The sequence below is a fragment of the Mucilaginibacter arboris genome (assembly GCF_009754915.1).
Classification (GTDB): domain Bacteria; phylum Bacteroidota; class Bacteroidia; order Sphingobacteriales; family Sphingobacteriaceae; genus Mucilaginibacter_A; species Mucilaginibacter_A arboris.
In genome coordinates this window covers 115344-172815 of sequence record NZ_WPIK01000009.1, presented here as the reverse complement: position 1 = coordinate 172815, position 57472 = coordinate 115344, and the positions used below count along the sequence as shown (strand labels likewise).

Below are 57472 nucleotides of genomic sequence, written 5' to 3'. Positions count from 1 at the left end.
CAGCAATCTTGTTTCTTTTTAAAAATAAATCTACACCTTTACTTATTTCTAAAGATAATCTATCTAAAGTAAAACCCACTACAGTTGTTGTACCTCTGGAATGAAGCAGGTTCATGCCTGATTTACCAAGATAAGGAGCTGTAGTTACTTTGTCCAGCGAAGGACAAACAATAGTAATGCTGTTATCATAAGCGCTTACACGCGTTGATTGCTTGTTAGCTACTTCAATAACCAATGCGTTTCCGTTACGCGAAATCCTGAACCGGTCTTTCCAGACGCTTTTTACCCATACCCCTGGCTCATTGCCCTTCTCAACCTGGATTGAAATAAGGTTAGCAGCGCGGTTATCAATTGTGTTGAAACCATTAAAAGCTATTGTTTTTTCAAACCCATACAGCCTGCTTTTATAAGTGCCTTTTTTGTATTCGGCGCGCAGGGCAAAGTCATAAGTAATCATCGAAATGATGATAATTGATATTGCTGTTATAAATAACTTACTGCTTGTTTTCATGATGCTGTTTTTATGCCTGATAATTTTGTGTTTTAAATGCGTCGTAACGTTTTTCAATTTCTTCCAGACTTATATCCAACAGAAAGATGTTCTTAAAAAACTCCGGTAACTCCTGCTGCAGAAAACGCTCTTTACGGTAACTTTTTACTTTGTCTTTAGCATCAGCGCTTACAAAATAACCGATCCCGCGTTTGTTAAAAATCACTTCCTGGTTTTGCAGGAAATCATAAGTACGCGCAACCGTATTTGGGTTTACCTGTAACTCTACTGCCAGATCTCTCACTGATTGAATTTTCTGCTCGGCCTGCCATTTATCCAAGGTTATATTTTCGCTTACATAAGCTGCAATTTGCATGTATATAGGCTCGTTATCTCTAAAATCCATTGTTAAACCTCCTTTTCCTTAAGCCTGAAGTAGGCGCTAACCCATAATATCACTACAATTATTCCTAATACGATGCCTATTGTTTGCTTTTGGATTTCCGGTGGAAAGATTGTCCAGTAATTTTTTCCATCTGTAATATCAAGCGGACTAAAAATCGTAGTGCCTCTAATCGTTTCATCAATCATAGAAGAGATGATTGGCCTGTTTAATAAGCCGAGTAAGAAAATACCTGTAAAAAAAGCAAAGCCGGTTTTGATGAAATGCAGCTTCTCGAAATAAATAGCGCCGAATAAAATAACAGAATGGATGAATGGATAAAGAACAAAAGCCATATAAGCCATCCGGTCTTTATCAAATAAGTCTAACAGCACATTTTCGCGGCCTGGCACATCATGGCCAAAACTAATGATTAGTGCCGCGATCAAATAAAACAGGGCAACATACAGCAATTGGAAGATGAGGAAGGAATACAGCCAGCTCACCAAATACTTTTCAAAGTGCGAGGCAGGTAAGGTTAATGCCGGTATGGCTTTCTTTTTATCGCCCAGATCAGCAAAAACCAAACTGGTAAAAATACAGCCGGCCAACAGCAAAAAAATAACAAAAAAAGCTTCCTGAAAGCCTAATAATAAATATCCATCATTCGCGTAAGAAGCAATGCCCATAAACAAAACCAACAAGCCGGCTAAAACTCCGACCGACATTAAATACGTTTTATAGTTTTCGAGGGTATGCTTTTTAAAAAGCATGGAAAACCTGTTGATATTAAAAGTCTGGTTCATGGCTTATCTGTTTAAAATTTCGGTAATGGTGTTTTTATCATTGATGATGGCGTTAAAAAGCAGCTCCAAATCCACCTTGCTGTAGCTGCCATTGGTGTTTTGGGTGATGGTATTCATTCCGCGAACGCTTTCTTCTGCATATAAAACATCGCTGCCGACAGTTGCTACGGTACTGAATTTCAGTTCTTCAGAAATTTCGTCGAGGCTTTTGTTCAATATAATTTTTTGTTGATGCACTACCAGTACCGTATCGATCAGGTTATCCAGATCCCGGACCTGATGCGTGGAAATAATAATGCAACGGTTTTCTGTTAAAGCAGAAGCAATGATTTTGCGAAACTGGCTTTTAGAAGGAATATCCAAACCGTTGGTCGGCTCGTCCATAATTAAAAGCGAGGTATTTGTGGAGAGGCCAAAAGCAATGATCACCTTTTTTTGCTGGCCGAAGGATAATTTGTTTAGCAAAGTGTCCGCTGGCACGTCAAACTCATCCAGCATTTGGTTAAACTGCTTTTCATCAAAAGCAGGATAAAAATGACCTGTACTTTTAATAAACTGTGCAGCGGTTAACGCCGGCATGTAAACTTCTTCCGGAATAAAAAAAAGGTCTTGTAAAAATGCAGGCAAACGTTTGGAAGAATCGAAACCGTTTACCTCACAAACGCCTTGTTGCGGAAAAACCAAACCGGCAATATTTTTTAGTAAAGTAGATTTACCTGCACCATTTTTACCCAGCAAACCATAAATATGCCCTTCCTGCATTTGCAGGTTTAAGTCCTGAAACAGAATTTTTTTCCTGCTGTATCCAAAAGTTAAATTAGAAATCTTTATCATAATTAGTGTATTAGATAAATAGTACACTACAAATGTAGATAACAATAATGGAGATGCAAATATTTTTTAAAATATTTTTTGAGAAAATAAAAACACTAAATCGGCACTATTCTCACCTTAGGGCCTGTTAAAATTTGTTCAGTTTATTTTATATGCTTCTTTTATCAGGTAAAAATTACCAAATCTTTATCCTTTTCTGGTTCTTTCCTCTTCAAAAACAAAATTGATGGCATAAAAGAAGCATTATCATTTTTTTGATAGAAATTTAACAGGCTTTTAGATTCGCCTTTAATTAATTTGGCTCTTAAACTAAATTTTATAAATTGCTCATAGGAATTTTTGTTCTAAAGCCCAACTATTATGCATACCGACATTGAAATTTATCGACAGGCCATCATGCAGCTTAACCCAAGAGTTACGCAGGAGGAATGGGATTATTTTCAAAGTGGGTTTACCCTTCAAACCCTGAAGCCGCGTGAGTATTTTGTTGAAGCCGGCAAAAAGAACCATCAGTTAGGATTTGTAACCAGTGGGCTGATAAGAAGCTATTACATTAATAACCTGGGTGAAGAAATTACGATTGCGTTTGTGAAAGAAAGGGAATACGCCACAGATTACACTTCTTTGATTATGCATAAACCCAGTAGGTACAATTTTCAGTGCCTGGAACCAACTACCCTTATCACCGTTCCATACGCTCATATTCAAAAAGGATACGACAAGTATGTTGGTTTTGAACGAAACGGCCGATTGATAGCCGAAGAAGTGCTCAAGATGCAGCAAAAGCGGATCGAGAGTTTCCAGTTTGACGATGCCGAACAACGCTACCTGGACTTTATAAAACAAAACGCAAATCTTTTTAACCGCATCTCCCTTACCCATCTTTCTTCTTACCTGGGCATTGAACGGCCATCACTTAGCCGGATCAGAAAAAAAATTGTTGGCCTTTAACTTTGTAACAAATGTGTCAGGTACAGGCCAGGCAGGCATACTAATTTTGTTTAAATCAAAACACAAAAATTATGTACCACTACATCGTAAAAAAACTTGTTAAAAAATCATTTAAATTAGTAAATGAACGCCGCTTTGATGAACTGATTAAAGATATGGCGCCGAATGTAAAACACACCTTTGCAGGAGACCATGCTATGGGCGGCGTTCGTCATGACAGGATTGCTGTAAAAGCTTGGCTGGAAAGGTTAGCCCGCTTAACACCTAACCTGTACATTACCGTTAAGCATATCAACGTAATTGGTTGGCCGCACAACACACTTGCCATTGTGCGTTGGACAGCTACCGCAACGTTGAATAATGGGGATTCCTACCTTAACAAAGGTGTTCATTTCATTACGCTTAAATGGGGCAAGGTAGTGGAATTGGATGTACACGAAGACACACTTGTTGTATTTAACGGTTTAGAAAAACAATATCAGGCCGGCATTAAAGAGGCTAAAGCCCCCCAGATTATCAGTTAAGTATTACCTAAATAATTATTTCAGTTATAACTCCTTCAAACAATTCATTTTATAATGACCTCGATTTCAAAACTTATGTGCGGTATCACTATCCTTACTGTACCTACCATTGCTTATGGCGGTTATTACCTGCTCACCATCCTTTCTGGTTATGACAAAACTCCGCTTACAGATTTTCAAAAAGCGATGTTCCGGGCAGGCCATGCGCATGCCGGTGTGCTGGTATTGCTTAGCCTGATTGCACAGTTACTGATAGATAATACGCAGATGAACTCTGGTTTGCAATTGGCCTTGCGGATTGCTTTTCCGCTGGCGGCAATTTTAGTTAGTGCGGGCTTTTTCGCTTCTGCAACTGGCCATGGCCTTACACAGCCTAATCATTTAATCATTATATTATATAGTGGGGCATTACTTTTAGTAACCAGTTTAATTTTTTTAGGAATTGCACTGATAAAGAGCCGGTAAATAAATAAAAAATAGCACCTACTTGTGATGCTTTAAAAGCAAATTACTATCCCGATATAGTAAAATGCAAGAATAAAATCAGGAAAAGATGATTGAAGGAAGATTAGCTTTTACAAAAAATACAGGGGTAAAAGAAGCATGTTGTTTATACAATACATGCTTCTTTTACCCCTGTAAATTTTACTATCCTACTTCTTTTTAGGAAGCCGGGCATTCAAATCATCAATAGTTATATTCATCATCCGTCCGATCGGTTCTTTGCCCCGGTACGTAATTACTTTAAGCTGCGCTGCTTCTTTCGGAACAGTAAGCGGCTGCGTGTACTTTGGATAAAACCTGTCGGGAAAGGAATTATCAAAACTGTAGTAAATATCCAGCCCTTTAATTTCTGTTGATAAGGCAACGTTAATGGCGCTGTCTGTACGGGAAACATTGATAATCGGATCGTACATACTTGGCGCATAATTAATTTCAGCAGTTTCTAACCGCGGGAACTGCGCTTCTGCCCTTGCAGCAAAATCATCCCAGTTTTTTGTTGCTTTTGGCGACCATAGCGTTTCTGCAATGGCAAAACCACGCGGCCAGACCATGTATTCTGCTTTGCGCATATTGTAAACCTGTTCCGTCCATAAGTTCGCCTGCCCGCCTTTAATCAGTTTAGCATCTACATCATCAGGCACCGGCTCAAACTCATAAGCTTTTTGCAAACGTAACGTAGCGTAAACTTTAGCCTCGATCGATTGGTCGCCCTGCATGTAATCCAGGTAAGCAAAAGTTGTTGGGCTCATCACTACTTCATGCCCCATTTTGGCAGCCTCTGTACCGCCTTTCATCCCGCGCCAGCTCATCACCACTGCATTTGGCGCCAACCCGCCTTCCAGGATCTCGTCCCAGCCCATAAACCTTTTACCTTTGGATTCTACAATTTTTTCTACCCGTTTTTCGAAATAGCTTTGTACCTCCGGCATGTTTTTAAGTCCTTCCTTTTGCATCAATGCTTTAATGGCACTGCTTTTTTCCCAAAAGTTTTTCGGGCATTCATCTCCGCCTAAATGAATGTATTCGAAAGGAAAAAGCCTGGCAATTTGTGTGATCACCGTATCCAGAAAAGTGTAAACCTTTTCATTTGCTGGGCATAAAGTATTATCAACCAAAGCGATTGGCGGCGCACCGTGCGACCAGTCCATAATCTCTTCGCCCGAGCGGACCTTGTAATTCTCTGCACCAGGCGTGCAAGACAGTTCGGGATAAGAAGCAATGGCAGCCAGACTATGGCCGGGAACATCAATTTCGGGCAAGATATTTACAAAGCGGTCCTGTGCATATTTTACCAGTTCTTTAATATCTTCCTGCGTATAAAAACCGCCGTAGGTTCGTGGTTCATCGGGTGCGGGAGGCGCAAAAGTACCAAAGTAGCCCACCCGTTTTGCACTCCAGGCACCCACTTCTGTTAACTTAGGCAAGCCTTTGATCTCAATGCGCCAGCCTTCATCATCCGTTAAATGCAGGTGCAGCAGGTTGTATTTGTACCGCACCATCGCATCTATATATTGCTTTACTTCCTGTTTTGTAAAAAAATGGCGGGCCACATCAAACATCAAACCCCGCCAGCCAAACCTTGGATAATCTGTAATTTTTACAAAAGGAACCGTCCATTTTACATTTTCAACTACTGTTTTACTTTCAATTTCTTTTGGAAGTAACTGCATCAGCGTTTGCACGCCGTAAAATAAACCGGCTGGCTGATTTGCTTTGATTATAATACCAGATGTGGTAATGTTTAGCTGATAACCTTCTTTACCAATTACCGGGTCTTCCGTTTTGTTAAGCACTAATTTTATGGCATTAAAAGAAGCATTGCTTTTTACCAACACCGTTTTACCGGTAGAAGCAGCAATTTTATTTTTAAGATAAGTAGTAACCGGAAGCATTTCGGAAGAAGTAACTGCACCGATAATTACGGAAGTTGGCAAAGTAAACTGGCCTGCGCTTTTTGTAAGGCTTACAGGTTGCGGAATGATTGAAATTGGTTTACTGCTCTGGGAAAATGCAGTAAATGCTAAGAGGCAGCAAAATAGTAATCCGGAATGTTTTAGCAAAGCTTTAGGTTTTCTAATTTTCATGTATTTAACTTAAAAAAAATATGAAATATGGCAATCAGTTTTCAACCCCTATGAGCAGCAGCAAATATTTGCTATTGAACCCGCCATAATTATTGGTTAAGGAGAAAAATGTAAAAATAAATTAAACCTTAAAAGAAACAATAAGCTAAAGCATTTATTTAAGTTTGGTTGCCTTTGCATCGGTAATTTGTGTTACCTGTTCTGCAAAAAACCTGAAATGCTGCAAAATAGATTTCGACCAGTAACTGCCGGTATGCGCACCTGGCTGTGCAGTATAAGTTGCCTTAATTTTTAACTCGTCGCACTTTTCCCTAAAAGCTTTAGCGGTTACGTACAGGTAATCTTCCGTTCCGCAGTCAAAAATAATTGCTTTACTTGCTCCGGCAATGTTTTTAAGGAGGTTTATGGGCGAGTATTCATCAAAAAGTGTATTATCATCACTATAATCACCTAATAAATAAGCAACCGTAGTTTTTTTTAAGGAAGAATAACGAAGGTTTAAAACGCCTGAAGTGCTGCCGGCACTTAAAAATACATCTGGATGCTTTAAAAACAGCCACATGGCACCGTACCCGCCCATGCTGTTGCCGGTTATAAAAACTTTAGAAGGATCTTCAGCATATTTTTTGGAGATAGCAGGCAGCAATTCTTTCATAAAAAAGTCCTCGTATTGCGTACTGTCCTGATGCGGAGAATTAATATACCAGCTCTTTTTTAAACCATCCGGACAAACAATCAAAAACTGGTACTCGTCGGCAAGCTTTTGCAAATCTGTTAATTTACTCCACGAAGTATAATCGCCGCCATGGCCATGCAACAAATAAACAAGCGGATATTTCTGTTTATTGGTGTAGGCTTCCGGTTTATAAACCCAAATAGTATCAGAAGTTTTTAAGTTTTCTGATTGAATGACCAGCATTTCCTGTGCAAAAAGAAAACTATTTAAAAACAAGGAAGCAAGTACAAAGCATACTCTTTTTATCAGCATAAAAATTGGTTGTTGATTTTTAATTGATTGTACAAAGGTAAGGGGTACAAGCAGTTACCAGAAAGGCTTGGCATAATATTTTCAATGCTTCTTTTATCGGCATAAAACTATATTATCTATAATTAGATAGATTGAATAGGCACACCAATTTTTTTAGTGATAAAAGAAGCATACAAAATCTACTGCTGTTAACTAAAAACAAAAGCGCCGTAATGCTTTAATTACGACGCTTTTTAGATAAATATTCTGAAGGATTATAACCTTTTTATTACTTCATCTTACAGAATTATGCTTTGCTTAATCGTTAACTGTAACTGGTTTAAGCCTTGACTTTTTATTGGTAAAGATAGCATGGTTTCGTGGGCCAAAATTAGTGTGTTGCTGGGTTGACGCCTCATCAACCTTGTGTGGCCCTTCGCCATTACCAGTGGTTTGATATGATTCTGTTTTCTTATGCACAGAATTGAAACTTGCAGAACCGAAATGATAAGTCAGGCTTAGCGCACCAAATAAATTTCCGTTAAACGTGTTTTTAAACGTTTCACTGCTGATTAACCGGCCGCCATCAATTGGCACGGTATATAAATTATACAGGCCACCGGTAGCTTTTAACTGAACACTCCCTTTTTGTAAACCAACGTTTAACGCTGCATAACTGCTGGCTGCATAAGTGGCTTTTACATCGCCGTTAATAATCATAGTATTGGCTATTGCATAATTAAACACACCATTTGGATGTGCCCGGTTGTAATCACGTTGCCATTCTGCATTACCTGTTTGCACGGGGCCTCCTGCAGAAATGGTTTTGTTCTTTGTACCCGAATTATTTGTTTCGCCAGTATATTCTGCATCAATGGTTAGGTGGGTCCCTTTTCCTTGTTCAATATGGCCCAAACCAAAATTAATTACATGCGCCAGTAAGGTATAGCGATAGTAAGTCATCCCTTGAGAAAGGTCAAAGAAAGTTCTGTACGGATCTGGATTAGATTGTGTAGTTATATAGGTAGCATCAGCTGCTAATAAAATCGGGCCGCCATTTAACCCAATATGCCCTCCCCACGTAAAATAAGTATTTTTAAATTGAGGAACAGCACCAAACGGCCCGGGAGTTGTGCTGTTATCATAACCTACACTGCGGTTACCAATGCCGGCAATAACCCCAAACTCAGGAAAAATCCCTGGCTTTACACCTGTTTCTATAATCTTTTGCGGATTTGAAAAATACAGATCAGATTCTACCCTGAGTTCTGCACCGTTTTGAACAACACGTGAACCTTTTTGATTAACAGTTTGTCCGTTTAAAAATTCGGGAACAAAATCAACAGCATCAAAGGCTGCACGGTACTCGGTATGGCGGCTTCCTAAACTGATCCGGGGATTAAACAAAACAAAAGTTCTGGTTTCGTTTGTTTCTGTTGATGAATAATTACTAATAATCGTATTACCTACCTGCTGTAAAGTTAAAAAGGAACTTGGCCGAATAGTTTCTGGCGCATCAGGTGCGGCTACCGCTACAAGAACTAAATCAGAATTAGTCATGTTTTTAGTTTTAGACGGACCAAAACCCACAGACTTTAACAGTTCAGTACCATGATTGGTTAACTCATTTAAACGAGTTGGTGTAAACTCATTGGTTTGTTTGGCAGGAATAGCGCCTTTACCATCAACCAGGCTTTTCAATAACTTTACAGCATCGCGTTCGCCATAATGTAATGCAGTAAGCGTAGTAAGTTCCAATGCTTTATCACGAGGGTTACTTTGCACCTGGGCACCACTCAACACAGAACTTTCGGTTAACAATACCGGCCCTAGGTTTCCTGGTACGTTCGGATCAAAAAAATTATTGTTCTTTAAAGCGTTGACCACATTACTTCTATCGCCTTTTTTAAGATCTGCTGTTAGTTCATCAACAAATTTTCTGGTTGCAGGATGCCTGTTAATATCTCCTGCCTGCAAATCGATTAACTGGAAAAGGGCACGTTTGTAATTTTCGTTAGCATTTTGCTGAGAAATCTTATTTCCCGGAAATGTATGTGCACGAAACTCTGCTACCGCTTCTTTTTCAGCTAATAATTTACTTTTGTTTTTTGCCTGCTTGCTGGATAAAATTTGTGCAAGGGTTATACTTTTTTTAACGGTACTATCTCCTCCGTCATAATCAAGGATTGTAAGCGCAGGCGTTTCACGTATTTCGCGCGTGGCAGAGGTAATCGTAATTGTGTTATTTAGTTTTGTAGCATAATCACGCGCCATATAAGCCCGGTATACATTTTCTTTCCATTGGTCTTTATTATCAAGGAGAGAAGCCGGATTGGCCGATACCGTTGCCCGAAGGTTTTTAAGTTCTAACGGATTGTCATCTTCGGTTACATCAGCTTTTTGTTCTGTTCTAAAAGCAATACTTTCTCCTTTTGGCAAATGCTTATTAACCAGGTCAAATAAAACCACAACACCGTTAGCACCTTGATTAACTATATATTTCAAGTCTTCAGGACTAAACAACTGTTCGATAGGAAGGCCCATCTTCGTGTTGTACTTGGTTGTATCTGATAAAATTTCGGCAGCCTTAACAGCAGCACCAACAATACGGGAGTTGGGGGTATAGTTTTGTGTGGAATGCTTTTGAACTGAGATTGATTGATTTGGGTCGCGCCTGGTTTTTACAGTATCCTGAGGAGGTACATAGCGCTGTGATACTTGTGCATTTACATCTACGGATAAAACAATAGCACTGCATGAAACAGCAATACTGAGGATAAGCTTGCGATTAATATAACATTTAGTAAGGATAGGTTTTTTCATAAAATGAAATTATAAATGGTGGCGTAATAATACTGTAATTTTATTTATTTTGGGTTAATGTAATTAAGTAATCAATTTTTATACCAAATGATTAAAGCCTTAAACCTTAACATTTGTTTAGGTAAATATAAATAATTGAGGAATTTTTAACACAATTTGAGCAAAGTTAACATCTACACACTTACGTAATACCTATAATTAAGTTGTGTTAATAAAACCAAAACAGTTTAAAGAACACTTTCTCTTCTATAAGAACCCACTTTAGTTTTATTTAGTTTGCTTTTATGCTTCTTTTATCGCCTCAAAAACAACACTATTTCTACACTTTTTTACTGATATTAAAAGCAAAAAATACATGCATAAAAGAAGTATTAACAATTATGCTGATATTGAGGGTTGTTTAACCTTTTTGGTACCAATTTAAATTTGGTCCTTCGGCATGCCCAGCTTTGGTGCCCATGCTTCTTTTACCGGGTAAAATTGGTGTTTACATTTGGTCCATTACCTGACCTATAAGGTTTTGAAAACCTTATAGGTCAGGTAGTGATTTAGGCGATAAAAGAAGCACCGGCCTAAAAAATCAAAATTTAATGACCAGCATTTTAGTTGATAAAAGAAGCATCGGCCCCTAAAAACAAAACCTGACGACCAGCATTTTTAGTTGATAAAAGAAGCATCGGCCCTAAAAAAAGAAGGATAGAAAAAAAGTTTAAACAACATTATTAATTTAAACAAGCATTCATAAAGAAAAGGTGGTATTTAAACATATAATCTGAATTTAATAACTTTAGCAACACTTAATAAGAGGTAAAAATGCTTTTCAGCCTAAAAAGTATAGCTTAATCAATTACTTTTTGTGTAATACTTTTTGCAGAAATTAGGGATTCTGATTCTGTAACACGAACAGCAGCCACCACTTTCATCAGCTTTATGCTCTAAATGCACAGGCTCATTTAGTGCTTTTATCTGGTTTATCTTCCCTTGCAGCATTAACTTCTTTATTAATTACTTCCAGTAATGATTTTTGCGCCGGTTGCATCCTGCAATAATTGCCAGATCATAATACCTCGGCTTGTTCAAGTGCCAGCTTAGTTTTCTTTTGTATTCTTGGTATGCCATTATAATATATAATGCTAATACCCCAATCCGATTACCTGTAAATAGAGTTTTAGAACGCTTAATGTAACGTTGGTATCAGAAATAAATTTGCTAACAGACTTGCATTGGAAAGATTTTATTTGCGAAGCAACGTTATCGACTTTAAAAAAAATTAGCATGTACTTGTTTACAAACTGTTACGGGCTCGTAATAGTTTTTGTACACTTTTAAGTTAACATAAATTCAATGAAGGATAAAGTATATTGATATTTTCTACTATCTCCTTTATTCGAACTCCATATTGATCCCACCAATAGCCTCACACTTAAATAAAAACCCTTAAATAACTCTTTTCAAGCATTTAAGGGTCTAAAGCGCGGAGAGTTAGGGATTCGAACCCCAGGACCTGTTACAGTCAACAGTTTTCAAGACTGCCGCAATCGACCACTCTGCCAACTCTCCGGGGACAAAAGTACAAATCCGACCGGAATCGGCAAATCTGATTTCAAGTTTTTTATTCTTTAGTTTTACTTTTCCTTTAACAAGCAGTATTTTAATCACTTACATCAGAAATAAATTTCAAAATGCTTCTTTTACCGCATAAAAAAAGCATGTAAACAAGATGCTTACATGCTTTAAAAGGGAATTAGTCAGCTTATTTCACCGATAAATTAACGCTTCTTTGAATAAAATTAGTTAAATCTGCGCCTGTTAACATTCCCTGGGAAAGTAAAGCCAGGTCATAAGCTTGTTTTGCCAGGTCTTTTTTCACGGTTTCGTCCGGTGCGTTTAATATTTTTTGAATTAAAGGGTGATTGGAATTAACGGCAACACTTAGCATTTCGGGCATATTTCCCATAAATGACATTCCGCCACCACCACCCATGGCCTGCATATCTTTCATACGGCGCATAAATTCTGGCTGGGTAATATTTACCGGTAATTCTTCCGGCGACATTGGTTCCAGTGTTACCTTACGGTCTTTATTGTTGATTGCGCTTTCAAAAATTTCCTGAACTTCTTTTTCTTTTTCTGCGCTTAGTAAACTTTCTGTCTTGGTGTCTTTGTCAATCAATTTATCAGCCGTGTCAGCATCTACCCTTTTCAGTGTAAATTTCTCCACTTTACTTTCCAGCATCTGGATGAAATGGCTGTCGATAGGATGTGAGAATTCCAATACATCATAACCTTTTCTCTTGGCCGACTGGATGTAAGTATCCTGCTGCCTTACATCAGTAGCATACAAAGCAACCAGGTTTTCTGATTTGTCCTGCTGGTTTACCTGGATGTGCTCTTTGTATTTATCCAAAGTAAAATACTGTCCGTCGGTGTTTTTGTACAAACAGAAATCTTTTGCTTTTTCATAGAACTTATCATTGCTGATCATGCCGTATTTTACAAACAAACCAATGTCGTTCCATTTTTTGGCAAAACCTTCTTCGTCTTGTTTGTGCAATTCTGCCAGCTTGTCGGCAACTTTTTTAGTAATGTAAGAATCGATTTTCTTAACATTAGCATCGGCCTGCAAGAAACTGCGGGAAACGTTTAACGGAATATCCGGAGAATCAATGATACCGTTCAGCAGCATTAAAAATTCGGGAACTACATCCTTTACTTCATCTGTAATAAACACCTGGCGGGAATATAACTGGATTTTGTTCCGCTGGAACTCGAAATCGTTTTTAAGTTTGGGGAAGTATAAAATTCCGGTCAGGTTAAACGGATAATCTACATTGAGGTGGATCCAAAATAAAGGTTCTTCGGAGAAAGGATATAAATCCTGATAGAATTTAATGTAATCTTCGTCCTTTAGTTCGTTTGGAGATTTCGTCCATAACGGTGTAGTATTGTTAATTACTTCTCCGTCAAACTCAATTTCTACCGGTAAAAATTTGCAGTATTTGCTCAGGATGCCTTTTATCCTTGCTTTTTCTAAAAACTCTGTCGAGTCATCAGCAATATGCAAAATCACATCAGAACCGCGTTCTGTTTTTTCTGTTGGCCTGATCTCAAATTCTGTACTGCCATCGCATTCCCAAAGCGCTGCTTCGCTGCCTTCTTTATAAGAAAGCGTTTTGATTTCTACCATAGAAGAAACCATAAAAGCAGAGTAAAAACCTAACCCAAAATGGCCGATAATCTGCTTGTCGTCGCCTTTGTCTTTGTATTTTTCAACAAATTCTGTTGCGCCCGAAAAAGCGATCTGGTTGATGTACTTTTTAATTTCTTCGCCAGTCATACCAATTCCGCGGTCAGAAATGGTAATGGTTTTGTCTGCTTCGTTTACTGATACTTTTATTTTGGTATCACCTACTTCGCCTGCAAATTCGCCCAGGCTTGACAGCCTTTTCAGTTTTTGTGTTGCATCAACTGCGTTGGATACCAATTCCCTTAAAAAAATCTCATGGTCTGAGTAAAGGAATTTTTTAATGATCGGGAAGATATTTTCGGTGTGAATGGAGATAGAACCCTTTTCCTGCATAACTTTAAATGATTAATTTTAGTTGGAAAAGGGAAAACAACAATAGTTCCAAACGCTTTTTGAAGACGTAAAAATGACAGGTTGACAGGATGCAAACGCAATGCTTCTTTTATCGGTTAAAAATTGATGTTAATCCTGATTTTCCAGCAGCTTCTCCTTCATTGTTGCTTCCGTTTTTTCTACTTTAATATCCGTACGAAGCAAACCGTATAAACTCATGTAAATATTAGCAATCCAAACCAGGCTAAAACCGGCAATAAAATAGCCGCGCCAATCAGCATAAATTAATTTGTAACCGGTAATAATCAGCATAAAAATAGTAACGTAATGGCTGAAACAGTATTCGCAGGTAAACAGGTAGAAAAATTTTCTGCCTGCCAAAGTTTTCTGTTCATGGCTGTTTTTAACGCAAAATTCCCTAATTTCTTTAAAAACTTCTTCGTGCGTAACCGTCCATGCAATACATGCAACCGGGATAGCCAGAATAAATAACGTTACGAAAGGGTTGTACATTTTGCCGCTGATTTTTATGAAGGATTTTTTGAGATTAATTGTTCACCATTTTCATGGATTCTTCATAATAGCGTTCTCCAACATGCGGATAAGTTTTCAGTATCTCTTCAATTTCCTGTAAATCATCTGCTGATAAACCTACATTTGCCGCACCTGCATTTTCTTCCAGGTATTTTCGTTTTTTAGTCCCCGGAATTGGAATAACCTCCTCGCCTTGCGCCAAAACCCAGGCCAAGGCCAATTGTGCAGGCGTAATTTCTTTTGATGCCGCAAACTGTTTTAAAGCAGCAGCCAATTGCTGGTTATTTTTAAGGTATTTTTCTTCTTTGAAACGAGGGAGTGATTTCCGGAAATCATTGTCTTTTAGTTGCCCTGCAGAAACAGAAGTTTCAGTAAACAAACCGCGGGAAAGCGGACTAAAAGGCACAAATGAAATAGACAATTCCCGGCATAAAGGAAGTATTTCTTTTTCAGGGTCACGTGTGATGAAAGAATATTCAGACTGGATAGCAGAAACCGGATGTTCTGCATGAGCTTTACGGATCGAAGTGGCCGATGCTTCTGATAAACCTAAAAAACGCACTTTGCCTTCTTTAACCAGTTCGCCCATAGCGCCTACAGTTTCTTCCACCGGAATATTCGGATCTACACGGTGTGCATAATATAGGTCAATTACATCAACACCTAAACGTTTTAAACTACCTTCACAGGCTTTTTTTAAATACGCCGGAGAACCATCAAACATACTTAGTTTCCCTTTTTCGCCCGGCTTAAAACCAAATTTAGTAGCAATAAAAACCTTATTCCGGTTTGGCACTAAAACTTTTGCAATCAGTTCTTCATTTGTATGCGGGCCGTAAACATCGGCCGTATCCCAAAAGTTAATGCCAAGATCTAAAGCTAAATTTAGTGTTGCAATGGATTCTTCATCATTCGTTGTTCCATAAGCATGGCTCATGCCCATACAACCTAAACCAATTATCGATAATTTTTCATCGGTGCTGCCCAGTTTTCTGTATTTCATCACAATGCTTCTTTTATACCAGCAAAACGCAAGATGCACTTACGTGTTTCAATTAATAATTTTTATTTGCTAAAAGAAGCATAAAAAAAGCGTTCCGATTGTTGACCGAAACGCTGATACATAAAAAAGGAAAAATAAATTTTTAATCGTTGCCTTCAACTTTTACTAATTTGTTATAAAGGCCCAACAATAAAAATGGCGCTGCCCATTGTCCTACAAAAAGTGCATTATGCCTGCTTCCTTTAACTTTAAGTATTAAAGAAACTCCGATAGAGCCTAAAGCTGCCCATAAAAAAATATCTGAAGGTAATTTTGCAGTTTGGTTCTCAATTGCGGTTGCAACTGGCCCTTCGGTGTGTTCCGGGTGTTGATTTGACATACTGTTTTAGTTTAAATGTTTATTATTTTAGTTGATTTTGTTACGGTCCCAATTATCCTGCCAATTCCGGCAGCATAAATACAAGCTTCTGCTTAATTTAAGTTACAACACCGGTATGGATAATATTGTGTTTCTTTTTAAACAAAAAAAGTTGCCGATTGCTTCTATAAAAATTAAACTTTAAAACCATGATACAAAACGAAGCAACAATTGAAGTTTTAAATGACCTGATTGAAATTAATAATGACCGTATTGCTGGTTACGATAAGGCAATTAAAGAATCGACAGGAGAAAATGCCGATTTGAAAGAATTATTTGAACACATGGTCCACGAAAGCCATGAATGTAAAATGGCTCTGGCCACAGAAGTTTTAGTACTTAAAGGAGAAGCGGCAGAAGGGACTACCAACAGTGGTAAAATTTACCGTGCCTGGATGGATGTAAAAGCTACTTTTACCGGCCACGACCGGCATTCTATACTTGCCAACTGCGAAAAAGGGGAAGATGCTGCACAATCAGCCTATAAATCTGCTTTGGCCGAGGAGGATTTGCCAAAATATTTACACGACATGATTGCAGAACAACAAGCCAAACTAAAATTTTCCCACGATAAAATTAAAATGCTGAGAGATATGCAAAGCTAATCTTCCAATAAAAACTTCTAAAAGCCTTCCGGATTTGTTTCGGCGGGCTTTTTGTTTTTATACCGATAAAAACAGCATTTGGTACTGGCATTTTAATATCATAATTTAAAACGCTGCATTGGCCTTTAACAGCAATTGGTTTAAAGCAATTATATTTGTATAGCTGTCTTCATGAAAATTTCTCTGGGCACAAATAATTATGGGTACAAAAGTGATCATGAATGACGATGCTTTTCTAAAAAAGGGTTTCCTGATTTCTACAGATAAAACTTTGCTGGATATTAATGTAATCCATTATTTCCTGGATAAACAATCCTACTGGGGCAAAGGTATTAGTAGGCAAACAGTAGAAACTTCTATACAAAACTCGCTTTGTTTTGGCGTTTATCAACAACAAAAACAGGTTGGTTTTGCCCGTTTAATTACCGATTTCGCAACATTTGCCTACTTGTGCGATGTTTTTATTTTACCGGATTACCGGAAATCGGGTTTATCTAAATGGTTGATGCAAACGATCCGCAATCAGCCAGATTTACAAAACTTGCGCCGCTGGGCTTTAGCTACCGCTGATGCCCATGGTTTATATGAACAGTTTGGTTTTAAAAAGCTGAAAAGCCACGACCGCTGGATGGAAATTTTTAATCCGGGCCTACAGCAATTGGAGGGTACTGCATGAACATCAAAAGAATGATTATGGAAGGCGAAGGTGTTACGCAGGACTTTAAAAAAACAATTACCAGTTGCGAAAAAATTGCCAAAACATTGGTTGCTTTTGCCAATAATAAAGGCGGCCGTTTGTTGATTGGTGTTTTGGATGACGGTACGATAAAAGGCGTAAAATCTGAAGACGAAGAAAAATACATGATTACCCGTGCTGCCAACTTTTTCTGCCGGCCAGCTTTAGAACCAAATTTTGAAGAGGTTTATGTAGATAACAAGCTGGTATTAGTTGCAGAAATAGGGCCAAGTAATTTAAAACCGCATTATTCTTTAGGCGAAGACGGTAAGTGGTGGGTTTATATCCGCACTAATGATAAAAGTATGCTGGCCAGCAAAATTGTGGTCGATGTTTTAAAAAGGTCTAATAATGATGATGGCGTACTGATCGAGTATTCTTCCAAAGAAAAAGCTTTGTTAGAATATTTACATCAGCAGGAAAGGATCACCGTAAAAGAATACTGCGATTTACTGAACCTGAGCCGAAGGCGGGCACAACGCATTTTGGTAAACTTAGTGCTTTCTGGCGTTATCCGTGTCCATACTACAGAAAAAGAAGAATACTATACCGCTGCTTCCTGATCAGCGCAACACTTCTTTTATCAACCTAAAACCTGTTGCTTCTTTTACCCATGAAAAAACACTACGCCATTTACCAGCCTTATTATCGTGCTAATTTAAGGCTTGCAACTCCCGTCGTGATCTCGCAATTGGGACAAGTATTGGTTCAAACCGCTGATAGTATTATTGCAGGCCGCTTTGTTGGCACTACTGCGCTGGCTGCTGTTTCGCTGGTCAACAGTGTTTTTATGATGGTTTTGGTAATAGGGATTGGCATTGCTTACGGCTTAACCCCGTTGATTGCCCAGGAGAACGGACGCAAAAATTACGGTTTCTGCGCGCAACTTTTATCTGCCAGTTTTCAAATCAATATGCTGATCGGCCTGCTCCTTTTCCTGCTGGTTTTTTTTGGCTCGGTAACCGTACTTAATCATTTAGATCAGCCTGCTGAAGTTATCCATCAGGCTAAACCATTTCTAATTTTAATGGGCGCTTCCATTATTCCGCTAATGGTTTTTAACACCTTTAAGCAATTTGCAGAAGGTTTAGGTTTTACCAAACAAGCCATGCTGATCTCCATTTGGGGAAATATACTGAACGTTTGCCTCGGCATTATTTTCGTAAAAGGTTTGTTCGGAATGGAACCAATGGGCATTAGAGGAATTGGTTTTAGTACATTAATTGACCGTTCTGTAATGGCGGTCATCATGTCGTTCTATGTTTTCAAATCAAAACATTTTGAAAAATATTTGTCCGGATTTAGTTTTTTCAGCTTGGACCCTACTGTTGGCTGGCGCATTTTAAAAATTGGTACGCCTGTTGCCATGCAATCTACTTTTGAGATCAGTGCTTTTAGCGGTGCAGCAATCCTGATCGGTACATTAGGAACCATACAATTAGCAGCGCATCAGGTTGCCATTAACCTCGCTGCCATTACTTATATGATGGCCAGCGGAATTGGCGCTGCTGCTGCTATTAAATCCGGACATTCTTTTGGCGCCGAAAGTTACGGCGATTTAAGAAAATCGGCCTTGGCCAGCTATCATATCGTATTGTTGCTGATGGGTTGCATGGCATTGGTTTTTATGTTTGGCAATCATCTTATTCCATGGGTTTATACAGATGATAAAAACGTGGTTGCCCTTACTGCCCAATTGCTTCTGATAGCCGCGTTGTTCCAGTTATTTGACGGTACACAGGTTGTAGGTTTAGGGATTTTGCGTGGCATTGGTGATGTTAAAATCCCGGCTTTTATCACTTTTCTGGCTTACTGGGTTTTGGGTTTACCCTTTGGCTATTTGCTTGGTATCAAACTTGGCTTTGGTGCTTCTGGCATTTGGTTTGGTTTAACTTTAGGGTTGATGGTGGCCGCCCTCCTGCTCTACTTCCGCTTTAATTATCTAAGTAAAAAACTGGAACAAAGCAAGCTTTCTACTTTGGACATTACCCTTGCAAAAGCTTAAAAATAAAGTTCTATCGCAGCTTTATAAGTATTGCAATGCGCTTCAACAATATCTTTAATATGTGTAGAATAACCGCCACCCATACTTACCTGCACCGGAATGCTGTTTTTATGGCATAAATTTAATACAAATTCATCACGTTGTTTGCAGCCTTCTTTGGTTAAAGCGAGCTTTCCTAATTTGTCGGTTGAAAGTACATCTACACCAGCCAAATAAAAAATAAAATCAGGTTTTACCTGATCGATTAACCCGGGCAATGCTTCTTTTAGCAGGGTAAAATAAGCATCATCTCCCATTTGATCAAGCAACGGAATATCCAGGTCAGAACGTTCTTTTCGGTACGGAAAATTATTAGCGCCATGCATTGAAAAAGTAAAAACCTGTGGCTGGTGTTCAAAAATCTCTGCCGTTCCGTTTCCCTGGTGCACATCCAGATCAACAATTAAAATAGATTTTGCCAATGCTTCTTTTAGCAGGTAATTTGCAGCAATCGCCTGATCGTTCAGCATACAAAAACCTTCGCCCCAATTGCTGCCCGCATGGTGCGTACCGCCGGCAACATTAAAAGCAATACCGTTTTCAAAAGCGAAATGACAGCCATCAATTGTTCCCTGTGCAATCCTGATTTCCCGTTCTACCAATTGCGCGGTTAACGGAAAACCAATGCGCCGCTGTTCTTTTGGCGGTAAAGTTAAATCGCGTAATTGCTGCCAGTAATTTTCGTCATGCGTCCATAAAATCACTTCTTCTTTTACTGGTTTTGGAGAGAAGATATTTTCCGAAGAAATCACGCCTTCATGCAGTAATTGCGCCGGAATCAGTTCGTATTTTAACATTGGAAAACGATGGCTTTCCGGCAAAGGATGCGCGTAAATTGGATCGAAAGCTATCTTTAACATGAAAAAAATTACAACTAAAGTATGGTATAAATCTGTTTTTAGGCACTGAAAACAAATAAAAACACTTATTAGATTTTTAATCGTAAAACTACTTGCAAATAATTTTGTAGTTTTGATTTGTCAAGTAATTAAACAAGTATGCAAAGCACAGGAACAATTATCTCAGCTATCATAGTTGGCTTATCAGCTATTGTTGCTATTTGGACTATAATTGCGCTTTATTTAAAGGTTAGAAATTCGAAAAACATTACTTTTACCAAAAAAGATAATGGTGAAAAGATCACTATCTCTCAAAATTACAATAAAGAAGATAGTAGAAGGTTAATGGAATTTATGAAATGAGCGACACCTTTCGGGTGATATAGTTTCTAAAAATCCTAAAACCACCTTACTAACTACTTTTACTGCAATATTAGAAACAGCAATTCAACATATTAAAAATGATGATTACAGACAAATTGCTGTGCCTGTTGCTCCTTTTGCCGCACTTGTTGTCATCATCATTCTAAAAACACTTTACAAAAACTATAAAAGCAAACGCACCATTAAAATGCACAATGGCTGGATTGCAAGTTTAGAAGCAGAAATAAAGAATGCAAATACAACAACCAGCAGAAAAAAGGAAATTTTAAAAGAAATAGCTGGTTATCAAGCAGAAATAAAGAAAATAGAAAAGGATTCTATTGGAATAGATTTTAGTTGATGCTTCTTTTACGATATAAAAAAGGTGAACAAATTGCCCACCTTTTCAGTTTCATTAAATTAATCTAATTACAATTGAATCTTTCCATGATCGCCCTGATCATAACGTTTTCCCGTAATAGCAGCTTTCAACATTTGGAAACCAACTACCATTTTGCTGGAATTGCTGTCCCAATATTCAGCTTCTTCGGTATCAACTTTTAATAGTGTCAACTTCGGATCATCGATTCCATCCGGAAAAAAAGCTTTGATGATCGGGTTCCAAAGCTTTTTCATCTTTTCCTTATTGTCCACTAAAGAAGCGGTGCCTTTAATACTCAAATAAGTATTGTTGTTTGGATTTGAATACGTTACCACCACTTTATTTTCATGCGAAATCTCTTCTGCTTTAGAAGAATATTCATTGGTAAAAAACCAGATATTTCCTTCTTCATCCACATCAGCCGTTCCCATCGGGCGGCTATGGATTTCGTGGTTTGCATTTACGGTTACCAGCATGGCAATCCGCACATCTTCCACTTTATCTTTTAAAAATTTTATCTGATCTGTTTTTGCTTCTGTGCCCATATCATTTTAAATTAGATAAAAGCTTAACCTTAAAACAGCGATTTTGATTTAGTTATTATCGATTTGGTTTGCTTATGTACGGATTTCCCTTCATATAAAAACGATAAGGCAGCAGCGCATCTTCCTTTGCATAAGCTACGCCAACACGCGGAACTGCAGCAATTTGATCATCATTAAATATTAGTCCACGATCCTCGATCCAAATCTCCCCGCTCAAAAAACTCAAGCCATTCATTTTCCTGGAAATACCCAGCGCTTTGGCAACAGAACCCGGACCAGCCGTTAAATTATTTTTGATACGAGTCATTTTCCTTCTTTCCAACATCAACTCAATTCCTTCCGTTGGATTTACAGCTCTGATCAAAACCGCATGAGGTTCGCCTTCTACAGAAGTTACCACGTTTAACATTTCGTGGATGCCGTAGCACAAGTAAACATAAGCAATGCCGCCAGCTTCATACATCGTTTTGGTCCGGTTGGTTAAACGGTTGTCAAAAGCGTGCGAAGCTTTGTCAGTAATGCCTTGATATGCTTCGGTTTCTACAATAAAACCGCCACTAATTTCACCGTTAATATTTGTGAAAAGATATTTTCCCAACAAATTACGGGCAATAGATACTACTTCTTTTGACAGATAAAAATCTTTAGCTAACTTCAAAACTTTAACAGCTTAACCAATTGTTCCAGATATTTTGCATCCGTTTCATCAAACTCATTCAGTTCCGAACTATCAACATCAAGCACGCCAACTACATTTTTACCTTGTAAAAGAGGCACTACAATTTCTGATTTCGATAAAGAACTGCAAGCAATATGTCCGGGAAAAGCTTCCACATCAGGCACAATTAACGTTTCTGCTTTTTCCCAGGATGTGCCGCAAACGCCTTTTCCTTTTCTGATCCTGGTACAAGCAACTGGCCCTTGAAACGGGCCAAGTACTAATTCTGCTTCTTTTACCAGGTAAAATCCAACCCAAAACCAGTTGAACTGCTCTTTTAAAGCCGCCGCCATGTTGGCTAAATTGGCCACCAGATCGGTTTCGCCTTCCATTAACGCTTTAATTTGCGGAACCAGGGCTTCATATTGTTCTGTTTTGGTTCCGCTTCGCGTGATCGTTAAATCTTCTGCCATGGCGCAAAGTTAAAGAACCGGCTGTCATGCGGATGTCCGAATTCAAAACATTTGCGCCTTACAACTTATTTTAATCGTTATTTTACTTTAATGATCGTTAGTTTAACCATCGTACGCTACCGGAAAGCTTTTATTCCTTTTGCCTTAATTGCAATGGCAGTGCTTCGTTTACCGATGTTTTTTCAGCAAAAGTGTACTTTTTATAAACTGATGGGCAGCGGTAAAAATGGAACTTTCGATTTTCATCCCGACTGGCAGCAATGGGCTTTATTAGCAGTTTGGGAAGATGAAGAAAGCTTTGATTACTTCAACCAAAATTCCTTTATTTCCAAATGGTGGAAACATTTAACAGCAGAAAAATGGACAGTTTTGCTTAAACCGTTGCAAAGTCATGGTCTGTGGGACAAAAAAGAACCTTTTGGGAAACCAAATAAAACTGATTATGAAGGACCGGTTGCTGTATTAACCCGAGCAACAATCAACCTAAACCGATTAAAACATTTCTGGCAAAATGCTGCAAAAGTTGCCGGAATTATGAGTGCTGCGAAAGGTTATATTACTTCTTTTGGAATTGGTGAAGACCCTTTCCGGCATCAGGCTACGGTTTCTTTCTGGAAGGATTTGGAGGACGTAAAAAACTTTGCGTACCGTTTGCCGGAACATGTAGCTGTCATCAAAAAAACCAGGAGCGAAAACTGGTACAGCGAAGAACTTTTTGCACGCTTTATTCCCTTAAAAGCTTGGGGAACAATTCGAGGTAAAAATCCGCTGAAAAACTTTATTCCGGATACAACTTTGGCAACACATGCTTCTTTTACCGACTAAAAATCTACTTACTTTCCAGACTCAAACCTCATTCTAAAAATAAAACATGCGCGTTATTGCAGAATTACCTCACCCCGATTTCAAGGTTTCCATTTTTTACATGAATGGCAAATTCATTACCAAGTTTGAAAAAGGTTCTTTTGAACAAAGCTACAAAGTGGCCGAAATGGATATTACCGATGGTGTAAACAGCATTTTTGAACTGCTGGATGAAGAATTTATGAAAACCGTTTCCAAACGTTTTGAAGAAATGATGAACGATTTTAGAGCGACTTATAAACGGTATAATTATTAGTTTTGAATTATCATTCCGTACTTGCTGTCTTTTCGACGATAGGAGAAATCTTAATCAAAGCAACAAATCCATTTAGTTGAAAGAAGATCCCTCCCTACGGTCGGAAATGACAAGCGCCAAGTTAAAAAGTAGCCGTTCTTAAAGTGCAGCCAAACCTTCCTCCAAAATTGCAATCTTGGCTTCTGCATCTGCTTTTTTCTGCTGCTCGTTGGCTACAATTTCGGCTTTTGCATTTTGTACAAAACGTTCGTTGGACAGTTTGGCATTTACAGATTTTAGGAAACCTTGTAAGTAACTTAACTCTTTTTGAATGCGTTCCCGTTCTGCTTCTGCATCAACGTTGTTTGCAAGCTCCATAAAAAATTCATCTGTTCCGGCGATAAAATTTACTGCACCTGCAATTTTTTCAGTTGTAAAACTTACTTCGCTTAAATTTCCAAGTTTGGATAAAATGGGTTGATAAGTTTGATAATTAATTTCTGAATTGGATTTGACAGCAAGTGGCAAAGCTTCTTTTGGCGAAATTTGTTTCATATTTCGAGTGTTCCTGATTTCTGCAATTACTTCTTTTATCGTACTAATTTCATTAAGTAGTTTTAAGTTGATTTCGCCAATTACTGGTTGTTGTGCAACAATACAGCAATCCAATTCTTCACGTTCGCCAAACAAATTGTCATGCCATAATTCTTCAGTTAAAAAAGGCATAAAAGGATGAACGATCTTTAAAATATTTTTAAAAAATTGAATGGTTGCTTTATGTGTTGCCGCATCAATTGGCTGTTGGTAAACTGGTTTTACCATTTCCAAGTACCAGGCGCAGAAATCATCCCAAACCAACTTATAAGTTGCCATTAAAGCTTCAGATAAACGATATTGCTTAAAGTTTTCTTCAATTTCTGTTAAAGCCTGATTAAAACGTGTTTCGAACCACGCAATTGCGTTTTCATTTGGATTGGATAAATGCTGATCAACTTCCCAACCTTTTACCAAACGAAACGCGTTCCAGATTTTGTTGGCAAAGTTTCTTCCCTGCTCGCAATGGCTTTCATCAAACATCAAATCGTTTCCTGCCGGAGAAGAAAACAACATACCAACACGAACGCCATCTGCGCCATATTTCTCAATTAAATCCAACGGATCAGGAGAATTTCCAAGTGATTTAGACATTTTTCGGCCTAATTTATCGCGCACAATTCCCGTTAGGTAAACGTTTTTAAATGGTGCTTCGCCTTTAAACTCGTGTCCCGCCATAATCATCCGCGCAACCCAGAAAAACAAAATTTCAGGAGCGGTAACCAAATCATTGGTTGGATAATAATATTGCAGATCTGCATTGCCGATGCTGTTTTTACCACTAAAAAATGAAGGATCAAAAACAGAAATCGGCCAAAGCCAGCTTGAAAACCAGGTATCAACAACGTCCTCCTCCTGATGCAAATCTTCTATCTTTAAATCCGGCAATTGCGGACTTAATAATTTTGCTTCTTCAAAAGCTTCTTCTCTGGTTTTGGCAACTACAAATTGTCCGTTTGGTAAATACCAGGCCGGAATTTGTTGTCCCCACCAAAGCTGCCGACTTATACACCAATCTTTTACGTTTTCCATCCAATACTTATAAGTATTGATGAATTTATCCGGGATCAGTTTTACTTCTCCGTTTAAAACATAATCTAAAGCTGGTCCGGCCATTTCTTCCATCTTGCAAAACCATTGCATGGAAAGTTTAGGTTCGATTACGGCGTCGGTCCGTTCCGAAAAACCAACTTGCGATTTATATTCTTCAATTTTTTCTAAATTTCCGGCTTCTTCCAGCAGCTTGGCAATTTCTTTTCGTGCCGCAAAACGGTCTTTGCCCACTAAAATTTCCGCTTTTTCGTTTAGCGTTCCGTCATCATTTAAAATATCAATCACCGGCAAATGGTGTTTTATACCGAGGTTATAATCGTTTAAATCATGCGCTGGCGTAACTTTTAAACAACCAGTTCCAAAATCCATCTCCACATAATCATCCAAAATAATCGGGATTTCTCTGTTGATTAGAGGAATCAACACTTTTTTGCCGATAAAAGAAGCATAGCGTTCATCATTTGGGTTGATACAGATAGCCGCATCAGCCATAATGGTTTCGGGGCGCGTGGTAGCGATGGTGAGGTATGAGGTGCGAGGGGTGAGGTGCAGGAACTCATCGCTTGCAGAAAGTTGATTGCTGATCACTGACTGCTGATCGCCTTGCTCTCCGCTCCTCGCTCCTACCTCCTCGCTCAAACCTACAACCTCATACCTAATATAATACAACTTCTGGTTCACTTCTTTGCGGATCACTTCCTCATCAGAAACAACCGTTTTTCCTTGCGGGTCCCAGTTTACCATACGTACGCCACGATAAATCCAGCCTTTTTTATAGAGATGAATAAAGGTATCAATCACGCCTTCGCTCATATCGGCATCCATTGTAAAACGGGTTCTGTCCCAATCACAACTTGCACCTAATTTTTTTAATTGCTCCAGGATAATGCCGCCATATTTCTCTTTCCACTCCCAGGCGTAGTTTAAAAATTCTTCGCGTGAAAGGTCTTTTTTTGCTATGCCGCGTTCTTTCAGCATGGCTACAACTTTTGCTTCGGTTGCGATAGAAGCATGATCTGTTCCCGGAGCCCAGCAAGCGTTTTTGCCTTGCATCCGCGCCCTCCGCACCAAAACATCCTGAATGGTATTGTTGAGCATATGCCCCATGTGCAAAACGCCAGTTACATTTGGCGGCGGAATAACGATGGTATAAGGCTCACGATCGTCCGGAACGGATTTAAAAAAGCCGTGTTCCATCCAATATTGGTACCATTTATTTTCGGTTTCTTTTGGGTTATATGTTTTTGGGATTTCCACGTGTATCAGAATCAGAAGTAATAGATGCCGCAAAAGTAGGCTTTAGCATGGATTTTTGAAGAAATGCAATTGATAAAAATACCTGCTAAAAGAAGCATTTTATTAAAAATGCAAACAAGCAGAAGCATCTGAAGTAGAAGTTTTACAATAACAACATTTTTACAATTAAAAAGCAAAAGGACATTTTTGTAGCATTTAAGGCGAATTGCAATATGCGTTTTTGATTAAATTACTCAAACAAGTAATTTAAGTTCCTCTTTTCTCCTATTATTTATGAAGTAAACGCAATTAAGCAAGCAATACTTCTTTTATAATCAATTTTTATTGTGTAAATTTAACATTTCATTAAAACAAAAATTAATTTTTAAAGATGAAGTTGAAGTATTCAGGATTGGTGATTGCAGGCGCTGTTTTAATTTCGGCAGGTGCAATGGCCGGAACCGGTGAGCCAATAAAAGGCGGAAAACCAGTTCCACCAAAAAAGTTTATCGACCGTGCAAACATGGATCTTTCTGTAAAACCGGGAGATGATTTTTTTGAGTATGCTAACGGAACATGGTTAAAAAATAACACCATACCAGCAAAAGAAACCAGTTGGGGAAGTTTTATGCAACTGCGCGATTTTAACATTAACGCAGTACAATCGCTGTTAAAAAAAGCAGAAGCTGATAAAAATGCAGCTCCGGGATCTGTTGAAAAACGCGTTGGAGATTTGTATGCTTCCGGCATGGATAGTGTTACCATAGAAAAATTAGGTTACACGCCAATTAAACCGGATCTGGAAAAAATAAACCAGATTAAAGATTTAAAAGGTGTTTTAGACGAGGTTGTTTACATGCGTACGATGGGCATGGGTTCGCCGATGTTTGGTTTTGGTGTTGGACAAGACAGCAAGAACCCGAACAAAATGGTAGTTAACTTTCGTCAGGGCGGAACTTCTTTGCCAGACCGCGATTATTATTTAAAAAGCGATGCGCGCGTTCAAAGGATCCAGAATGCTTATAAAAACTATATCACTACGCTGTTTACTTTAACAGGAACGGATGAGGCAACAGCAAAAAAGAATGCAGAAACGGTTTTTAACATCGAAAAGAACTTCGCTACATCGCAAATGAGCCGCGTTGAAATGCGCGATCCGCAGAAAACTTATAACAAGTTTGCCGTAGCTGATTTTGGTAAAACCATTCCTGAACTGCATGTTCCGCAAATGCTGGTTGAATTGAAAGCAAAAGGCCAGGATTCTGTTCTGGTTGGCCAGCCAAAATTCTTTACAGATCTAAACAGCATGTTAACTGCTACGCCAGTTTCCGACTGGAAAATTTACCTGCAATGGAATTTGTTAAGAAATTCTGCTTCTTTTTTAAGTTCACCTTTTGTTAAAGCAAGTTTTGCTTACAGTCAAGTTTTGAGCGGACAAAAAGTGCAAACACCACGTTGGCAACGCATGTCATCTTTAACAGATGGCACCATCGGCGAATTGCTTGGACAACTGTACGTAAAAGAATATTTTACGCCGGAAGCAAAAGCACGTATGGAAGAGCTGGTAAGCAACTTGCGTAAAGCTTTTGAAATCCGCATCAGCAAATTGGATTGGATGAGTGACGCGACCAAGAAAAAAGCGATTGATAAATTACATGCTTTTACGCCTAAAATTGGTTATCCTAACCATTGGGAAACTTATGCTGGTTTAGAAATTAACCGCGGTAGTTTCTTTCAAAACATGCGCAATGCCAGCAAATGGGACTATAACCGGATGATTAGCAGATTAGGAAAACCTGTTGACCGTACTTTATGGGGAATGACTCCTCCAACTGTAAATGCTTATTACAGCCCGGTTATGAACGAGATTGTTTTCCCGGCAGGAATTTTACAATTTCCATTCTTCGATCCAAAAGCGGACGATGCGGTGAATTATGGCGGAATTGGTGCGGTTATCGGCCACGAAATGTCACACGGGTTTGACGATCAGGGAAGCCAGTACGATAAAGACGGAACTTTACGCAACTGGTGGACCAAAGAAGACCGCAAGAAATTTGAAGAAAAAACTGCTGCTTTAGGCAAACAGTACGATGCTTACACCATTTTAGATACCATCCACGTAAATGGTAAATTAACTATGGGCGAAAACATTGGTGATTTAGGCGGACTGAACGTTGCTTACACCGCTTTTAAATTAACTAAACAAGGACAAAGCAACGAAAAGATTGATGGTTTTACGCCAGATCAGCGTTTCTTCTTGTCTTTCGCACAAATCTGGAGAGGTAAAAAATTAGCGGAATCTGCTGCACAACAAGTAGTAACCGATCCACATTCGCCAGAGCAATATCGTGCCATCGGTGCTCCTGTAAATATGGACGCGTGGTACGCTGCTTTTGATGTAAAACCTGGTGATAAATTGTATAAGAAACCGGAAGACCGGATTCGGATGTGGTAATTGATTCGGAATTTATAGTGATAAAAGAAGCTCGTGATCGTAAGGTTACGAGCTTTTTTTATGCTTTTGAAGTTTTTACTAAGTAGGAAAATAACTAACTAAACATATTTGCAAATGACAAATCGAGATTTAGAAGATATTATAGAAAAGTTAAACGGTTGTAACGTTGAGGAAGATATTTTTCTACGACCTCTATCTGTTAATGTAGAATTAGGAATGGTTTGGTGCAGTACAAATCTTCCCAAAAAAACTGCATCAACTTGGATATCTCACGCACCTTTTACTTCATTAAAAATACGGAGGGGAACTATATTGGAATCGTTTATAATATGAATGGTGATCTTCATTGGCTGATATTACCGAATTACAGGGGCAAGGGTTTACTTACAAACGCTCTTAGCAAAACAATTCTGCCTCACATTTTTCAAGACAATAGAAAAGAGCAAAGAATAACGATTGACCGAGAAAGAATTGGAGACTTATATTACCTTGCATCGTTAAAAGTAGCTTTAGCTGTTGGGTTTACAATAAAAGAAAATAATGCTCGAAGAACAGAGTTAACTATTGAAAGATCAAAATTTGAGAAAGTTCCTTTTATCGATGGAATAAATACGTCTTTATCAGACAATAGAAAAAATAAAATCGTAGATAAAGCGAGAGAAATCACTTTTGAACTTTTCAAAATTACTTCCGAACTTGAAATGAAAAAAGGTTTTACATATGAAGTAGAAGAAGTAAAAACAATTGCCGAATCAGTCAAAAAAGCAACAGATATTATTTATGATATTTGTTGGTATATTAAAAAATCAAATCAAGATATTGCTTAATTTAATTTATTAATCATGGAAACAACAATCAGAATAAATACAGACCAGCTAACTACTGATGTATTAGAAAGCATCAAAAAAATGTTTCCGCATAAAGTAGTAGATATAACCATTCAACCTGCGGATGAAACAGAATATATTTTAAGCAATCCTGCTTATGCCCATGAGTTAGAGGAAAGAGTTGCTGAATATGAAAAAAGGAAAGAAACCATACGCTTAAAAGCAGATGAATTATTATGAGGAACATTGAATTTGTTCCAAAAGCTTTTAAAGAATATTTAAATTGGATTGAAACTGATAGAAGAACTGCTTTAAAAATTGGTGATTTAATTAGAGATATTTTACGTATTCCATTTGAAGGTTTAGGAAAACCGGAAGCATTAAAACATCAATATAAAGAATTATGGAGCAGAAGAATTGATCATGAACATCGTTTGGTTTATAGAGTTACAGAGCAATCTATTGTTATATTTTCGTGTTACCTGCATTATCAATAATCTCCTTTCCCAAATTCAATAAACATATTTTTTATCGCTAAAAGAAGCATCAGCAGATTTTGTAACTTTAGGTGAATAAAACCAGTAAAGCAATGAATTACGGTCCAATCAACGTCGACCCTGAAACCATGGGCGGAACACCAGTTTTTACAGGAACAAGAATTCCTGTTCAAACCCTTTTTGATTATATTGAAGGTGGTGATGATTTAAACGAATTTTTAGACGATTATCCTACTATTACAAAAGAAGCTGCTGTGGAAGTTCTCAACATGGCAAAAAAAACGCTAACAACCGAAAAAACGTTGAATGAAAATTTTGCTTGATGAAAATCTGCCAAAGAAATTAAAGGCTGATTTTGGAACAGAACATGAAGTAAAAACAGTGCGAGATATGGGCTGGTTAGGAAAAAAGAACGGTGAAATTTTAGGGTTAATTGTTTTTAATGGCTTTGATTATTTTGTTACAATTGATAAAAATCTACGCTTTCAACAAAATCTGGATCGTATAGAATTAAAAATATTTTTGCTTTTAGCTAAGAATAATCGAAGAGAAACTTTACAAGTTTTGGTAGAAAAAATAAAAGAAAGGATTCAAGAAGGTAATTTACAAAAACTGAACGAAATTTCCTAACGCACTGCTGACAAGAAATATTAAAATAAAGCTCCTCTCCTTTCAATCTCCTGCTCGTCATTTATTTAAAACCAAACCAAGCAACTACTAAACAACTTAATAATTCTTGCAAAAAAAACAATCAACCCCAAAAATGCTTCTTTTATAAACCCATCCATGAAAAAAGCATTAATTTTTGATCTTGACGATACCATCTACCCTACCAAATCTGTTGCTGATAAAATGTTTGCCGAGCTTTATGCTTTGATTGAGAAACATGTAAGCGAATATGTTTTCAAAGAAATTAAGGAAGATATTTTAACTTCACCTTTTCAAAAAGTTGCCCACCGCTATGAATTCAGTAAGGAATTGCAGCAGGAAGGAATGAAGTTGTCTGAAGAAATGGAGTACAACGAACCGATTAAACCTTTTGATGATTATTCCTTCATTAAAGAGCTGAAAGTTGATAAATTCTTAGTCACCGCAGGTTATACCAAATTGCAAAAAAGTAAAATAAAACAGCTCGGCATTGAAAAAGATTTCAAGGAGATTTTTATTTCTGATCCGGCTAAAACCGGCGGAAGTAAAACAGAAGTATTTGAGTTGATTTTAAACAAATATCATTACCAGCCAAGTGATGTTTTAGTGATTGGCGATAACCCGGAAGCAGAAATTACAGCAGCCAAAGAATTAAATTTAGACACGTATTTGTATGATGCGGAAGGAAAATATTCTCCCGCGCTTGCCGATTATTACGGTAATAATTACAATAACCTGAAAGAGGTTTTGGAAAAAGAAGAAGCACCGGAAAAGCTTTAACTTTGGTTCATGCTTCAAATTATCCAAACTGCTGACGGTTCCAACACTATTTTTAACCCTGAAATCGGCGAAAATTATCATTCCAAGCATGGCGCTGTACAGGAAAGTCAGCACGTTTTCTTAAAATCAGGGTTACAATATTTTTTATCGGTAAAAGAAGCATCGGCAGAAATCCGAAAAGATGTTACTGTGCTGGAAGTTGGTTTAGGGACCGGTTTAAACTTTTTGCTTTCGGCAGATTTTTGTACAAACAATCAAATTAAACTGGATTACGTTGGCATTGAAGCTTTTCCGCTAAATACAGATTTGATTAAGCAAACCGGTTACGAGCAATATATCAGTAAAGATTTGTGGGAAAGTTTCCAGGGCATGTATCCTTCTACCATCAACCACAAAGTAAAAATAAATGCGTTTTGTGAACTGGAATTAGTACACCGGGAATTACTCAACTTTGAATCACCACAGTTATTTGATGTGGTTTATTTTGATGCTTTTGCTGCTATTCATCAACCTGAAATGTGGGGCGAAGAAGCAATTGCACATACGGTTTCTTTTTTAAAAACAGGCGGCGTTTTTGTCACTTATGCCATAACCGGTAATTTGAAACGGCAGTTAAAAGCGTTAAACTTTGCAGTTGAAAAAGTGCCCGGCGCACCGGGCAAACGCGAAATGTTGCGGGCAACCAAGTTGTAATGCTTCTTTTATCAGGCAAAAGTCAATCTCTCTTAATATCTATCTAAATTATGTGTTATAACATTTATTGGCGTTATGTTTGTAGCTGTTAATCTATAACGATTAAAAAGTTAAAACATAAAATTATTATGAGCTTAATTGAAGATTTGAACTGGCGCTATGCCACCAAAAGAATGAACGGACAAAAAGTGCCGCAAGAAAAAATTGATCAGATTTTAGAAGCTATCCGCCTTGCGCCTACTTCTTTTGGTTTACAGCCGTTTAGCGTTTTAGTGATTGAAAATGAAGATTTGCGTAAAAAAATCCAACCGGTTGCCTACAATCAACCACAAATATTTGAAGCTTCGCATCTGTTGGTTTTTGCGGCATGGACAGATGTAACCGAACAACAAATTGATGCTTATATGGCTGGTGTTGCCAAAGAAAGAGGAATTGACGTTGCAAACTTGGCTGGTTTTAAAGGTGCTATTGCAGGTGCAGTAGAACGCTTAACACCAGAACAAAGATCAAACTGGGCTGCAAAACAAGCCTATATTGCTTTTGGTATCGGATTGGCTGCCGCAGCAGAATTGAAAGTTGACGCTACACCAATGGAAGGTTTTGATGCTGTTGGTTTGGACGACGTTTTAGGTTTAAAAACAAAAGGTTTACACGCCGTAACCATTATGCCATTAGGTTATCGTGATGAAGCAAATGACCAATTGGCCCAAGCCAAAAAAGTGCGCCGTCCTACAGAAGAATTATTTATAGAGATGGCTTAATCAAGTTTCTTATCGCATTTCAAAAGTCCTGATGCATAAAACGTCAGGATTTTTTATTTTCAAACTATTTGTCATGCTGTTTTTATCAGCAAAAAATCAGCGTTAGTAAATAAACTTTATTTTTGCCCTCAAATTAAAATCATGGCTTTACCCATTCCTCCTGCTGCCCAAACACCCGCTTCGGCTTTTGAACGTTTGCTAACTATTTTAAATAATCTTCGCGAGAATTGTCCCTGGGATAAAAAGCAAACGATGGAAACGCTCCGGCATTTAACTATTGAGGAAACGTATGAACTGGCCGATGCCATTTTGGAAAACGATCAGCAGGAAATCAAAAAAGAATTGGGCGACATCATGATGCACCTGGTTTTTTATGCCAGGATTGCTTCTGAAAAAGGAGATTTTGATATTGCCGATGTTTTAAATAGCGTTTGTGAAAAACTCATCCACCGTCATCCTCATATTTATGGTGATGTAAATGTGAACGATGAGCAGGACGTAAAACGCAACTGGGAACAACTGAAGCTAAAAGAAGGCAATAAATCAGTTTTAGGTGGTGTTCCGAGTTCGCTCCCTGCTTTGGTTAAAGCTTCGCGGATACAAGAAAAAGCACGCGGCGTTGGTTTCGATTGGGAAGATAAAAGCCAGGTTTGGGAAAAAGTGGAAGAAGAACTGCAGGAGTTTAAAGATGAATTTCAGGTGCTAAACGAAGCATCCATCGATGCGGAAAAAGCAGAATGTGAGTTTGGCGATTTGCTTTTTTCCTTAATTAATTATGCGCGCTTCATCAACATTAATCCTGAAAATGCTTTGGAAAAAACGAACAAAAAGTTTATCAAGCGTTTTCAATATCTCGAACAAAAAGCAAAAGAAAACGGCAAGCAGTTACAGGATATGACTTTGGCGGAAATGGATGTTTACTGGAACGAAGCGAAAAGGGTTTGATGGAAGGAATGCTGTTTTTATACCATAAGATTTTACTTTAACTAAATAACTTTGTTATATTTAAATAAACATTGTACGAATGGAAACATTACTAATTCAATTGACCAATCAAAAAGCTATAGGTCTATTGCACGAAATGGAAGCCTTAAATTTGATTAAGTTATTAGATGAACCGATATCTGAGAACCAAAGTTTTTCAGAAAAATATGCTGGAAAATTACCTTCGGCTGTAGCAGATGATTTACAAAATTATGTAACTGCCAGCCGTAAAGAATGGAGCGATTAAAATATCTAATTGACAGCAATTCGGTTATAGATTATTTAGGCAATAAAATACCAACTTATGGAATGGCTTTCATGAATGAAGTATTTAATAAAATGAATCCTTCTATTTCAATTATCACTAAAATAGAGGTTTTAGGGTTCAATGCACCAGAAGAGCACACTCAATTATTACGCGATGCTATAAAGAATATTGACGTTATCGACTTAAATTCAGCTATAGCTGACCGCACTATACTAATTCGAAAATTACATAAAATGAAACTTCCGGATGCAATTATTTCAGCAACAGCATTAGAATACGGATTGATATTAATTACCAGAAATATATCTGATTTTAGAAATTTAGCTGGCTTAACAATTATTGATCCACATCAATTTTCGGTTTAACCTAATGTCTATGCTTAAAAAATTACTCCTCCTTACTGCTTTTATCACCATAAATCTTACTGCTTCCGCTCAATATAAAAACAAAAAACACACAAAAGATTATTTTCCACCGTACGGAACCTGGACGCATCAAACTCCTCAGCAATTAGGACTGAACGCTGATAGCATTAAATCAGCTATTAATTTCGCCATACAAAACGAAGCGAAAGAACCACGAAACATGGAAATTTCACAAGCGCTTTCTTTCGGTAGAGAACCTTTTGGCGAAGGAATTGGCCCGTTTGCAGAACGCGGCGACCCAACCGGAATTATTATTTACAAAGGACACATCGTAGCAGAATGGGGCGATCCTTATCGTGTGGATATGACACATAGTGTTACCAAAAGCTTTCTTTCTACTGTTGTGGGTTTGGCGGTTGAAAAAGGCTTGATTAAAAGTGTGCAGGATTCGGTTTGTAAATATGTGCCGCCGATAGAAGTTTACAATCCAACTCAAATTAATCGTCCGGCAGAAGAGTTAGGGAAGCCGCAAATGCTGTATCCTTTTGCTTCTCCTCACAATAAAAAATTAACCTGGGATGTAATGCTGAGGCAAACCAGCGATTGGGAAGGAACACTTTGGGGCAAACCGGATTGGGCCGACCGGCCGCAAGGCAATGCAAGCGAATGGATTAACCGTACCAGAAACGAGCCAGGCACGGTTTGGAAATACAATGATACAAGAGTAAATGCTTTGGCATTGGCTGCAACAAACGTTTGGCGCCAACCGTTACCAAAAGTTTTAAAGGAATATATTATGGATCCAATCGGCGCTTCGAACACCTGGCGCTGGTACGGTTACCGCAATTCGTGGATTGTGTTAGACGGACAGGCTGTACAATCTGTAAGCGGTGGCGGACATTTTGGCGGTGGCATGTTCATCAATGCTTATGATATGGCACGTTTTGGTTTGCTTACTTTAAACCGCGGCAATTGGAACGGCAAACAGTTAATTGCAGAAAGCTGGGTAAAACAAGCTTTAACGCCAACAACCGCCAATACAGGTTACGGTTACATGAACTGGTTTTTAAATACCGATAAAAAAATGTTGCCTCATGCGCCTGCTTCGGCTTTCGTTCATTTAGGAAATGGCAATAACATGATTTATGTTGATCCGGAACATGATCTGGTAATAGTTGTCCGCTGGATCCAAACCAAAGGAATGGACGGTACAGTTGCAAAAGTGCTTGCTTCTTTTAAGGCAGTAAAATAAGCACCAAACAGAAATGCTTTCCGATAAGTGATGAAATGCTTCTTTTACCTGCAAAAAAATTGGGAAACCTTGCTGGCTGCCATTCTCGGTTTTTTTGCCATCATCATTTCCACACGTTACAGCGGCATTGGCGTTTCACCAGATTCTGTTGTTTATGCCAGCGTTGCCCGTAACTTTCATGCAGGAAAAGGTTTTGTTGAACTATCTGGAATACCTATAGTACAATTTCCGTTATTTTTTCCGGTATTTCTGGCGGCTGTTTTTCTGCTTACGGGCATTGATCCGATTATTACAGCGCCTTATCTTAACGGAATATTATTTTCTATAGTTATTTTTTGTTGTGGAAAGTTGGCAGATCAGCTAAATGTTAAAAGCCCTTGGTACAAAAGATTTTTGCTGATCCTGGTTGTATTAAGCCCTTCGCTCCTCGAGATTTATAAAATGATCTGGTCCGAAACCTTGTTCATTTTATTAAGCCTCCTTTTCCTGTTCCAATGGCAAAATTACGTCCGCTTTCATCAGCCAAAACATCTACTAACTTTAGCTTTGATCGCAGCCCTTGCACTCGTAACGCGTTATGCCGGAATTACCCTTGTTTTTACCGGATGTTTGCTGCTGCTGATAGATCCTGCTTTAGCCTTCAAACAAAAAATAAAACACTTTTTTCTTTTCGGATTTACAGCCATTTCTTTGCTGATCCTGAACCTCTTACGCAATGCACTAATTTTAGGAACGGTAACAGGTAACCGACAAAAGGGCACAACCACATTAACAGAAAACCTTCAATTTTACGGTACTACCATTTCCGGCTGGTTAACCATCCCCGAAACTTACGTTACAATTGCTTTTTTTATCGGCATAATTTCTTTAACGCTTTTTTTGATTTTATTCTGGATGAAATGCCGAAACAAAGCGGCAATTGTATCAACAGAAAACGTACTCGTTTGCTTTTTCCTGACCTATGCGGGGTTTATCATTATTACTTCAACCATTTCCCGCTACGAAACCATTAACAACCGCTTGCTGGCACCTGCATTTATTCCCTTTTTGTTTGGCGGAAGCAGTTGGCTGGTACGGATACTAAAAAAGTACCGACAAAAACAGTATAAGCTTTTGTCTTATTTCCTTTTTTTGTTAACTATTCTTTTTATTTCAAGAAGTTTTTATGTTGATTATCAGCAATATCAGGAAGATACAACTTCCGGGATTCCTGGTTACTCCGATGATTCATGGAACAAATCTGAAATGGTTGCTTTCCTGAAAAAACACAAAGAAGTTTTTAAACCGAGCTTAAAAATATTTTCTAATGATAGCGCAGGCATGTACTTTATTACCGGCTTTAAAACGCTTTCCATTCCAGACCGACATTATCAAAAGGAAATAAAAGAATACACCAGCAATAAACACCATTATCTGATCTGGTTTAACCAAACAGAAGATGAAGAGCTGCTTTCTTTGAATGAAATTAAGCAGATAAAGCAGCTAACGTTGTTGTACCAGTTTAAAGACGGCGCCATTTATCAGTCGTTTTAAAATCATCTACCAAAAAAAATCAGCAGCAGCAACTTGTGCATAATAAATTTGGATGGCAGCAATAAGCCGGATAATTTATTTTTATTTCTAAGCGCGTTAGCTATATTTGCAAACCGCTTTTTGTTAAGCCGGGAAAAACAACATGAAAAAATATTTCATTTATCTGCATCATCACCATCATTCAACCCAAGTTTGATCAAGTTTTGCACGAAATATTAATTCTTTTTTTGTTACCCAACCCACAACCCATTGAAACCACTTAAAATAGCGATCCAGAAATCTGGCCGCCTCAACGAAAAGTCTGTTGAATTATTAAAAAACTGCGGATTATCTTTCGAAAATTATAAAAGCTCACTCATTTCTCCTGTTTCCAATTTTCCACTGGAAATTTTGTTTTTGCGCGATGATGACATTCCGGAATACGTGCAGGACGGCATTGCAGATTTAGGAATTGTTGGCGAAAACGTAATCATGGAAACCGAAGTTGACGTAAGTTACCTGCAACGTTTAGGTTTTGGAAAATGCACGCTAAAAATAGCATTGCCAAACGGAAGTGAAATTGAAGAACTAAAACAGTTAGAAGGAAAATCTATTGCCACTTCCTACCCTGTTATTTTAGATAAATTCCTAAGAGAAAACAAAATTTCGGCTGATATCCGTACCATTTCCGGCTCGGTAGAAATTAGTCCGGGCCTGGGTTTAAGCGATGCTATTTTCGATATTGTTTCTACCGGAGGCACTTTAAAAAGCAACGGTTTGAAGCCTTTTGCTGATGTCATTTCTTCGGAAGCGGTTTTAATTGGCAGAAAAGGCGAAGAAAACCACGAGCACGTTCAGGATCTAATTCAGCGCATCCAATCAGTTTTGCGGGCTAAAGAAACGAAATATGTGGTGTTAAATGTTTCGCAGGAATGTTTGCCAGAAATACTGAAACTGCTGCCAGGCGTCAAAAGCCCGAGTGTTTTGCCATTGGCAGAAAGCGGCTGGGTTGCCGTCCATACGGTAATTCCTGAACGAGATTTCTGGAACAAAATCAGCCAGTTAAAAGCTGCTGGCGCACAAGGAATTGTGGTGATGCCGATAGAAAAAATCATCCTGTAATACTGTTTTTACCGGCAAAAAATTGGTAAGCGATGTTAAAAGTTTATAATTACAACCAGCTTTCTGCAACTGAAATACAAAAGTTAACGCTTCGAAATACGGATGCAGGAAATGAAATCCGGGAAACGGTAGAAAATATTTTAGCAAATGTTAAACAAAACGGCGATGTCGCTTTGCGTGAGTATGCTTTACAATTTGATAAAGTAACGCTCGATAATTTGTTTACGGATGAAAACGAGTTAGCCAAATTAACTGAACGGGTTTCTGATGAACAAAAAGAGGCGATAAAAACAGCATACCAGAACATTTATAAATTCCATAAAACGCAATTCCGCCAAGAAGAAAAAGTAGAAACAATGCCCGGCGTAACCTGCTGGCGCGAATTGCGGCCAATTGAAAAAGTTGGTCTGTACATTCCCGGCGGCACGGCTGTTTTGCCAAGTACATTTTTAATGTTAGGCATTCCGGCAAAAATTGCAGGCTGTAAAGAAATTGTGGTTTGTTCACCACCGCAAAAAGACGGGAAAATCAATCCTTTTATTGCTTTTGTTGCCCAATTATTAGGCGTAAAAGAAGTGTTTTTAGTTGGAGGCGCACAAGCGGTTGCGGCAATGGCTTACGGAACGGAAAGCATCCCGAAGGTGGATAAGATTTTTGGGCCGGGAAACCAATATGTAACCAAAGCCAAAACGATTATCCAATCAACAACAGTAACGGCAATTGATATGCCGGCCGGCCCGTCAGAAGTTTTAATTATTGCTGATGAAAGTGCCAACCCGGTTTTTGTTGCTGCGGATTTATTAGCGCAGGCAGAACATGGTGTAGATAGTCAATCGGTTTTGGTTTCCACTTCTCAACAACTGATTGATGAAACGATTGCTGAACTGGAAAAACAGTTACCAATTTTGCCGCGTTCAGAAATCACTAAAAAAGCAATTGCTAATTCTTATGCTGTTTTTACCGCTGATTTATTGGAGGCGATGGATTTCAGCAACCAATACGCGCCAGAGCATTTAATACTCGCAACCGACAACTGGAAACTGATAACTGAAAAAATAATCAATGCCGGTTCTGTTTTCCTTGGGAATTTAACGCCGGAAAGTGCCGGCGATTATGCTTCCGGAACCAATCATACTTTGCCTACCAGCGCTTATGCACGTGCTTATTCCGGTGTTTCGGTTGATTCTTTTGTGAAGAAGATCACGTTTCAGCATTTAACTTCGGAAGGAATAAAAAGCATTGGAAAAACAGTAGAAATATTAGCAGAACTGGAAGGTTTGCAGGCGCATAAAAACGCGGTTTCGGTACGTACGTAGAGACGTTGCATGGAACGTCTCTACATAAAAACACAAAAATGAATTTCAATCTCCAAAACCTCCTCCGGGAAAATATAAAAAACCTCACGCCTTATTCTTCCGCGCGCGATGAATTTCAAGGCGAAGCAAGCGTTTATTTAGATGCTAACGAAAACGCTTACGGTTCTCCGTTAGAAGATAATTACAACCGTTATCCGGATCCGCTTCAATTGGAAGTAAAAAAGAAAATTACTGCCATAAAAGGAGTACCGCCCAGAAATATTTTTTTGGGAAACGGCAGCGATGAAGCAATTGATATTTTATTCAGAAGCTTTTGTCGGCCCGGAATCGATAACGTCGTTCTCGTTCCGCCAACTTATGGCATGTACCAGGTTTCGGCCAACATTAATGATGTGGCTGTAAAAAAGGTTCCGCTTACACCAGAATATCAGTTAAACCTGGAAGGAATTGCAGAAGCGATAGATGCCAATACCAAACTGATCTTTATCTGCTCACCAAACAATCCAACGGGCAACTCAATTAACCGGGAAGATGTGGAAACGCTACTTGCCAATTTTAATGGAATTGTAGTGGTTGATGAAGCTTATATCAATTACAGCCGCCAGAAAAGTTTTATCCAGGAACTAACAGAATACGGCAACCTTGTGGTTTTGCAAACGCTTTCGAAGGCATGGGGTTTAGCTGGTTTACGCATTGGAATGGCTTTTGCTTCCGAAGAAATTATCGAAGTTTTTAACCGTGTAAAACCTCCTTACAATATTAATGAGGCTTCACAAAAATTAGCCTTGCAGGCTTTGGATAACATCGATCAGGTAAACCAGTGGATTAAAGAAACACTAAAAGAACGTGATAAGTTAGTGCTCGGTTTGAAAAACTTTAGCTTTGTAATCGACATCTTTCCATCTGATGCTAATTTTATACTGGTAAAAACAGCATCGCCAAAAGCTGTTTACCAGTTTCTGGTAGAAAAAGGAATCATTGTTCGGGACCGTTCTAAAGTAGAACTTTGCGAAGGCTGCCTACGGATTACGATTGGGACACCGATAGAAAACGAACAGCTTTTAAACTCCTTGAAAAATTTTCAGGCATGAAAAAACTCTTATTTATTGACCGTGACGGAACTTTGATTACAGAACCGGAAGATGAACAAATCGATTCTTTTGCTAAGCTGGAATTTTATCCGAAAATGCTTCAATACCTGCCAAAAATTGCCAAAGAATTAGATTTTGAACTGGTAATGGTGAGCAATCAGGATGGTTTAGGAACAGCGGTTTATCCCGAAAATACTTTTTGGCCGGTCCAAAATTTCATCCTTCACACATTAAAAAATGAAGGTGTAGAATTTTCGGATATGATAATTGACCGCACTTTTACAAAAGATAACGCGCCAACGCGGAAACCTGGAACCGCTTTACTGACTAAATATTTTGACAGGGATGAATATGACCTTAAAAATTCGTTCGTTATTGGCGATCGATTAAACGATGTTTTACTGGCAAAAAACTTAGGCGCAAAAGCAATTTGGTTAAATAGTCAAACCAATTTAGGCGGATCAGAATTCGCAAATCAAAACCCGGAAGAATTAAAACCAACTATTGCTTTAGAAACGGCAGAATGGGAAAAGATTTACGAGTTTTTAAAGTTAGGCCAGCGTGAAATTGAACACAAAAGATCAACTAAAGAAACAGATATTTTTATCAAACTAAACCTGGATGGAAAAGGCGAATCGAACGTTTCTACTGGTTTACACTTCTTCGATCACATGTTAGATCAGATTGCTAAACATGGAAGTATTGATCTGGAAATTACAACAAAAGGAGATCTACATATCGACGAACATCATACCATAGAAGATACCGGAATTGCTTTAGGCGAAGCTTTTTTAAAAGTTTTAGGTGATAAAAAAGGTATCGAACGTTACGGCTTTTTACTGCCGATGGATGATTGCCTGGCACAAGTGGCGATAGATTTTGGCGGACGAAACTGGATTGTTTGGGATGCTGTTTTTAACCGGGAAAAAATCGGGGAAATGCCAACAGAAATGTTTTATCATTTTTTCAAATCCTTTTCTGATGCTGCCAAATGCAACTTAAACATTAAAGCAGAAGGCGAAAACGAACATCATAAAATAGAATCTATTTTTAAAGCGTTTGCAAAAGCCATAAAAATGGCTGTAAAACGTGATGTAAATAACATGGTTTTACCAAGTACAAAAGGAGTGCTTTAGGTGGGAGGTTTGAGGTAAGGGGTTTGAGCCAAAGGTTCGCACCTTAAACCTCACACCTCTTACCTCACACCTCTAACCTCACACCTAAAAAATGATTGGAATTATTCAATACGGCGCCGGAAACATTTTTTCATTAACTGCTGCACTTGATCGTTTAGGGATTCGATACGGCATGATTTCGCACGAAAGTGACTTTGAGCAGTACGACCGCTATATTATTCCCGGTGTTGGCCATGCAGGCGCAGCCATGGGAAAACTGGAAAATACAGGCCTGGTCCCGGCAATCAGACAACTTAAAAAACCTGTTTTAGGCGTTTGCGTGGGCATGCAGCTCATCACTGCGTTTTCTGAGGAAGGAAATGCAGGTTTATTGAATATTGTTCCGGTAAAAACACTGCGTTTTCAGGAAGATACCAGCCTGAAAGTACCGCATACCGGTTGGAACCGTGTTTATTCACGGGAAACAGACGATCTGTTTAAAGGCATCGATCAAGATGCTTATTTTTACTTTGTACATTCTTATTTTATTGAGTACAATAATTTATATACTTTAGCATCAACGCAATACGGCATTGAATTTTCGGCTGCTATCCGTAAAGATAATTTCTTTGGTGTGCAATTCCATCCCGAAAAATCTGGTTCAGCCGGCGAAACCTTGTTAAAAAACTTTGCTCACCTTTAATGCTAAAAAATAAAATGTATATCATTCCTGCAATTGATATTTTAAACAAAAAAGTAGTTCGTTTACGTGAAGGCGACTATGGCCAGGTGACCAATTATGAGGTTACTTTGGAAGAAATGATTGAAAGATACCAATCTAACGGAACTGATTTTATCCATATTATTGATCTGAATGGTGCTAAAGGTGATTTTAGCAACCAGGAATATCTGGCAGAAATCATTCATAAAACTTCTATGAAAGTTCAATATGGTGGCGGCGTCCGGAGCATTGATAAGGTAAAAGAACTGCTCGAAGCAGGCATTTACCGCGTTATTGTAGGTACGCAAGCCATTACCAATCCTACTTTTTTAGATGAATTAAGTACAGAATTAGTGGGTAAAACCAAGTGTGCCGACCATGTTGTAATTGCGATTGATGTACTGGATGAAGTGATTAAATATTCCGGCTGGATGGAAAGTTCGCCGGTTAAACTTTTGGATTATGTTGATCGTTGCCTGTCTTTAGGCTTTTTCAGGTTTTTATGTACTGATATTAATAAAGATGGAAAATTAGGCGGCGCCGGAGTCGAATTGTACAAAAAATTACTTGACCACTCTCCTTTTATAAAACTGATTGCTTCAGGCGGCGTTAGTTCGATGGACGACATTAAAAAACTAAGCCATATTAACGTTGAATCCTGCGTGGTTGGTAAAGCGATTTATGAAAACCATATTTCGGTAGAGGAAATTAAAGAATGGAACTTAAAGGCGATGGCAAGTTTGTGAGGCCTTTCGATCTATTTTTTCAATTGAACTATTTACGCTCGTATTGATCATTGATACATGAAACTTGGCCGGTATGAGATTAAAGCAGGTGACCAATTACTTACTTTTGAATTTTTAAGCGAAGGCCCAAAATCTTGAAATTGCCAACTTATAAATATTTTTTTTTTTCAATTACCCAAAGTATAAAATCACCTGATAAATAATTTTACCACTTTTTCATATCGACCGTGTCATATTATAAATATATTATCCTGCTATTTTTCATGGTCTCTTTTAAAACCTATGGACAATTTTATCAAATTTTTCAAACAGTTAATATTGAAAAATATCAAGGCAAAAATTTCATCTTTGAAGGAAAAATACTGTATAAAGATAAAATTGATCGTGATTCCTGGTTAGTGTTAACAACTGTTTCTATTGACAATAAAAACAAACCTATAAAGGCATCTTTATATAATGATAGCGCGTCAGACTATTATAAACAGGACGATTGGAGCTCATATGAGCTTGCGGGCAAAATTGATAGAAATGCAAAATATTTTGCAATAGGTGTTGCTATTGCTGGTAACGGTAGCTATTATTTAGATAACTTTAAACTTTTTGTAAAAGAAGGAAAAAACAAGGTTGAAATTCCTTTAAAAAATTCAGATTTTGAAGATGATTCCATCACAAATTGGCAATCTTATAACATTGATAAAAACACTAAATTGTCTTTATCTAAGGATAAAGTATTTTCAGGTAAACAATCCTTGTTTGTAGACAATTCAAACGTAAAAGTTGCGCCAACCCTTGGAAACAATCCTGAACACGGTAAATATATCGATGTTAATGGTATTAAACTGTATTACGAGATATATGGAAAAGGTAAACCTTTATTATTACTTCACGGAAATAATTCCTCGATGAATAGTTTTAGTAACCAATTAGATATCTTGAGTAAAAAATATATGGTAATTGGCTTAGATAGTAGAGGACAAGGTAAGTCTTCAGCTAATGACACCAAACTCACTTATGAACTAATGGCAGAAGACGTGAATACTTTTTTGGATAAAATGCTGTTGAAAAATGTAAACATATTAGGCTGGAGTGATGGAGGAAATATAGCCCTAATATTGGCAATGCAACATCCTGATAAGGTGAATAAAATGGCAGTTATGGGAACTGTTCTGTATAATGATATTAGTTCTGTTACTGCTGAAACTAACAAACTAATTCATAAACAAGTAAATGAAATGGAAGATAAAGGTGTGCCAAAAACTAATATGGATTATCGATTAAAAATTCTTTTGTTAACAGAGCCACATATCAATCCAGATTCTTTACAAAAAATACAATCGCCGACATTAGTAATGGCCGGCCAATATGATGTAGTTAAAGAAAAACATACTAAACTAATTGCAGAAAAAATCACACATAGTAAACTGGTTATTTTTAAAGGCGCGGATCATGAAGCCCCACAAAAAATTCCACAGTTGTTTAACCAGACCGTATTGAATTTTTTCGATCAGAACAATTAAATGAGCGTGTAAAATAAGCTGTGTCAGTTAAATATTTATTATGATTTTAATTCGATATAAAACCAAATTTTGGAAGAAATAAATTTATCTAAAAATTCTCCTTCCGGGAACTTGGCCAAACGCATCGTTCCCTGCCTGGATGTAAAAGATGGCCGCACGGTAAAAGGCGTTAATTTTGTTGATTTGCGTGATGCCGGCGATCCGGTAGAACTGGCCTGGCAATATTCGCAGCAAGGTGCTGATGAACTGGTTTTTCTCGACATCACAGCCACATACGAACGGCGTAAAACGATGGTAGAACTGGTAAAAGCAGTTGCCCGAAATGTGAATATTCCTTTTACCATTGGCGGCGGCATTAACGAAATTGCTGATGCTGATATCTTGCTTAATTCTGGTGCTGATAAAATTTCCATCAATTCGGCTGCTGTTCGTAATCCTGAATTGATCGATCAGCTTGCTAAAACTTTCGGTGTTCAGTTTGTTGTTATTGCAGTTGATACACGTTGTGTTGGCAACCAGAACTTAGTTCATTTAAACGGTGGCCGTATCGCAACCGAACACGAAACTTTTAAGTGGATAAAAGAAGCAGAAAGCCGTGGCGCAGGAGAAATCCTGTTAACTTCTATGGATCATGATGGAACGAAAGCCGGTTTTGATTGCGGGTTTTTAAAGCAGGTTAACAATCAGATCGGCATTCCGCTGATTGCTTCGGGCGGGGCAGGTAACCAGCAGCATTTTGTAGATGTTTTTAAAGATGCCGGTGTTGATGCTGCCTTGGCCGCTTCCGTTTTCCATTATGGTGAGATTTTAATTCCCGATTTAAAGCAAACTTTAAAAAATAACCAGATAGAAGTAAGATTATAAATCAAAAAATCAATACTTCTTTTAGGGCATAAAAATGATGAATTTCGATAAAAATACTGGCCTCGTTCCTGTTATCGTTCAGGATGAACAAACGCTGGAAGTGCTGATGCTGGGCTACATGGACCAGGAAGCTTATGATAAAACCCAGGCAGAAAAAATCGTGACTTTCTTTTCCCGCTCAAAAAACCGCTTGTGGACCAAAGGCGAAACCAGCGGCAACTTTTTGCATGTAAAAGAAGTATATCTGGACTGCGACCAGGATACGGTCCTGATCAAAGTAAAAGCTGAAGGCCCAACCTGCCATACTGGTTCCCGCAGTTGTTTTAAAACGGAGTACAACCAGAATTTTATCCTGGAGCTGGAAAACATTATCCAGGATCGTTACGAAAACCCGCATGAAGGTTCGTACATCAATAAAATGCGCCAGAAAGGTTTAAACAAAATTGCGCAAAAAGTTGGCGAAGAAGGCGTTGAAACGGTAATTGCTGCTTTAGCAGAAACAGAATTTGACCTGGTAAACGAAGCATCAGATCTTGTTTTTCACCTGCTGTTCTTGCTTCGGGAGAAAAACATCAGCTTAGAAAAAATTGCCAGGAATTTAGAAAGCAGGCATAAATGAGTATTCTGTTTTGAGTTGCTGCTTGCCAGTTCTTGGTTTAGGCTCAACCTAAAATTTTAAACTTTGCTCTCAATCCTAAACTCACAACAGGTAACCCATAACTTACAACCCAACACATGCAAGTTGAAAAAACAGCAGAACTAACCGGGCATGGCAACCCTATTTTCACCATAGCATTTTCTCAAAAGCCAGGTATTATTTTTACTGCCGGAAATGATAAAGGTGTGGTAGAATGGAGCACCAAAAACAACGCTTTTATTAAAGTGATGTTTCCGGTTGCAACTTCTGTTTATGCTGTACACTGCCCTGCCGGTTATCCTTTATTGTTTGCTGGTTTACGTAATGGCGACGTGTTGGTGTTTGATTTTGAGAAACAGCAATTACTTGCCCCGCTTAAGCATCATCAAAAACCTATTTTTGATATCCAATTTGTAGCAGATAAAAAAGAATTGCTGGTTGCAAGCGAAGATGGTTCTGTTTCTGTTTGGAGCCTGGAAGATTTCAAATTAGTACACACTATTCCGGTTTCTGCTGATACTGTCCGTTGTATCGCCATTTCTCAACAATATAAACAAGTTGCTTTTGGCTGCCGCGATAATACTGTCCGTATTTATGATTTAGAGGATTATACCCAGGTCAGAACTTTAAACGGGCATACTTTGCCAGTTTTTTCGCTTGCCTACGCTCCTGCCGGCAATTATCTTGTTTCCGGTTCCCGGGACGCACAGCTTAAAGTTTGGGACAGCAAAACATTAGAACTCATCAAAAATATTCCTGCACACTTATTTGCGGTAAACAGCATCGCTTTTCATCCTACAGAACCTTATTTTGCTACGGCCAGTATGGATAAAAGCATTAAAATCTGGGGTTCTGATGATTTTAAACTTTATAAAATCATCAGCCGCGAAAAAGGGTTTGCAACACACCGGCTTTCTATTAATAAAATTGCCTGGGGCCTGGATGGAAGCAAATTAGCTTCGGTAAGCGATGATAAGCTGGTAATGATCTGGAATTTTACTTTCTAAATTTCCAGTTTATTTGTACCTTTTTCGTCCTCATTTCCTTCCTTACCAATTATTTTTTTTATTATAAACAAACATATATAAAGTTCTGTTGTAAAATCAATTAACGAACCAAACTAAATCTCATAAAAAGAACGAACAATGAAAAAATTAAATGTATTATTTTTAGCAGGAGCTACAGCACTTGCATTTCAAGCCTGTAACAGTTCCAACAAGAGCAGCACAACGGTTGCTAATGATTCAAACTCAAATAAAGATACTTCCGGTATGATGTCATCAAAAGATACTACTGTAAAAACAGCAGGCGGTGTATTAAAAGTAGATAAAGATGATGCTGATTTTGCAGTAAAGGCAGCTAACGGCGGTATGGCAGAAGTTGCTTTAGGCCAACTGGCGCAGCAAAAAGCTACCAACCCTGATGTAAAAGCTTTTGGCGCTAAAATGGTGACAGACCATACAAAAGCTAATGATAAAATGATGGCATTGGCAAAACAAAAAAATATTACTTTACCGGCAGCTATAGGAAATGATGAGCAAAAAGTAATGGATGATTTAAGCAAAAAAACAGGTAAAGATTTTGATAAAGCTTATGTAAAAGAGATGGTTAAAGACCACGATAAAGATGTAAAGCTTTTTGAAGATGAATCTAAAAACGGAAAAGATGCCGACGTAAAAGCATTTGCTGCAACTACACTTCCGGTATTGAAAATGCATCAAACCATGATCAAAGCGATTGATAAAAAAATGTAATCCTACTTCTTTTATCGTATAAAAACTGGGGCATCAATTCAAAACTGATGCCCCAATTTTTTGCCCTTAAAAGAAGCGTTTGATAATACGCAGCTTATGGGTATATTTTTTTAGTTCGGCAGAATAAATCCCCTGGTCATCAATCCGGTCAATTTTTACACTTCCCGAAGCATGGATAATCTGCCCGTTATTGATCATGATCCCTACATGAACAATTCGTCCTTCTTCGTTATCAAAAAAAGCGAGATCCCCGGGTAAAGCACTTTGTAAAAAATCAACGGCTGTACCCTGCTCCGCCTGCTGCCAGGCATCTCTTTTTAACTGAATGCCGTTTTGCAAATAAACCGCCTGGACAAAACCCGAACAATCGATACCGAAATGTGTACGCCCCCCCCACAAATAAGGTGTGTTTAAAAAAGTATTTGCATACCTGAATAAGTTATTCTTTTTTAAGTAAATGGAGTGCAGCAATTCAAACTGAATGTTTCCAACCATAAATTTATCATCATCAACGCCTGCTAAACGGCATCCTGCTGGTAAATGCAATAAAGAATTTTTATCATTTCTCCGAATAGTGGTAACTGGTTCATGCGTAAACTGCACCTGTTTTTGTTTGTGCTGTTGGAATGAAGCTGCATCGAGCAAAACGCATTGCAGCGCCTGAATCCAGCCTTCGTATCCATCATGTTCTGTTTGTATTTTCAACCATTGGTCTTCTGTTTCTAAAACCGTAAAAGCTTCACCAAAAAGCATTTGTGATACTTGCTGGGAACGATGTGCAGGTTCTTCCCGCAAAGGGACGATAGACAGATATATTAAGCCGTATTGCATTTTTTAAATATAAAAAAAGGGAACACATTACTGCATTCCCTTTGAATTTTATTTTTTTATTAATTATTCTTCCATGTGCAGCCAGGCTTTTTTAGCCATCAGTTCTTCTTTGGTTTCCCGTACGTCTTCATCATCTACACAACAATCAACCGGACAAACAGCAGCGCACTGCGGCTCGTCATGAAAACCTACACATTCGGTACATTTATCAGAAACAATATAATAAACCTCATCAGAAATTGCTGCATTTGGTTCTTCTGCATTTAAAGTAGAACCATCGCCAAAATCAATAATTCCTTTTAAGCTCGTTCCTTCCGAAAATTTCCAGGCAGCACCAGCATCATAAATGGCATTATTCGGGCACTCCGGTTCGCATGCACCGCAGTTTATACATTCGTCAGTAATTTTAATTGCCATAACTCTAATCCTAAAAAGCTAAATGATACATTTGCTTTGCAGCAACGTTTTGCAAAGATAACAAATTTTGCATTTTCAAGTTTTAAAGCTTTGCTATTTATATGTCAGAATTGATTAAACTTAATTTAACTTCAACTTTAGCTAATTTGGGCGAAGAGTTATTAAACCCGTCCGAAGAACTTTTACAAATTATAAACCGGGAACACCAGTATAACGCTTGGTTTACACCAGAAAATGTATTACAAGCAGTACAGGCAATTGGCAAAATGTTAAACCGGGCAGATTTGAAAAAGTGGCTCCCAGAAGATGCCAGTACTGTTTTTACCGGCAAAAAAGTTGGATTGGTGCTGGCCGGAAATATTCCTGTCGTTGGTTTTCATGATGTGCTTTGCGTGCTGGTATCCGGCCATTTTGCAATGATTAAAGCTTCTGCCAACGATGCCCGGCTGATTACTTATATTTTACAAAAATTAGTTGCCCTGGAGCCGGAATTTGCGAACCGCTATGAATTTACAGAAAGACTGGCGAATTTTGATGCAGTGATGGCAACGGGAAGCAATAATACCTCGCGCTACTTTGAATATTATTTTGGCAAAGTGCCAAATATCATACGTAAAAACCGGAACAGTTTGGCTTTGCTGTCGGGTTTTGAAAACGAAGAACAACTGCAAAAGCTGGGGCACGATATTTTTGATTACTATGGATTAGGCTGCCGCAATGTTTCTAAAATTTTAGTACCCGAAGGCTACGATTTCGGTATTCTGTTTCGTGCGATAGAACCTTTTCAGCCCATCATCAATCACCATAAATACAATAACAATTACGATTACAACAAATCTGTTTACCTGGTTAACCAGGCAAAACATTTAGACAACGGATTTTTATTGCTGAAGCAGGACGAAAAATTAGCATCGCCGCTTGCTGTTTTGTATTATGATTTTTATGCTGATTTAAATGATGCGATAACCAAGCTAAACACACAAAAAGAAGCGATACAATGTGTGGTAAGCAGTATGAAACTTAATGCAGATGTGCCATTTGTAGATTTTGGCGAAAGCCAGCAACCGCGCCTTTGGGATTATGCAGATGGCGTTGATACCATGGCTTTTTTAAAAACAATATAGATTTTTGAACGGTAAAAAAAGCATTGCCCGGCAATTGCAAATTCTACCCTGAAAACGCTGTAAGAAATTTTAACTTTGGCAGCAGATGTACATTATTAAAGTAAAAGGAGTAGCCAAAATACCGGATTACGTGCAATTGCGCGACGAGCAGTTTACGTTATTAGCTTATTTTCGGGTGGACCGGCCGGATAAATCTTTAGATAAATTGGGTTTGGCCGACAAAGCAGAACAAATTATGAACATTGTAAACGACCTGCCATTTGGTCAAATATTAAAACTGGAACTTTAAAATGATCGGAAATACGGTAATCAGCCTTCAAAATACAGATATTTTTCAGCAGAAACATTTAGTACTTTCTGATGTAAACCTTACCATTAACAAAGGCGAGTTTGTTTGGCTGATTGGCCAGACTGGCTCGGGAAAAAGCAGCTTACTGAAAATAATTTATGGCGATTTACATTTAACTACCGGTGAAGGCCATGCCGGAAGTTACGATCTGAAAAAATTGGCCAATAAAGATATACCTTTTTTACGCCGTAAATTAGGCATCGTTTTCCAGGATTTTCAATTACTTTCTGACAGAACGGTAGAAAAAAACCTGGAATTTGTGTTAAAGGCAACCGGCTGGAAAGATAAAACTAAAATTAACGAACGTACGCGCGACGTACTGGAAAAAGTAGGTTTACGTTCCAAACTTAAAAAAATGCCGCACGAACTTTCGGGCGGCGAGCAGCAACGCGTGGTTATTGCCCGGGCTTTATTAAACGAACCGGAATTGATTTTGGCGGATGAACCAACAGGAAACCTCGATCCGGATACTTCCGAAGAAATTGTAATGCTGCTGAAACAGATTAGTATGGGCGGGACCGCGGTGCTTGTTGCCACACACGATTATCACATTATCCGCACATTTCCTTCGCGTATTATTAAATGCGAGAATGGTAAAATCCTGGATAATGTTCAACTTGTGTAAATCGCTTTTCTAACGTAAAATTTTACCTGTAATAATTTTCGGGCAAAAACCTTTTCAAGTTTTGATACTGTTTTTATCAGCATAAAATATTGTCATACTGCCAATTTTGCTGCATAACTTTAAATTTAAAGCAGACAGTATAAAATATTGCGTTTACAACAGCCTGACAGCCTGACTGTTTTTAACCATTGGCAGGAAACTTGAACAGGAAAAATTACATTATGAATTTTAATGATATACTGAAGAAGATGAAAAAAGAAGAACCAACTTCTGAAGAAAAAACAACTAATATGGATGAGATTTTTGATGAATTTCAGCAGGTAAACGAAGCACGGCAGAACCATAAAAATGAAACAGAAGGTATAGAACCTGAAACTGTTACGCCGGAAGTTGCTGCGGATGATAAGCTGAAAGAAGAATTGGCTTTGGCAAACGACAAGTTTTTACGTTTATACGCCGAGTTTGATAACTACAAACGCCGCACTTCTAAAGAACGTGTAGAACTGTTGCAAACTGCCGGCAAAGATGTTATTGTATCTTTGTTGCCCGTTTTAGATGATTTTGAACGTGCAAACCGCGCCATAGAAAATGCTACAGATGTTGCATCCGTAAAAGAAGGTGTAAACTTAGTGCACAATAAACTTAAAAATTTATTAACCCAAAAAGGGTTGAAAGAAATGGCATCAAAAGGCGAAGTTTTTGATGCAGATATACATGAAGCGGTTACAAACATTCCGGCACCCGACCCTTCGCTGAAAGGGAAAATTGTAGATGTACTGGAAGAAGGATATTTATTGAACGATAAGGTAATCCGCTTTGCAAAAGTAGTTGTAGGCGCGTAGAAGAGTTGTCGGTTCTCAGTTGCCGGTTGCCAGTTCTGGTTTTATAACCGGCAACCGGTAACAGATCACTTACAACTGAACAAATAAGAAGATGTCAAAAAGAGATTATTACGATATACTGGGCGTTTCTAAGGGTGCCGATGTAGATGAAATTAAGAAGGCCTACCGCAAAATGGCCATTAAATATCACCCTGATAAAAACCCTGGTGACAAGCAGGCAGAAGAAAATTTTAAAGAAGCAGCCGAAGCTTACGAGGTTTTAAGCAAGCCCGATAAACGCCAGCGTTATGACCAGTTTGGCCATGCAGCAAACGCGCAATCTGCCAATGGCGGCGGTTATGGCGGCGGCAGCATGAACATGGAAGATATATTCAGCCAGTTTGGAGATATTTTTGGCGGAGGAGGAAGTCCGTTTGACAGCTTTTTTGGCGGAGGCCGGCAAAGTGGCGGACGCAAAGTAGCACGCGGCACCAATTTAAGGATCAAGGTTAAATTAACTTTAGAAGAAATTGCCAACGGCGTTGAAAAGAAAGTAAAAGTAAACAAACAGGTAGTTTGCGATACCTGCGATGGTACCGGTGCTAAAGATAAATCTGCTTTTCAAACCTGTAAAACCTGTGGCGGTTCTGGTGCCGTTCGTAGGGTAACCAATACTATTTTAGGACAGATGCAAACAACCAGCACCTGCCCTACCTGTAACGGCGAAGGTTCTGTTATCACCAATAAATGTAATGTTTGCCATGGCGATGGTTTGGTGCGTGGCGAAGAAACCATCAGCATCAATATTCCCGCCGGTGTTAGCGAAGGCATGCAGTTAAGCATGAGCGGAAAAGGAAATGCCGCACCACGCGGCGGTGTTCCCGGAGATTTGATTATCCTGATTGAAGAAATTCCGCACGAAACTTTGAAACGCGATGGCAATAACATTATTTACGATTTGCATGTAAATTTTGTAGATGCTGTTTTAGGTACAAGTATAGAAGTACCTACGATAGATGGCAAAGCAAAAATCAAGATTGAACCTGGCACACAGGGCGGAAAAATACTTCGCCTAAAATCAAAAGGTGTTCCGGAAGTTAATTCGTACCAGCGTGGAGATCAATTGGTGCACATTAATATCTGGACACCAAAAGCAGTAAGCCGCGAAGAACGTGATGTTTTAGAAAAGCTGCAAACTTCGCCTAATTTTAAACCCAATCCCGGCAAAAACGAAAAAAGCTTTTTTGAAAGGATGAAGGAATATTTTGAGTAAATCCTGATTTTTTACCGATAAAAACAGTATATTAAAAAGGTGATAGAACATTTGTTCTATCACCTTTTTTAATTGATGCTTCTTTTATCGCCTATTATTTAGTGCTTCTTTTATCACTAAAATTATTATTGCTTCGGTTGATATCCGGCAATTGTAAATCAGGATCAATTACAACACTTTGGATCCGGCTAACAGAAGGATATTTAAAAGTCCACGTTCCGCCTCGTTGCCAAATTTCGACTGGCAAATGCAGGTTTTCTACCTTACCGTTTTCTTGTGTAATTTGAAGATCGACAGGCATCGCTATTTTCTCCCGGTTTTCAATCGTGATCAATGATCCTTTTGACGGTGTTCCCAATACATATTTTACATCTGTTACCACCTGATCGAGTTTCCAGGTTGTAAAAAACCACTCTTTCCAGAACCAGTTTAAATCTTCTCCTGAAGCATCATTCATCGTCCTGAAAAAATCATAAGGCTGCGGATGTTTAAGTGCCCAACGGTTAATATAAGTATGAAAAGCATAATCAAACCGGTCCGGGCCTAAAACTACGTTTCGGAGCATATCCAAACACAAAGAAGTTTTGATGTAGTACAAACCATAATCATTCATATTCATGGCTTCCGGCGGCGTCATTAACGGGTCCTGGTTATTCTGCATGGCACGGGTAATAACTTTTGAGGGACGGTTAGCAGGATGATAATATTCGCCGTTGTTAAATTGTTCACTGGCATATTGGTTGATAAAAGTATTAAAACCTTCATCCTGCCACATAAACTTACGTTCGTTTGAACCTACAATCATAGGGAACCAGTTATGCCCGATCTCGTGCGTAACATCTCCCCACAAATTCTCATTTTTTAAGTTGTTCAAACAAAAAATAATGCCCGGATATTCCATTCCCAAAGCAACGCCGGAAATACTTACGGCAGAATTCCAGGGATATTCGATATAAGCTTTAGAATAAATTTCGATACTGTTTTTTAAATATTCTGTTGACCGTCCCCAGGAATTGTTACCCGAACTTTCAACGGGATAAGCAGACTGGGAAATAGCTTTACGGCCAGAAGGTAAATTAACTTTTGCTGCATCCCACATAAAAGCTTTGGAAGCTGCCCAGGCAACATCACGACTATTTTTCATGTTGAAATGCCAGATTAAAGTTCCATTTTGTTTTAAGTGAGTTTCGGGTTTGCCAATTTCATCTTTATCAACAATCATTACGGTTTGATCGCTTTTGCGCGCTGTTTCCAACCGGCTGATTTGGGTTTTAGTTAAAACTTCTGCCGGATTTTGCAAATCCCCCGATCCAAAAACCAGCATATCAGCAGGTGCGGTAATGAAATAATCAAAATTGCCATACTCACAATAAAACTCGCCTAAACCCATATAAGGCAACGTGTTCCATCCTTCCACATCATCATAAACACACATCCGCGGATACCATTGTGCTACTTCGTAAATATAACCGTTCCGGGTTTTTAACCTTCCCATACGGTCTGCGCCGTAAAGCGGGATAGCAAAATCATAATTAATTTCGATCTGAATTTTATCGCCATTTGCATTTACAGGTTCATTTAACCGAAGTTGCATCCGGGCATCCGTAATTACCGGCTTTACAGTATAACTTTTGTTTTTGTAAGTAATTGTAACGGAAGCTATATGATAACCACCTCTGCTAAAACCTTTTACATCAAACCTATCACCGGCAATAGGCGTGGCTGCGGCGCCGCGCGAATCGGGTTTAAACAAGTTCTGGTCTAACTGCAACCATAAATAATCGAGCTTGTCTGGGCTGTTATTGGTATAAGTAATCACCACTTTACTGTTAATGGAAGTATCCTTTTCGCTAAGTATAGCATGAATGTTATAATCAACCTTGTTCTGCCAGTATTGCGGGCCGGGGCTACCGTTTGCAGAACGGACCTGGTTAGCAGGAACAGGCCAATTGATAGGGCCAAATAAATCCTGATGATTGTATTTAATTGTATCTGCAAGTTTTTGGGCTTTACAGCCAAAAACTAAAAAAACAACAGAACTTAGCAGAACGGATAAAAATTTACTGTTTAACTTCGGCATCGTATTTAAATAGAAGGCAGTAAAGAAAACAATTTTATGGTAGTAAATTACCACTTACTGCTTTTATAGTACAACTTTTACATTAGTTGCTTCTTGTTCTTCCGAAATTTCCTGCTCAATACGGTTGTTTATTTTACGGATAATTTCGTCGAGATGTTTGGTGCAGGTTTTCATCATTAAAATGGATTCGCTTTTTTCGGTTTCATCCTCCGTTTCGGTAATCAATTCTATTAAACCCAAAATTGATGCAACAGGCCGTCTTAATTCATGAGAACCCATCCAGGCAATATTTCTTAATATTTCGTTTTGCCTGCTTATTTGTTCTTCTTTTTCTTTCCTTGCTGTTATATCTGTATGAATACAAATATAACCATCAGGTTTACCATCTGCGGTAAAAAGAGGTGTAAACTCTATATTAACCCAATACTTGCATTTTTCCTGGGTGTAATTGATAATTTCGTAAGAGCATTGCTTTAGGCTCTTCTTGGCAGCAAGAATGCTTTGGGTAGTTTTTAAATCTGTTTCTGGCCCGCTTAATACATGATGTGGTAATTTGCCTTTTACTTCGCACAAAGTATAACCGGTAAAATTTTCAAATGCTTTGTTTACCCAGGTAATTCCATTGGTTGCATCTTGTATCACAATCATGTTGTTTACTTTGGTAATAATTTCGGCCAGCCTTTTATTTTCGTCATCAAAACGTTTTAACTGGTCAATATCCTTAATGGCACCAATCATCCTGATGAATTTGCCATTTGCATCGTACTGCAGATAACCCTGATCGTAAACATATTTATACTGGTTATCACTTGTTCTCATCCTATATTCCAGGCCACAATTTTCTTTCTTATTATGAATAGCAAATTTATATTTTGCTATTACACGTGCCAGGTCATCGGTATGGATACGGCTTTTCCACCAATTGATATTACTTCCGATGTCATCAAGAGATATATTTAATAAATCGGCTATACTGTTACTGTAAACAATTTTATTGTTTACGGCATCATGATCGTAAATTACATCCTTTGTTGCTTTAGCAATTAAATCGTAACGTTCAAATGCTTCTTTTAACTGCAAATCTTTTTCTTTGGCCTGGGTAATATCCGAGAAAAAAACAGCCGCACCTTCATCCGTAGGATAAACATTTATACAAAACCATTTTTTAGTGTATGTACTTAATGCTTCAAAATTAACCGGTATGCCGTTTTCGAGAACTTTTTTAAAGTGGTTGTAGAACTGCATGTTACTGGTATCAGGGAATAAATCGAGGTAACGATGGTTAAGAATGTCGTGCTGTTTAAAACCTAACATCTTTTCAGCATTCGTATTTACAGCAGTAAAAACCCAGTTGCGGTTAAGCATAAAATAACCATCTGTAATGTTATTTAAGGTACTTGTTAGGCGTTGCTGGTAGTTGTTTTTTTCCAGCTGCATCAGCCGCAGCTCCGTAACATCCTGCATAGTACCTTGCACTTTATACTTTTTTTGGCCGAGGTA

General features: G+C 38.3%; 61 protein-coding genes and 1 tRNA gene (2 of these 62 only partly in view). 41 read left to right on the top strand and 21 right to left on the bottom strand.

Annotated features, from left to right (window positions below; translation table 11 throughout):
• The 4 genes in view from GO621_RS11775 to GO621_RS11760 are tightly spaced (at most 10 nt apart) and all read right to left on the bottom strand, a layout consistent with a single transcriptional unit that may run on beyond the window.
• On the bottom strand, nucleotides 1–511 hold the 5' portion of the coding sequence (locus GO621_RS11775; RefSeq protein WP_157567225.1) for a hypothetical protein. Its footprint begins 209 nt before the window's first position; 511 of the gene's 720 nt are visible here — the first part of the coding sequence; it begins with the start codon at nucleotides 509–511; its stop codon lies off the left edge, out of view.
• Nucleotides 512–521: 10 nt separating this feature from the next.
• Nucleotides 522–896, bottom strand: coding sequence for a GntR family transcriptional regulator (locus tag GO621_RS11770; protein WP_157567223.1), 375 nt, complete (start codon nucleotides 894–896; stop codon nucleotides 522–524).
• Between the two features lie 2 nt (nucleotides 897–898).
• Complete coding sequence (locus GO621_RS11765; RefSeq protein ID WP_157567221.1) at nucleotides 899–1678, bottom strand: hypothetical protein; 780 nt, start codon at nucleotides 1676–1678, stop codon at nucleotides 899–901.
• A 3-nt stretch (nucleotides 1679–1681) separates the two neighbouring features.
• Entirely contained in the window at nucleotides 1682–2512 is an 831-nt protein-coding gene (locus GO621_RS11760) for an ABC transporter ATP-binding protein (RefSeq protein ID WP_157567219.1), read from the bottom strand.
• A 360-nt stretch (nucleotides 2513–2872) separates the two neighbouring features.
• Between GO621_RS11760 and GO621_RS11755 the strand changes: the two genes are divergently transcribed.
• The 3 genes from GO621_RS11755 (at nucleotide 2873) to GO621_RS11745 (ending at nucleotide 4452) form a co-directional block, all read left to right on the top strand.
• Nucleotides 2873–3463 carry a Crp/Fnr family transcriptional regulator gene (locus GO621_RS11755; protein WP_157567217.1) on the top strand — a complete coding sequence of 197 codons (591 nt, stop codon included), beginning with the start codon at nucleotides 2873–2875 and terminating at the stop codon, nucleotides 3461–3463.
• Between the two features lie 71 nt (nucleotides 3464–3534).
• On the top strand, nucleotides 3535–3987 hold the full coding sequence (locus GO621_RS11750; protein WP_157567215.1) for a nuclear transport factor 2 family protein: 453 nt from the start codon (nucleotides 3535–3537) through the stop codon (nucleotides 3985–3987).
• Between the two features lie 54 nt (nucleotides 3988–4041).
• Nucleotides 4042–4452, top strand: coding sequence for a hypothetical protein (locus tag GO621_RS11745; protein ID WP_157567214.1), 411 nt, complete (start codon nucleotides 4042–4044; stop codon nucleotides 4450–4452).
• Nucleotides 4453–4640: 188 nt separating this feature from the next.
• Here GO621_RS11745 and GO621_RS11740 read toward each other — a convergent pair whose 3' ends face one another.
• The 8 genes from GO621_RS11740 to GO621_RS11705 form a co-directional block, all read right to left on the bottom strand.
• Nucleotides 4641–6575, bottom strand: coding sequence for a beta-N-acetylhexosaminidase (locus GO621_RS11740; protein WP_157567212.1), 1935 nt, complete (start codon nucleotides 6573–6575; stop codon nucleotides 4641–4643).
• 154 nt (nucleotides 6576–6729) lie between these two features.
• On the bottom strand, nucleotides 6730–7563 hold the full coding sequence (locus GO621_RS11735) for an alpha/beta hydrolase (RefSeq protein WP_157567210.1): 834 nt from the start codon (nucleotides 7561–7563) through the stop codon (nucleotides 6730–6732).
• 297 nt (nucleotides 7564–7860) lie between these two features.
• The gene (locus GO621_RS11730; RefSeq protein ID WP_157567208.1) at nucleotides 7861–10365 is read right to left on the bottom strand and encodes a hypothetical protein; all 2505 of its coding nucleotides are present in this window, start codon (nucleotides 10363–10365) and stop codon (nucleotides 7861–7863) included.
• Nucleotides 10366–11840: 1475 nt separating this feature from the next.
• Nucleotides 11841–11925, bottom strand: a tRNA-Ser gene (locus GO621_RS11725).
• A 193-nt stretch (nucleotides 11926–12118) separates the two neighbouring features.
• A complete protein-coding gene (htpG, locus tag GO621_RS11720; RefSeq protein WP_157567207.1) occupies nucleotides 12119–13945 on the bottom strand; it encodes a molecular chaperone HtpG in 1827 nt (608 codons plus the stop codon).
• A gap of 129 nt (nucleotides 13946–14074) precedes the next feature.
• On the bottom strand, nucleotides 14075–14458 hold the full coding sequence (locus GO621_RS11715; protein ID WP_157567205.1) for a hypothetical protein: 384 nt from the start codon (nucleotides 14456–14458) through the stop codon (nucleotides 14075–14077).
• A 34-nt stretch (nucleotides 14459–14492) separates the two neighbouring features.
• Entirely contained in the window at nucleotides 14493–15482 is a 990-nt protein-coding gene (locus GO621_RS11710) for an aldo/keto reductase (RefSeq protein WP_157567203.1), read from the bottom strand.
• Nucleotides 15483–15624: 142 nt separating this feature from the next.
• Nucleotides 15625–15861, bottom strand: a complete 237-nt coding sequence (locus tag GO621_RS11705) for a hypothetical protein (protein WP_157567201.1) — start codon at nucleotides 15859–15861, stop codon at nucleotides 15625–15627.
• Between the two features lie 188 nt (nucleotides 15862–16049).
• Between GO621_RS11705 and GO621_RS11700 the strand changes: the two genes are divergently transcribed.
• The 4 genes from GO621_RS11700 (at nucleotide 16050) to GO621_RS11685 (ending at nucleotide 19246) form a co-directional block, all read left to right on the top strand.
• The gene (locus tag GO621_RS11700; RefSeq protein WP_157567199.1) at nucleotides 16050–16505 is read left to right on the top strand and encodes a ferritin-like domain-containing protein; all 456 of its coding nucleotides are present in this window, start codon (nucleotides 16050–16052) and stop codon (nucleotides 16503–16505) included.
• Between the two features lie 199 nt (nucleotides 16506–16704).
• Complete coding sequence (locus GO621_RS11695) at nucleotides 16705–17181, top strand: GNAT family N-acetyltransferase (RefSeq protein WP_198170225.1); 477 nt, start codon at nucleotides 16705–16707, stop codon at nucleotides 17179–17181.
• Nucleotides 17178–17804: an AlbA family DNA-binding domain-containing protein gene (locus GO621_RS11690; protein WP_157567197.1), complete on the top strand. Its 627-nt coding sequence runs from the start codon at nucleotides 17178–17180 to the stop codon at nucleotides 17802–17804. The genes GO621_RS11695 and GO621_RS11690 overlap by 4 nt, the downstream gene beginning before the upstream one ends.
• A 50-nt stretch (nucleotides 17805–17854) precedes the next feature.
• Nucleotides 17855–19246 (top strand): MATE family efflux transporter, encoded by a 1392-nt coding sequence (locus GO621_RS11685; RefSeq protein ID WP_157567195.1) that lies wholly within the window; start codon nucleotides 17855–17857, stop codon nucleotides 19244–19246.
• Here the strand turns inward: GO621_RS11685 and GO621_RS11680 are convergent.
• Nucleotides 19243–20145, bottom strand: coding sequence for a histone deacetylase family protein (locus GO621_RS11680; RefSeq protein ID WP_157567193.1), 903 nt, complete (start codon nucleotides 20143–20145; stop codon nucleotides 19243–19245). The two genes, GO621_RS11685 and GO621_RS11680, sit on opposite strands and share 4 nt — an antisense overlap.
• A 138-nt stretch (nucleotides 20146–20283) precedes the next feature.
• On the opposite strand from GO621_RS11680, the gene GO621_RS11675 reads away from it, so the two are divergent.
• Both GO621_RS11675 and GO621_RS11670 read left to right on the top strand, forming a co-directional pair.
• The gene (locus GO621_RS11675; RefSeq protein WP_157567191.1) at nucleotides 20284–20487 is read left to right on the top strand and encodes a hypothetical protein; all 204 of its coding nucleotides are present in this window, start codon (nucleotides 20284–20286) and stop codon (nucleotides 20485–20487) included.
• Nucleotides 20488–20608: 121 nt separating this feature from the next.
• Entirely contained in the window at nucleotides 20609–20848 is a 240-nt protein-coding gene (locus GO621_RS11670) for a hypothetical protein (protein WP_157567189.1), read from the top strand.
• Between the two features lie 68 nt (nucleotides 20849–20916).
• Here GO621_RS11670 and GO621_RS11665 read toward each other — a convergent pair whose 3' ends face one another.
• From GO621_RS11665 to GO621_RS11655, 3 genes are read right to left on the bottom strand one after another with little or no spacing between them, the layout of a single operon-like run.
• Entirely contained in the window at nucleotides 20917–21414 is a 498-nt protein-coding gene (locus GO621_RS11665; RefSeq protein WP_157567187.1) for a pyridoxamine 5'-phosphate oxidase family protein, read from the bottom strand.
• Between the two features lie 55 nt (nucleotides 21415–21469).
• The gene (locus GO621_RS11660) at nucleotides 21470–22072 is read right to left on the bottom strand and encodes a DNA-3-methyladenine glycosylase (protein WP_157567185.1); all 603 of its coding nucleotides are present in this window, start codon (nucleotides 22070–22072) and stop codon (nucleotides 21470–21472) included.
• Nucleotides 22069–22545, bottom strand: a complete 477-nt coding sequence (locus GO621_RS11655) for a GAF domain-containing protein (RefSeq protein WP_157567183.1) — start codon at nucleotides 22543–22545, stop codon at nucleotides 22069–22071. The genes GO621_RS11660 and GO621_RS11655 overlap by 4 nt, the downstream gene beginning before the upstream one ends.
• A 90-nt stretch (nucleotides 22546–22635) precedes the next feature.
• On the opposite strand from GO621_RS11655, the gene GO621_RS11650 reads away from it, so the two are divergent.
• A complete protein-coding gene (locus GO621_RS11650) occupies nucleotides 22636–23370 on the top strand; it encodes a DUF3291 domain-containing protein (RefSeq protein ID WP_157567181.1) in 735 nt (244 codons plus the stop codon).
• Between the two features lie 46 nt (nucleotides 23371–23416).
• On the top strand, nucleotides 23417–23665 hold the full coding sequence (locus GO621_RS11645; protein WP_157567179.1) for a hypothetical protein: 249 nt from the start codon (nucleotides 23417–23419) through the stop codon (nucleotides 23663–23665).
• A 138-nt stretch (nucleotides 23666–23803) separates the two neighbouring features.
• Here GO621_RS11645 and GO621_RS11640 read toward each other — a convergent pair whose 3' ends face one another.
• Nucleotides 23804–26548 carry a valine--tRNA ligase gene (locus GO621_RS11640; RefSeq protein WP_317163439.1) on the bottom strand — a complete coding sequence of 915 codons (2745 nt, stop codon included), beginning with the start codon at nucleotides 26546–26548 and terminating at the stop codon, nucleotides 23804–23806.
• A gap of 370 nt (nucleotides 26549–26918) precedes the next feature.
• Here GO621_RS11640 and GO621_RS11635 point away from each other — a divergent pair, with 370 nt between their 5' ends.
• From GO621_RS11635 to GO621_RS11515, 25 genes are all read left to right on the top strand, one after another.
• Nucleotides 26919–28982, top strand: a complete 2064-nt coding sequence (locus tag GO621_RS11635; RefSeq protein ID WP_157567177.1) for a M13 family metallopeptidase — start codon at nucleotides 26919–26921, stop codon at nucleotides 28980–28982.
• Nucleotides 28983–29242: 260 nt separating this feature from the next.
• Entirely contained in the window at nucleotides 29243–29809 is a 567-nt protein-coding gene (locus GO621_RS11630) for a hypothetical protein (protein WP_157567175.1), read from the top strand.
• Nucleotides 29810–29824: 15 nt separating this feature from the next.
• Nucleotides 29825–30049 carry a hypothetical protein gene (locus GO621_RS11625; protein ID WP_157567174.1) on the top strand — a complete coding sequence of 75 codons (225 nt, stop codon included), beginning with the start codon at nucleotides 29825–29827 and terminating at the stop codon, nucleotides 30047–30049.
• Nucleotides 30046–30306 (top strand): Txe/YoeB family addiction module toxin, encoded by a 261-nt coding sequence (locus GO621_RS11620; protein ID WP_157567172.1) that lies wholly within the window; start codon nucleotides 30046–30048, stop codon nucleotides 30304–30306. Before GO621_RS11625 ends, GO621_RS11620 begins: the two co-directional genes overlap by 4 nt.
• Nucleotides 30307–30398: 92 nt before the next feature.
• A complete protein-coding gene (locus GO621_RS11615; protein WP_157567170.1) occupies nucleotides 30399–30629 on the top strand; it encodes a DUF433 domain-containing protein in 231 nt (76 codons plus the stop codon).
• Nucleotides 30613–30936 carry a DUF5615 family PIN-like protein gene (locus GO621_RS11610; RefSeq protein ID WP_157567168.1) on the top strand — a complete coding sequence of 108 codons (324 nt, stop codon included), beginning with the start codon at nucleotides 30613–30615 and terminating at the stop codon, nucleotides 30934–30936. Before GO621_RS11615 ends, GO621_RS11610 begins: the two co-directional genes overlap by 17 nt.
• 156 nt (nucleotides 30937–31092) lie before the next feature.
• Nucleotides 31093–31734, top strand: a complete 642-nt coding sequence (locus GO621_RS11605) for an HAD family hydrolase (protein WP_157567166.1) — start codon at nucleotides 31093–31095, stop codon at nucleotides 31732–31734.
• Between the two features lie 9 nt (nucleotides 31735–31743).
• Nucleotides 31744–32427, top strand: a complete 684-nt coding sequence (gene mnmD, locus GO621_RS11600; protein WP_157567164.1) for a tRNA (5-methylaminomethyl-2-thiouridine)(34)-methyltransferase MnmD — start codon at nucleotides 31744–31746, stop codon at nucleotides 32425–32427.
• Between the two features lie 128 nt (nucleotides 32428–32555).
• Entirely contained in the window at nucleotides 32556–33188 is a 633-nt protein-coding gene (locus GO621_RS11595) for an NAD(P)H-dependent oxidoreductase (RefSeq protein WP_157567162.1), read from the top strand.
• 141 nt (nucleotides 33189–33329) lie between these two features.
• Nucleotides 33330–34133, top strand: a complete 804-nt coding sequence (gene mazG, locus GO621_RS11590; RefSeq protein ID WP_157567160.1) for a nucleoside triphosphate pyrophosphohydrolase — start codon at nucleotides 33330–33332, stop codon at nucleotides 34131–34133.
• 79 nt (nucleotides 34134–34212) lie between these two features.
• The gene (locus GO621_RS11585) at nucleotides 34213–34419 is read left to right on the top strand and encodes a hypothetical protein (protein WP_157567158.1); all 207 of its coding nucleotides are present in this window, start codon (nucleotides 34213–34215) and stop codon (nucleotides 34417–34419) included.
• Nucleotides 34407–34805 carry a type II toxin-antitoxin system VapC family toxin gene (locus GO621_RS11580; RefSeq protein WP_157567156.1) on the top strand — a complete coding sequence of 133 codons (399 nt, stop codon included), beginning with the start codon at nucleotides 34407–34409 and terminating at the stop codon, nucleotides 34803–34805. The genes GO621_RS11585 and GO621_RS11580 overlap by 13 nt, the downstream gene beginning before the upstream one ends.
• A gap of 10 nt (nucleotides 34806–34815) precedes the next feature.
• Nucleotides 34816–36057, top strand: a complete 1242-nt coding sequence (locus GO621_RS11575; protein WP_157567154.1) for a serine hydrolase domain-containing protein — start codon at nucleotides 34816–34818, stop codon at nucleotides 36055–36057.
• Nucleotides 36058–36087: 30 nt separating this feature from the next.
• Complete coding sequence (locus GO621_RS11570; RefSeq protein ID WP_157567152.1) at nucleotides 36088–37590, top strand: hypothetical protein; 1503 nt, start codon at nucleotides 36088–36090, stop codon at nucleotides 37588–37590.
• A gap of 249 nt (nucleotides 37591–37839) precedes the next feature.
• Nucleotides 37840–38691 carry an ATP phosphoribosyltransferase gene (gene hisG / locus GO621_RS11565; protein WP_157567150.1) on the top strand — a complete coding sequence of 284 codons (852 nt, stop codon included), beginning with the start codon at nucleotides 37840–37842 and terminating at the stop codon, nucleotides 38689–38691.
• A 32-nt stretch (nucleotides 38692–38723) separates the two neighbouring features.
• Nucleotides 38724–40007, top strand: a complete 1284-nt coding sequence (gene hisD, locus GO621_RS11560) for a histidinol dehydrogenase (RefSeq protein ID WP_157567148.1) — start codon at nucleotides 38724–38726, stop codon at nucleotides 40005–40007.
• 38 nt (nucleotides 40008–40045) lie between these two features.
• Complete coding sequence (gene hisC, locus GO621_RS11555; RefSeq protein ID WP_157567146.1) at nucleotides 40046–41098, top strand: histidinol-phosphate transaminase; 1053 nt, start codon at nucleotides 40046–40048, stop codon at nucleotides 41096–41098.
• Nucleotides 41095–42234, top strand: a complete 1140-nt coding sequence (hisB, locus tag GO621_RS11550; RefSeq protein WP_157567144.1) for a bifunctional histidinol-phosphatase/imidazoleglycerol-phosphate dehydratase HisB — start codon at nucleotides 41095–41097, stop codon at nucleotides 42232–42234. The genes hisC and hisB overlap by 4 nt, the downstream gene beginning before the upstream one ends.
• A 91-nt stretch (nucleotides 42235–42325) precedes the next feature.
• Complete coding sequence (gene hisH / locus GO621_RS11545) at nucleotides 42326–42916, top strand: imidazole glycerol phosphate synthase subunit HisH (protein WP_157567142.1); 591 nt, start codon at nucleotides 42326–42328, stop codon at nucleotides 42914–42916.
• A gap of 14 nt (nucleotides 42917–42930) precedes the next feature.
• The gene (locus GO621_RS11540; RefSeq protein WP_157567317.1) at nucleotides 42931–43680 is read left to right on the top strand and encodes a 1-(5-phosphoribosyl)-5-[(5-phosphoribosylamino)methylideneamino]imidazole-4-carboxamide isomerase; all 750 of its coding nucleotides are present in this window, start codon (nucleotides 42931–42933) and stop codon (nucleotides 43678–43680) included.
• A gap of 263 nt (nucleotides 43681–43943) precedes the next feature.
• Nucleotides 43944–45197: an alpha/beta fold hydrolase gene (locus GO621_RS11535; protein WP_157567140.1), complete on the top strand. Its 1254-nt coding sequence runs from the start codon at nucleotides 43944–43946 to the stop codon at nucleotides 45195–45197.
• A gap of 69 nt (nucleotides 45198–45266) precedes the next feature.
• The gene (gene hisF, locus GO621_RS11530) at nucleotides 45267–46061 is read left to right on the top strand and encodes an imidazole glycerol phosphate synthase subunit HisF (RefSeq protein WP_317163438.1); all 795 of its coding nucleotides are present in this window, start codon (nucleotides 45267–45269) and stop codon (nucleotides 46059–46061) included.
• Between the two features lie 34 nt (nucleotides 46062–46095).
• The gene (hisIE, locus tag GO621_RS11525) at nucleotides 46096–46680 is read left to right on the top strand and encodes a bifunctional phosphoribosyl-AMP cyclohydrolase/phosphoribosyl-ATP diphosphatase HisIE (protein WP_157567138.1); all 585 of its coding nucleotides are present in this window, start codon (nucleotides 46096–46098) and stop codon (nucleotides 46678–46680) included.
• Nucleotides 46681–46796: 116 nt separating this feature from the next.
• Entirely contained in the window at nucleotides 46797–47705 is a 909-nt protein-coding gene (locus tag GO621_RS11520; RefSeq protein WP_157567136.1) for a WD40 repeat domain-containing protein, read from the top strand.
• Nucleotides 47706–47843: 138 nt separating this feature from the next.
• Nucleotides 47844–48452 (top strand): DUF4142 domain-containing protein, encoded by a 609-nt coding sequence (locus tag GO621_RS11515; protein WP_157567134.1) that lies wholly within the window; start codon nucleotides 47844–47846, stop codon nucleotides 48450–48452.
• A gap of 66 nt (nucleotides 48453–48518) precedes the next feature.
• Here GO621_RS11515 and GO621_RS11510 read toward each other — a convergent pair whose 3' ends face one another.
• Together GO621_RS11510 and GO621_RS11505 are read right to left on the bottom strand one after the other, a co-directional pair.
• Nucleotides 48519–49283 (bottom strand): C40 family peptidase, encoded by a 765-nt coding sequence (locus GO621_RS11510; RefSeq protein ID WP_157567132.1) that lies wholly within the window; start codon nucleotides 49281–49283, stop codon nucleotides 48519–48521.
• A gap of 63 nt (nucleotides 49284–49346) precedes the next feature.
• The gene (locus GO621_RS11505; protein ID WP_157567130.1) at nucleotides 49347–49700 is read right to left on the bottom strand and encodes a 4Fe-4S dicluster domain-containing protein; all 354 of its coding nucleotides are present in this window, start codon (nucleotides 49698–49700) and stop codon (nucleotides 49347–49349) included.
• A gap of 101 nt (nucleotides 49701–49801) precedes the next feature.
• Here GO621_RS11505 and GO621_RS11500 point away from each other — a divergent pair, with 101 nt between their 5' ends.
• The 5 genes from GO621_RS11500 (at nucleotide 49802) to dnaJ (ending at nucleotide 53892) form a co-directional block, all read left to right on the top strand.
• Nucleotides 49802–50824, top strand: a complete 1023-nt coding sequence (locus GO621_RS11500; protein ID WP_157567128.1) for an acyl-CoA reductase — start codon at nucleotides 49802–49804, stop codon at nucleotides 50822–50824.
• 85 nt (nucleotides 50825–50909) lie between these two features.
• Entirely contained in the window at nucleotides 50910–51113 is a 204-nt protein-coding gene (locus GO621_RS11495) for a fructose-6-phosphate aldolase (protein WP_157567126.1), read from the top strand.
• Between the two features lies 1 nt (nucleotide 51114).
• Complete coding sequence (locus GO621_RS11490; protein ID WP_157567124.1) at nucleotides 51115–51798, top strand: cell division ATP-binding protein FtsE; 684 nt, start codon at nucleotides 51115–51117, stop codon at nucleotides 51796–51798.
• A gap of 248 nt (nucleotides 51799–52046) precedes the next feature.
• Nucleotides 52047–52640, top strand: coding sequence for a nucleotide exchange factor GrpE (locus GO621_RS11485; protein ID WP_232335637.1), 594 nt, complete (start codon nucleotides 52047–52049; stop codon nucleotides 52638–52640).
• Nucleotides 52641–52731: 91 nt separating this feature from the next.
• Entirely contained in the window at nucleotides 52732–53892 is a 1161-nt protein-coding gene (gene dnaJ, locus GO621_RS11480) for a molecular chaperone DnaJ (protein WP_157567122.1), read from the top strand.
• Between the two features lie 94 nt (nucleotides 53893–53986).
• Here the strand turns inward: dnaJ and GO621_RS11475 are convergent, their stop codons facing one another.
• Entirely contained in the window at nucleotides 53987–55972 is a 1986-nt protein-coding gene (locus GO621_RS11475) for a M1 family metallopeptidase (RefSeq protein WP_157567120.1), read from the bottom strand.
• 63 nt (nucleotides 55973–56035) lie between these two features.
• A protein-coding gene (locus tag GO621_RS11470; RefSeq protein WP_157567118.1) for a PAS domain-containing protein crosses the window boundary here: on the bottom strand, nucleotides 56036–57472 show its 3' portion. It continues 903 nt past the right edge of the window; 1437 of the gene's 2340 nt are visible here — the last part of the coding sequence; its start codon lies beyond the right edge, outside the window — the gene reads right to left on this strand; its stop codon occupies nucleotides 56036–56038.

Bases quoted from the DNA above. Each gene is read 5' to 3' on its own strand.
- GO621_RS11770 (WP_157567223.1), bottom strand. From the start codon at position 896: ATGGATTTTAGAGATAACGAGCCTATATACATGCAAATTGCAGCTTAT.
- GO621_RS11765 (WP_157567221.1), bottom strand. From the start codon at position 1,678: ATGAACCAGACTTTTAATATCAACAGGTTTTCCATGCTTTTTAAAAAG.
- GO621_RS11760 (WP_157567219.1), bottom strand. From the start codon at position 2,512: ATGATAAAGATTTCTAATTTAACTTTTGGATACAGCAGGAAAAAAATT.
- GO621_RS11755 (WP_157567217.1), top strand. From the start codon at position 2,873: ATGCATACCGACATTGAAATTTATCGACAGGCCATCATGCAGCTTAAC.
- GO621_RS11750 (WP_157567215.1), top strand. From the start codon at position 3,535: ATGTACCACTACATCGTAAAAAAACTTGTTAAAAAATCATTTAAATTA.
- GO621_RS11745 (WP_157567214.1), top strand. From the start codon at position 4,042: ATGACCTCGATTTCAAAACTTATGTGCGGTATCACTATCCTTACTGTA.
- GO621_RS11740 (WP_157567212.1), bottom strand. From the start codon at position 6,575: ATGAAAATTAGAAAACCTAAAGCTTTGCTAAAACATTCCGGATTACTA.
- GO621_RS11735 (WP_157567210.1), bottom strand. From the start codon at position 7,563: ATGCTGATAAAAAGAGTATGCTTTGTACTTGCTTCCTTGTTTTTAAAT.
- GO621_RS11730 (WP_157567208.1), bottom strand. From the start codon at position 10,365: ATGAAAAAACCTATCCTTACTAAATGTTATATTAATCGCAAGCTTATC.
- htpG (WP_157567207.1), bottom strand. From the start codon at position 13,945: ATGCAGGAAAAGGGTTCTATCTCCATTCACACCGAAAATATCTTCCCG.
- GO621_RS11715 (WP_157567205.1), bottom strand. From the start codon at position 14,458: ATGTACAACCCTTTCGTAACGTTATTTATTCTGGCTATCCCGGTTGCA.
- GO621_RS11710 (WP_157567203.1), bottom strand. From the start codon at position 15,482: ATGAAATACAGAAAACTGGGCAGCACCGATGAAAAATTATCGATAATT.
- GO621_RS11705 (WP_157567201.1), bottom strand. From the start codon at position 15,861: ATGTCAAATCAACACCCGGAACACACCGAAGGGCCAGTTGCAACCGCA.
- GO621_RS11700 (WP_157567199.1), top strand. From the start codon at position 16,050: ATGATACAAAACGAAGCAACAATTGAAGTTTTAAATGACCTGATTGAA.
- GO621_RS11695 (WP_198170225.1), top strand. From the start codon at position 16,705: ATGGGTACAAAAGTGATCATGAATGACGATGCTTTTCTAAAAAAGGGT.
- GO621_RS11690 (WP_157567197.1), top strand. From the start codon at position 17,178: ATGAACATCAAAAGAATGATTATGGAAGGCGAAGGTGTTACGCAGGAC.
- GO621_RS11685 (WP_157567195.1), top strand. From the start codon at position 17,855: ATGAAAAAACACTACGCCATTTACCAGCCTTATTATCGTGCTAATTTA.
- GO621_RS11680 (WP_157567193.1), bottom strand. From the start codon at position 20,145: ATGTTAAAGATAGCTTTCGATCCAATTTACGCGCATCCTTTGCCGGAA.
- GO621_RS11675 (WP_157567191.1), top strand. From the start codon at position 20,284: ATGCAAAGCACAGGAACAATTATCTCAGCTATCATAGTTGGCTTATCA.
- GO621_RS11665 (WP_157567187.1), bottom strand. From the start codon at position 21,414: ATGGGCACAGAAGCAAAAACAGATCAGATAAAATTTTTAAAAGATAAA.
- GO621_RS11655 (WP_157567183.1), bottom strand. From the start codon at position 22,545: ATGGCAGAAGATTTAACGATCACGCGAAGCGGAACCAAAACAGAACAA.
- GO621_RS11650 (WP_157567181.1), top strand. From the start codon at position 22,636: ATGATCGTTAGTTTAACCATCGTACGCTACCGGAAAGCTTTTATTCCT.
- GO621_RS11645 (WP_157567179.1), top strand. From the start codon at position 23,417: ATGCGCGTTATTGCAGAATTACCTCACCCCGATTTCAAGGTTTCCATT.
- GO621_RS11635 (WP_157567177.1), top strand. From the start codon at position 26,919: ATGAAGTTGAAGTATTCAGGATTGGTGATTGCAGGCGCTGTTTTAATT.
- GO621_RS11625 (WP_157567174.1), top strand. From the start codon at position 29,825: ATGGAAACAACAATCAGAATAAATACAGACCAGCTAACTACTGATGTA.
- GO621_RS11620 (WP_157567172.1), top strand. From the start codon at position 30,046: ATGAGGAACATTGAATTTGTTCCAAAAGCTTTTAAAGAATATTTAAAT.
- GO621_RS11615 (WP_157567170.1), top strand. From the start codon at position 30,399: ATGAATTACGGTCCAATCAACGTCGACCCTGAAACCATGGGCGGAACA.
- GO621_RS11610 (WP_157567168.1), top strand. From the start codon at position 30,613: ATGAAAATTTTGCTTGATGAAAATCTGCCAAAGAAATTAAAGGCTGAT.
- GO621_RS11605 (WP_157567166.1), top strand. From the start codon at position 31,093: ATGAAAAAAGCATTAATTTTTGATCTTGACGATACCATCTACCCTACC.
- mnmD (WP_157567164.1), top strand. From the start codon at position 31,744: ATGCTTCAAATTATCCAAACTGCTGACGGTTCCAACACTATTTTTAAC.
- GO621_RS11595 (WP_157567162.1), top strand. From the start codon at position 32,556: ATGAGCTTAATTGAAGATTTGAACTGGCGCTATGCCACCAAAAGAATG.
- mazG (WP_157567160.1), top strand. From the start codon at position 33,330: ATGGCTTTACCCATTCCTCCTGCTGCCCAAACACCCGCTTCGGCTTTT.
- GO621_RS11585 (WP_157567158.1), top strand. From the start codon at position 34,213: ATGGAAACATTACTAATTCAATTGACCAATCAAAAAGCTATAGGTCTA.
- GO621_RS11580 (WP_157567156.1), top strand. From the start codon at position 34,407: ATGGAGCGATTAAAATATCTAATTGACAGCAATTCGGTTATAGATTAT.
- GO621_RS11575 (WP_157567154.1), top strand. From the start codon at position 34,816: ATGCTTAAAAAATTACTCCTCCTTACTGCTTTTATCACCATAAATCTT.
- GO621_RS11570 (WP_157567152.1), top strand. From the start codon at position 36,088: ATGAAATGCTTCTTTTACCTGCAAAAAAATTGGGAAACCTTGCTGGCT.
- hisD (WP_157567148.1), top strand. From the start codon at position 38,724: ATGTTAAAAGTTTATAATTACAACCAGCTTTCTGCAACTGAAATACAA.
- hisC (WP_157567146.1), top strand. From the start codon at position 40,046: ATGAATTTCAATCTCCAAAACCTCCTCCGGGAAAATATAAAAAACCTC.
- hisB (WP_157567144.1), top strand. From the start codon at position 41,095: ATGAAAAAACTCTTATTTATTGACCGTGACGGAACTTTGATTACAGAA.
- hisH (WP_157567142.1), top strand. From the start codon at position 42,326: ATGATTGGAATTATTCAATACGGCGCCGGAAACATTTTTTCATTAACT.
- GO621_RS11540 (WP_157567317.1), top strand. From the start codon at position 42,931: ATGTATATCATTCCTGCAATTGATATTTTAAACAAAAAAGTAGTTCGT.
- GO621_RS11535 (WP_157567140.1), top strand. From the start codon at position 43,944: ATGGTCTCTTTTAAAACCTATGGACAATTTTATCAAATTTTTCAAACA.
- hisIE (WP_157567138.1), top strand. From the start codon at position 46,096: ATGATGAATTTCGATAAAAATACTGGCCTCGTTCCTGTTATCGTTCAG.
- GO621_RS11520 (WP_157567136.1), top strand. From the start codon at position 46,797: ATGCAAGTTGAAAAAACAGCAGAACTAACCGGGCATGGCAACCCTATT.
- GO621_RS11515 (WP_157567134.1), top strand. From the start codon at position 47,844: ATGAAAAAATTAAATGTATTATTTTTAGCAGGAGCTACAGCACTTGCA.
- GO621_RS11510 (WP_157567132.1), bottom strand. From the start codon at position 49,283: ATGCAATACGGCTTAATATATCTGTCTATCGTCCCTTTGCGGGAAGAA.
- GO621_RS11505 (WP_157567130.1), bottom strand. From the start codon at position 49,700: ATGGCAATTAAAATTACTGACGAATGTATAAACTGCGGTGCATGCGAA.
- GO621_RS11500 (WP_157567128.1), top strand. From the start codon at position 49,802: ATGTCAGAATTGATTAAACTTAATTTAACTTCAACTTTAGCTAATTTG.
- GO621_RS11495 (WP_157567126.1), top strand. From the start codon at position 50,910: ATGTACATTATTAAAGTAAAAGGAGTAGCCAAAATACCGGATTACGTG.
- GO621_RS11490 (WP_157567124.1), top strand. From the start codon at position 51,115: ATGATCGGAAATACGGTAATCAGCCTTCAAAATACAGATATTTTTCAG.
- GO621_RS11485 (WP_232335637.1), top strand. From the start codon at position 52,047: ATGAAAAAAGAAGAACCAACTTCTGAAGAAAAAACAACTAATATGGAT.
- dnaJ (WP_157567122.1), top strand. From the start codon at position 52,732: ATGTCAAAAAGAGATTATTACGATATACTGGGCGTTTCTAAGGGTGCC.
- GO621_RS11475 (WP_157567120.1), bottom strand. From the start codon at position 55,972: ATGCCGAAGTTAAACAGTAAATTTTTATCCGTTCTGCTAAGTTCTGTT.